Below are 56,957 nucleotides of genomic sequence, written 5' to 3'. Positions count from 1 at the left end.
ACCGCGCGCCGTGGGTCAATCAGGAGGTTGGAAAGATGAATGTGTCGATGCCCGGGCGCCTGCCTGCGTCCGGCGAGATCGCCGGGGGTCCCATCCCGCAGCGCGGCAAGGAAATGAGCCGGCGGATGCCCGGGGCCGAGGGCCTGCGCATACTGTTCTTCGGGTCGGACGTGGATCCGAAGGACGCCGCATTGTTCAGAGCGCTCCTGGCGGATGCCGGCGAACGCCCGCGCACGATGGCCTTCGATGGGGCCGAAGCGCGCGTGGCCGCCGAGCTCGCCGGGGGCCACCTGGACCGACAGGATGAAGTCGCCCGTATCGTTGCCAGGCACGGGAGCATCGACGAGCGGCAAACCGACGTTCAGGAGACGGCACCGGCAGCTTCCGTGGATCTGGTTGCGTTGGGGGGCATCGTGGCCAAGGTCTATCTGGAGACCCTGCACGACGGCGGACGCGCGATCAGCATGGCGCTGGAGAACGACCTGTTGCCGGCTACACGGCTTTCCGTCCTCGAACAGGAGGGGCGGCTTGCGGTCGACTTCGTCAGCGTGCATCCGCTATCCCGGGAACGGTTGCGCCGGGGCGCGCCGGCGTTGGCCGAGCGGATATCCAGGGAGTTGTCGCGCGACGTCTCGGTCAAAGTGGCGGCGCATGACGACGATCGTCTTGCATTGGAAGTCCGTGCCGACGCCTTTCCCGCAACGCCGCCCTCGGAGCCCGTATGACGATGCCGCAGCCGCTAAGGCTGGCCCGGTGGAAGCAGGTCCAGGCACGGGCATTGACGACGATCGCCCGGCATGGCAGCGATCGCACGTTGATTCCGATCCCGGGTGTCGGGGCAGACGAACATGCGCGGCCGTGGAATATCCGTATGCATGCGCGATATTCGAATGGCCGTTCATCAGACCATTCCTGCCCCGATCAAGGCGAAAATGCGGATGCCGACGCATGTCGCAGCATTGATCTCGCGTGGCATGACGCGCGGTTGCGGGTTCGCCTGCCTTCGAGCATCTGCGAGGACTGGCTGGCCGTCCGCATGCCCGACTTGCAGATCGACGCATTGCCTCCGCGATTCGTGGATGCGGCATGGGACGCCATGGTCCAGGATGCGATGGCGGGCCTGGCCGTCACGGCCATGTGTCCGGGGATACGTGTGCTCGCCGACGGCTTCTCCCGCAGCCCGGCGGTGTACCCCTATGCCTGGACAGTGTCGATACGGTCACCCGATGCGGCGCGCACCGTCGAAGCGGAACTCGCGGTGGATGACGCCGGCTTGCGCCGCCTGGGCGATGCCCTCGCCCGCAATCCGGCGCCGGATTGCGGGAGCGTTCCTGGATTTCTGGACGCGCTGTCTGTCCCCCTGCTGGCGCTGGTGGGCGAAACCCTGCTCGATGCGGCGAGTGTCGGCGCGTTGGAGGTGGGCGACGTTGTGCTGTTCGATCGGTGCCTGGCAGACCCGGACGGCGAGGTATGGCTGGCCACCGCGGACGGCCAGGGCGTGCGCGTGCGCGCAAGCGAGCGGGGCGCGCCGCGATATGTCGTCACTCAGGAATGGAGCTCCTTACTCATGAACGATTTTCACCCGACGGCAAGCGGCTACGCGCCGGAGGACGACCCCCTGCCCAGGGAAAGCGCATATCCGACAGACCAGGATGCGACGCCGGCGGCAGAGGGCTATCGCCCGCCGGGGCAGCCCGATGTGCCTGCAGGGGATGACTACCCGTCCCTGGCCCAGGATGGCGCGGCCGCGCCTGCCTGCGCCGTGGAGCCCGCAAGCCCAGGCGCGGGACCGGATGTGGACCGCATCCCGGTGCGCCTGGTTTTCGACCTGGGCGAACACAGCATGACGCTGGGCGAGCTGCGCCGCCTGAGGGCAGGGGAGTTCTTTGATCTTCAGCGACCGATCGATGCCGGGCCCGTGCATATCCGTGCGAACGGTACCTTTATCGGGACGGCGGAACTGGTGGATATCGATGGCAGGATAGGCGCGCGGGTGCTGACCTTGATCCCGGGCCGCGATACATGGGCCTGAGCAATATCGATCCGGTCGCGCTGATCGTCGTTATTTCGTGCGTGGCGGTATTGCCGCTGGCCATCATGCTGACGACGTCTTTCCTGAAGATTTCCGTCGTGCTGGCACTATTGCGCAACGCGATCGGCGTCCAGCAGATTCCGCCCAACATGGCGCTGAACGGACTCGCCTTGATCCTGTCGGTCTATGTCATGGCGCCGTTCCTGGGCAAGGTCGTCGAGGAGGCCAGGAATACCTATCAGGCCGCGACGGTGCAGAGCGCGCCCACGCAGAGCTTCGACACCCTGATGGCGGCGGTCCGGAACGGGGCCGCGCCGCTGCGCGCCTTCATGATGAAGCACAGCAGTCCGGCTCAACGGCGCTTCTTCATGGATACCGCGGCGTCATTGTGGGGGCAGGAGCAGGCCAGCGGCCTGCAGGAGGACAATCTGCTCGTGCTGGTACCCGCCTTCGTGATTTCGCAGCTGAACGCGGCGTTCCAGATCGGCTTCCTGCTTTACCTGCCGTTCATCATCATCGATCTGATCGTCTCCAACATCCTGTTGGCGATGGGGATGATGATGGTGTCTCCCGTCACGATTGCCATCCCCTTGAAGCTCTTCCTGTTCGTGATGCTGGATGGCTGGACCAAGCTGATCCAGGGCCTGGTGCTTTCGTATACCTAGAAAGGCCAGCATGAACGTCGCCGAACTTATCTTTTACCTGAAGGAAGCGCTGTATCTGATCTTCTGGTTATCGCTGCCGCCTTTGGTCGTCGCATCCGTGGTGGGGACGCTGTTTTCCTTGTTCCAGGCACTGACGCAGATCCAGGAGCAGACGCTTTCCTTCGCGATCAAGCTGCTGGCGGTCTTCGTGACGCTGTTGCTGACCGCCGGGTGGATGGGCACGGAGATTTTCAACTATTCGCTGTCGATCTTCGAATCGTTCCGTGCCATCCGATGACGAGAGGGTAACCGCATGAAGGACGTCGGCACCTACACGGCGGTATATGACCTGCTGTTGTCCATCACGCTGACGCAGCCCCGGATTCTGCTTCTCTGCATGATGCTCCCCGTCTTCAGCAAGCAAATACTGCCGGGCCGGCTGCGGGGGGCGATCGCCATTGCGCTCGCGCTGGTGGTGATGCCGCAGGTCTCGGCCGGCGCGGCATCGGCAGACCTTACGCTATTCGAGGTGCTGCTGCTGGTGGTCAAGGAAGCATTCATCGGGATGGTGCTGGGATTCTTCCTGGCTATGCCTTTCTGGGTCATCGAATCCGTGGGTACCGTCATCGACTACCAGCGCGGTGCCAGCATGGGCGCCTTGCTCAATCCCACCATGGGCGGTGAAACCACGCCGACCGCCATCCTGTTGCAACTGGCGTATGGGGTCTTTTTTTTCGTGGGCGGCGGGTGTTCGTTGCTGTTGTCCATCCTGTACGACAGCTACCGTCTCTGGCATCCCTGGCAGTGGTTCCCCACGCTGCGGCACGAAGCCATTTCCCTGCTGCTCGCGCAGATGGACCGCCTGATGCACCTGGTGGTCCTGCTGGCGGCACCGGTCGTCATCATCATGCTGCTTGCCGAGCTGGGCCTGGGGCTGGCCAGCCGCTTCACTCCGCAGCTGCAGGTGTTCTTCCTGGCCATGCCCATCAAGACCGGCCTGGCGCTGTTCGTGCTCGTTTTGTACATCGGCATCCTTTTCGGGCATGTCGACCAGGAGGCCAGGCGCTCGATCGACCTGATTCCTTTCCTGGCAAACCTCTGGCGGGCTTCGTGAGCGGCGAAAAAACAGAAAAGCCGACGCCGAAGAAGCTGCAGGATGCGCGCAAGAAAGGGGATGTCCCTTATAGCCGCGACTTCAGCCAGACCCTGTTGACGCTCGCCTTGCTGTCATATGTGGTGCTGAATGGCCAGAATATTCTTGCGTCCCTGCTGCGACTGCTCGCGGCACCCGGCACCCTGGTCACCATGGAATTCGGCGATGCGCTGAAGGCTGCGGGCAGCATCTGCCTGCGCGAAGGCATCGGGCTGATATGGCCCTTTCTGCTTATCGTGCTGGGGTTCGGGCTGTTCGTGGAGTTCGGCCAGATCGGTGTGCTGTTCGCACCCGAAAAGGCCAAGCCGTCGGGCAGCAAGCTGAATGTCGTCTCCAACGTCAAGAACATCTTCTCCATGAAGAATCTTGTCGAGGTGCTGAAGTCGACTGTCAAGATTGTCTGTTTCTCCCTGCTGACCTGGTTGCTGCTGCGCTCCGGCCTGGGCCCGTTGGTATACGCGGTGCATGGCGGCCTCGAGGGTGTCCTGGCCGTCAATGGCGGCCTGTTCCGGATGCTGCTGCTTTATACGGCGGTGTTCTGCCTGCTGATCGCCGGTCTCGATATGGGCTGGCAGCGGCGGCAACGCAACAAGCGCCTGATGATGACCAAGGACGAGGTAAAGCGGGAACAGAAGGATATGGAGGGGCAGCCCGAGATCAAGCAGCAGCGCAAGCGGCTGCATCAGGAAATGGGCAATAGCGCCCCGGCAGAGGCCGTGCGCAAGGCCTCGGCGCTGGTGGTCAACCCGACCCATGTCGCGGTGGCCCTGCGCTATGTGCCCGACCAGACTCCGCTGCCTATCGTCGTGGCGAAAGGACGCGATGGCGTGGCGCTGCAGATGATAGACATGGCGCGCCGTTGCGGCATCCCCGTGATGCGCGATGTGCCGCTGGCGCGAGCGCTGCTGGCCGACGCCCGCGAAAACGAATACATCCCGAGCGAACTCGTCGTCCCGGTCGCGCACGTATTGCGTGCCGTACGTGATCTGGCGATGGAAGACAAGGCAGGTCCGTCGGGATTCCTGTAGAAGGCGCGTATTTTGGTTGATCAATGACTTGGACAACGATGTTTCAGCGGTGGTATTCCTTCGGTCGGAAGACGATGCCCAGACTCGGCCTGGCCTTCGCCACGTGCGCTTGCGCGGCCAATGTCGAGGCCGCGCCTTCATGGCCCACGGTGCCCTATACCTATTTCGCATCCGACGAGTCGCTGGAGAATGTCCTGCGGCGCTTCGCCAGCGGCTTCAGCCTGACGCTGCAATCGGCGCCGGGTATCGGCGGCCTGGTCAATGGCAAGTTCACGGCCGGCAATCCGACCGAGTTCCTGGACAAGCTCGCTGGCGTTTATGGCTTCAACTGGTTCGTGTATGCGGGCACGCTTTTCGTCAGCCCGGCCAGCGCCATGGTCACCAAGACGATCAGCGTGGGCAACGGCGCCATTGCCGGTCTGCGCGATGCGCTGGACCGGCTTGGCGTGATCGACGACCGCTTCGGTTGGGGAGAATTGCCGGACCAGGGGCTGGCCCTGGTGTCGGGTCCGCCCGCCTACGTCGCGCTGATCGAGCGCACCATCAATGCGCTACCGCCGACCGCGGGCAGGCAGGAGGTGGCGGTGTTCCGGTTGAAGTACGCATCGGTCAATGACCGTGTCGTGCGGTATCGGGACCAGTCCATTACCACGCCGGGCCTGGCGACGATCCTGCGCGAGCTCCTCGACGGCAGCGGCCCAGGGGCGGGAAATTCCGTTCTGTCGGCGATGGCTGCGCCCTTGCGGGAACAGCCGCCCCTGTACGAACCCCGGCCGGTGACCACCAGCCCGTCATCGCCGGCGGGCAGGCCCCCGGCGGCGGGCCGCGGTACGGCATTCGAGGGAGGCCGGCGCACCCGGGCAGCAACGATACAGGCGGACCCGCGCTTGAACGCCATCATCGTGCAGGACATTCCGGAACGCATGGCTGTGTACCGCTCCCTGATCTCGCAGCTGGACGTACCCACCACGCTGATCGAGATCGAGGCGATGATCGTGGACGTGCGCGCCGAAGTGACCAACGAGCTGGGCGTGCGCTGGGGCAGCCGCGTGGGCAAGACCCAGTTCGGCTACGGTTATAGCGACCCGTCGCCCGCCAAGCCCGACGGCAAATTGTCGCCGGGCAACCTGCCCATGGGGACAGTCGGCCTGAGCGTGGCCGATTCGCTGCTGGCCCGCTTGAATGCCCTGCAGAACAACAATGACGCGAACGTCCTGTCCAAGCCATCCATCCTGACGGCGGATAACATGGGTGCCCTGATCGATCTGTCCAAGACCTTCTATATCAGGTTGACGGGCGAGCGTATCGCGGATGTCCGCGAGGTCACCGTCGGCACTTCATTGCGGGTGACGCCTCGCTTCATCGATGGCAGCGAAGGCCGCGCGATCGAGCTGTCGGTCGATATCGAGGATGGCAAGATCTCGCAGGAGGATTTCAAGGACGGGCTGCCCCTGGTGGGCAGGACGAGCATCAGCACGCTGGCGGTGGTGGGGGATGGCCAGGCACTGCTGATCGGCGGCTACAACAGCAGCGGGAACGAAGACGAGATCAATAAGGTCCCCTTGCTGGGCGATATCCCGGGCCTGGGGGCGTTGTTCTCGCACAAGAGAAAGACCAACAAGCGTTGGGAGCGCATGTTCGTCATACGGCCCCGCCTGGTACAGATCAACGGCGCGCCGTTGATCCCGGAGTCCTTGCTCAAGTGGGGGGATGCCGTGGGGTGGTCCTGGGATGGCGGATCGCGTTCCACCGTGTATGCCGATGGGGCGGACCGGACGCTGAGACTGCTGCAGTCGGGTCCGACGCGCGTGCTGCAGAAAGGGTCGGCTGCGGATTGAAAGCCCCAGGTATCGCGTCCTGGGCGTTCCCGGCAGCCGGTCGGGAACGTCGCCGGTTTCAGGCGTCCAGCCGGATGCCCTTGGTTTCCAGCTTGGAGCGCAGGGCCGCCCGTGCACGCGACAGCCGGCTGCGTATGGTGCCTACGGGGACGGTCAAACGGGCGGCCGCTTCCTCGTAGGTGAGGTCGTTCAGTCCCATCATCAACAGGATGCTGCGCATGTTCTCCGGTAGTTCGGCGATGGACTCTTCCAGCAGGCGCAGGGTCTGGTTCTGTTCAGCGGCGTCGTCCGGCGTCAGGTCCTGCGACGCATGGTCGCTGAGCGCGTCCTCGCCAACGAAGAAGTATCGGCATTCGGGCGCGCGCGACAGGTAGTTGCGAACCAGGTTCAGGGCGATGCCGTACAGCCAGGTGGAGAGCTGCGATTCGCCGCGAAAGCTGTGATAGGACTTGGCCGCCTCCAGGAAGGCCTGCTGGGTAATGTCTTCCGCATCCGGGCAATTGCCGATGTGCTTGATGATGAAGCGATGCAGGCGCGTGGCGTGGTTCTGGACCAGTTCGCGAAAGACAGCCTCGTAGGCGCTGTGAGACGAGGCGATGGCTATATTGGCGTTCGTTGTAGTGGTCGACACGTCGTAAGAGATGGGCGGTGCCGCCTGGATGCCATGGTGATTGTCGTGGAGATATCGCATGGGGTAGCCAAAAGGTCACGGCGGGCCAGTATGGCGCAATACCTTTCGCGCCCGGCCGAAGTGTGCAAGCAAAAATTCAGGTGTGTTCAACGGTCTTGCAGGGGTTCCTTTCGTCCGTGGAAAATAGGACGAAACCCCCTCTGAATAGCGTGTCGGAATCCGCGTTCGGATTCGTCCGATAGTGCGCATGCGCGCTATGGAGCGCGGTGAGACGCGTCGGAAATTCCCGCGTGATCGGCCTGCGGACGCAATGCGCCGGACTCAGATTTTTCGGATACCCTTCGCCAGCCTCGCTTCCTAGAATGGCCTCCGGCCTCGCAGGCGTGGCGATATTGCGGGATTGGTGTCCTCCCTCCGCCTTTCTCGTTTTCCACCCTCGCGAGTGCCCTCAAGCGAGGAGTCCGGACATGAGTATGGAGACGATGTATTGGGTTTCGCAGATCTACTCCTGGAACTACATCGACATCGCGGGCAAGACGCATGGACGTATCGACTGGTTCGAGGACATGTGCGATGTCGGATACTGGTGGCAAACCTCTTACGAGACCGGCAGCGCCCGCACCGTGGAACGGGCCAAGCGCGGCGTGGAAGAGGCGGTGATGCGGCGGCGGATGGCGCTGGAAGCGCGCTATTTGGGAGGGGTGGCCGATGACAGCTCTGTCGCGCCGGACGGCCAGCCGGCATCTGCCATCCAAACCGAACCGGCGCCCGGTGCCGTCGCCTGGACTACCTGATCAACGACGCATCATGCGTAGAATTCGGCGGGCATGGGCTTGCCGAGGTAATAACCCTGACCGTAGCGGCAACCGCGCCGCAAAAGGGTTTCCTGATGCTCCGAGGCTTCTACGCCTTCGGCGACGATCTGTATGTTCAGGCTCGTTCCGAGCGCGATGATGGCGTCGACGATGGAACCCGCATCGGGGTTCTGGACGAAGGATTTGTCGATCTTCAGCGAATCCACGGGGAAGCGCTGCAATTGCGTGAGCGACGCATAGCCGGTGCCGAAGTCGTCCAGGGCGATGCCCACACCGGACTGGTGCAGGATGCGCAGCGCGTCCTCCACGGCGTCGGCGCCCGGCCCCAGATAAACGCTTTCCGTGATCTCGAGGGTAAGCTGATCCGGCCGCAGTCCGTACCGCGCGAGCATGTCCAGGATATGGCCGGCCAGGTCCTGCCGATAGAATTGCGCGGCAGCGACATTCACCGAAACCCGTTTGAAGTCGAAACCCTTGTTTATCCAGCGGCGCATCTGCTCGAAGGCATTGCGCAAGGCTTCGTCGCCCAATTGCGGCGCCAGCGCCTGGTCATCGAAGGCCGCGGAGAAATAACTCGGCGGCAGGATGCCTTTTTCTGGCAACGACCAGCGCATCAGCGCCTCGAATCCCGATAGCGTGTGGGTGCGCATATCGTAGATGGGCTGGTAATACAGCATGAACTCTTTGCGTTCGATGCCGCGCCGCACGTTGCGCAATAGCCGGACACGCTCTTCCAGCCGGTCGCGCATCTCCGGCTCGAACATCACGGTGCGATCGCCGCCGCCTTTTTTCGCCTGGTAGAGGGCGATATCCGTATTGCGTACGATCTGGTCGGCGTCGCTTGCCTGGGCAGGCGACGCGCACAGGCCGATACTGACCGAGGCCGACAGGATCTGGTCGGCGTAATGGACGGGCGCCCTCAGTTGTAGGCGCAAGTGATTCATCAAGTCCACCGGATCTTCCACCGTCGCAGTGCCTGTCGCGATGACGGTGAATTCATTGCTGCCCACGCGGGCGACGAACGTCCCTACCGGGAAATGCGCCGTGATGCGCCGGCCCACTTCGATCAGCAGATGGTCACCGGCGTGGTGGCCTATGGTGTCGTTGATGTCCTTGAATCCGTCGATATCGATGGAGATCAGAACGACGGGCTCGGCCTGGGAAAACAGGCGGGCAAGCTCCAGCAGGAAGGCACCGCGGTTGGGCAGGCCGGTCAGCTTGTCGGTGTAGGCCAATTCGTGCAGGCGACGCTGGGATTCGACCTCGTCGGTGATGTCCTCGACCAGACCGTGGACGCGGACGACCTGTCCTTCCTGGGATTCCGGCTCGGCCAGGACATGAATCCAGCGCGAGGACCCGTCCAGGCGCTGGATGCGGCGCCGCGAATCGTAGCCGCGGCCTTCGCGTAGCAGGCGGGCGAAGTCTTCACGCGTGTCGATCAGCGCATCGCCGGGATAGAAACGCCGCATCAGGGTTTCGATCGTCGGCTGGATGCTGGTATCCATGCCGTAGATTTCCAGTGCCTGTTCGCTGAGCGTCAGGTTGCCCGTGATGACGTTGTATTCCCAGCCGCCGACCTTGGCCAGGCGGAACGCCCGGGACAGCAGTTGTTCCCGGCGCCGGGTGTCGGCCAGCGCCTTTTGCGCGCGCAGGGCCTCGCTGGTCATGGCGGCGAAGTCGCGCAGGCGCTGGATATCGTCGGCCGAAAACGCCCGGCTATCGGTATCGGCGATGCAGAGCGCGCCAACGCGCGTGCCGTCGGCCAGCGTCAGCGGCGCCGCGGCGAAGAATCCGACCGGCCGCTGCGCGGCCGATACGCCGGGTTCGGGGGTGACACAGTCTTGCCAGGCAAGCTCGGTGGGCGTGGCGATGACGACGTCCGGCGAGTCCAGCGCCGGATAGCTCCACCGGGCGAGCAGCTGCGACGTGCGCCGGCAGGCGCCGCTGGACCACAGGCTTACCGGACTGGCGTCGCGCAGCCAAGTTACCGCAAACATCGAAACGCCAAAAAAAATCCCGGTCAGCCGACAGAGCTCCTGCACGCCTGGAAAATCTTCTCCATCGCGCAGGCCTAGTACGCTCACCGGGATGAGCGACAGCTCCTGATCGGCATTGACGGAAGGCGAGGCGCTCATCGCGGTCTCTCAACTGCTTTCAGGTGGTGGCAGGTTCAAGAACCAGCCGTCGTCCTGCTTTTCGACTCGCCAGCCGTAAAAGGCCGCGATGGAATGCACTTCCTCCAGTGAGAGGGGAGGTGGGCTTTCGGGCTGCAGGGTACGCGTGGTCGCGTCCGCCGGCGCGGGCAACGCTCGCGCCGCCAACGTAGTGGGCCCATCCTGCTTGATATGCAGGACACCGCGCTCGGGCAAGCCGTAGATGGCCAGGATCATCCACGCCATCAGCACGTAGCGGCTGGTGCGATGCATGACCGGGGCTGCCTGGGCGAAGTCGTCGATCTGCACTTTTTTGCCGGAAAGCAGCAACTGCGAAAACGCCAGGCGACGGCATTCCTGGACGATGGCGCTAACGTCCATCGCCGGGCCGTCATCCTGGAACCAGTTGTTCAACAGCCGGATCGCGGCCACGCTGTCATCCAGCATGGTATCCAGGTCGGTGATGAAGGGCGGCGGATCGGCGGAGGCCAGCGTGCCCTTGGCGATGGCCTTTTCCAGCAGCACGATCGTGAGCTTGGCGTTGGACAGCGGCTTCAATGCATCATGGCGCAGTACGGGGAAGACGTGCGCCAGGATTCTTTGCTGGATGCCTTCTACCAGACGGAGGTCATGATTGGCGGCTGGCATTATGTCGACGTTTCTCCAGGGTTGCCCAGCAGACGTTCCAGGACGGACAAGTCCAGCGGCTTTTCCAGCCAGGCATCGAAATTCGAGGCTTCCGCGCGGTCGTTGTTTCGCGGCAGGCCGCTGAGCGCGATGATGCGGATTTCCTGGCCGAACCGGGCGCGCAGGCGCGCGGCCAGTTCATAGCCATCCAGGTCGGGCAGCACGATGTCGGTCACGACGACGTCGGGCCGGGCCGCGTCGCAGGCCTCGATGGCCGCGCGTCCGGTTGCCGCCGCCCGGCACTTGTGGCCCAGCAGGTCGACGAATTCCGACAGCAGTTCCGACGCCATCTCGTTGTCGTCCACGATCAGGATCTGGAGGGGAGTGTCGGTCATTCTGGCAGGTTCTCTAATAGCACAGGCGATGAGCTTCTGTTCGGTAGTGTGACACGTTTAACAAAAACGCCCGCATCACGGGTGAGGTAATGATACAAAACGACCCTGACGTTTCGATTTGTTTCTAACGGGCCAGCGATAGACCTGGTCAGGCGCGTTCCAGCCCTGGACGTAGCGATGGCACGCCGCGGCTGGCCGCGCCGTGTAGCGGCGGCAGGGCGTAGCGTCCTTCGCGGTACGCCCAGCTGGGCCATAGCGCGTGGGCCAGTGCTTCCCGTGCCAATGTTTCGTCGACCGGCACGGCCTCGTAGGTTTCGGGCGCTGCATACCGGTATTGCACCGGCGCTTTTTGCGGACCGAGCACGAGCAGCCGGTCCCCCTTCAGGTAGCCGTAGTTGTCGCCGTATTGCATGATGGCCCGCCCGGGGTCGCCGTCCGGCAAGGGGCGGGTCAGATCCCGGCCCAGCATGGGATGCCGGCTCTCCAATCCCATCAGGGACAGCAGCGTGGGCCCGAGGTCGATCTGGCTGATGATGCGATCGTCGCGGCGCGCCGCCACGCTGCCTCCCAGGATGACGGAGGGAATGTGGAAGTGGCGCACAGGCACCAGGCTGGCGCCCGAGACGCGCGAGTCGTGATCCGCCGCAATCAGGAATACCGTGTTTTCCCAATAGGGTGAATTCTTTGCCTGCTCGAAGAAGCGTCCCAGTGCCCAGTCGGCGTAGCGCACCGTGTTTTCCACCGTGGCGGGATTGCCGTCGGGCTGGATCCGCCCGCTGGGGTATTCCCACGGCGTATGGTTGGACACGGTAAAAGCCAGGGTGAAAGTCGGCTGGTCCTGGTCGCCGCTTAACAGGCGGTGCAACTGGTTGAACATGTCTTCGTCGGAAGCGCCCCAGGTGCCGACGAATTGCGGGTCGACGAATTCGCCGCGATCCACGATATGGTCGAACCCGTTGCCCAGGAAGAAGCCCTTCATATTGTCGAAGTGGGCCTCGCCGCCATAGATGAAGCGCGAGTGGTAACCCTGTCGGCCCAGCAGGTCTGCCAGGGTGAAAAAGCCCCGCTGGGCATCGGGCAGCTTTACCACCGCCTGGGCCGGTGTCGGCGGAAAGCCGGTGACGACGGCCTCCAGGCCACGCACCGACCGCGTGCCGGTCGCATAGGCGCGGGTGAAATTCCAGCCATCCGCCGCCAGGGCGTCCAGGCATGGCGTCAGGGGCTGCCCGCCCAGGTTGGCGACGTACTGCGCCCCCAGGCTTTCTTCCAGAATAATGACGAGATTCAGGGGGCGCGCGCGCGGATGCGACGGCGTCTGCGTATGCATGCTGGGGTAGGCGGGATCGGCCGGCGGCAGCGGCAAGCCCGCGGCTTCCAGGACCTTGGCATGCATTTCGTCATCTGGCATGTTGCCGTAGACGGCGGAGGCGGACTTCTCGTTCTTCATGCTGTAGACGGCGTACAGCACGCTGTAAAGCGAGTTCAAGGGCAGCATGTTCAACATGCCGTCGCTGCAATAGGCCACCGTCGACGGATTGATGGGGCGGTGCTGCAGCGTGCCCCGGATGGCAAGTATGCCCACGGCCAGCGCGGCCACGCTAAGCAGCGGTATCTGCCACCATGCCAGCGGCGCGTCGGGGCGCGGCGCGCCAAATAGGATATGGCCTATCCATGCGGCCAGGACCACCACCACCAGGCCGCCCACCAGCGGCCCCTTGAATCCGCGCCACAGCATGCCGGAGACTTCGCGTGGGTGCTTGAGGTATTCGACGAACAGCCGGTTGGGCCGCGCATCGTATTCCAGGATGAAGGGCGGCGTCGCGACTTCCATGAAGACCAGCAATAGCCACGCCGCCTGGAACCACACCGACGTGATCGCCGCGGCGGTGGGGAAATGCCCCAGCCAGGGAGAGAACACCGCGGGCGCGACCGCCAGGATCGCGACTTCGTGGGCGTCGATGCGCCAGCCGCCCCGCAGGATCGGCCACAGCCCGCCGGCATTGCGTACCCGGGTGCGCTGCCAGGTCGCCAGGGCAAGACGGCTTATGGTTAACATAAGCATCGCCGCGACGATGAAAATCAAACACAGTTGCCGCATGGGCTCTCCCGGCATTGCGGCGCCTGGCCGTGATGCCTTTGTCTATCGTGGATGGCCCCTACGCATGGGGCACGGGTTGCAAGGGGACTGGCCCCGGGCCGCAATGTTAATGCGGATTCGCCGCGGGAGGACCGTGGCACGAAATATGCGCCCCGCCGCCTGCTGACGGGCACGCCGACTGGCGGCAATTGGAAGAAGGCGACGCAATGGCGCGTAAATATAAGGTTCTCGCCGGTATCGGCGCAGCGGTCATTTTAGTCCTCGTGGCCGCGATCGTGTTTCTTGCCACCCTGGACTTGAATCGATTCAAGCCCTTTGTGGAAGAGAAGGCCAGCGCGGCGCTGGGGCGGCCGGTGGCGATCCATGGCGACCTGGCGCTCGCGTGGCGGCGCTCCCAGGAGGACCATGGCTGGCGCGCCTGGATTCCGTGGGCCCAGATAACCGCCGCCGATATCTCGGTGGCCAATACGGACTGGGGCCGCGCGCCCCAATTCGCCACCTTGAAACACTTGGGCTTCAGGGTCGGCCTGCTGCCGTTGCTGACGCACACCGTCGCCTTGCGGCAGGTCGAACTGGGAGAACCGTCGGTCAGCCTGGAGCGGCGGTCCGACGGAAGCGCGAACTGGGCCTTCACGCCGCAGGATGAAAAGGACGCGGACAAGGAAAAGGACAAGGGCTCGGCCTGGCGGCTGGATGTGCGCGAAATCGCCTTCGACAAGGGCACCATCGGGTACCTGGACGAAACGCGCCAGGCCGATGTGCAAGTCGTCGTGGACCCTCTGGGCAAGCCGGTGTCCATCGCCAATCTTGCGGGAGCGGCGGTGGCCGGCGATCTGGCCGGCCGGAAGGCGCCGCCCCAGGGCGCCGGTTCCGCGGCGGGGGCGCAGCCGCCCCAGGGCGGCGACGACGCCTACGTGTTCGGCTGGCGCGCAAAGGGCAAGTACAAGGGCCTGGAGGTCGATGGCCAGGGACGCATCGGCGGGGTGCTGGCCATGCAGGACACGGCCAAACCCTTCCCGGTGGAAGTGAAGGCGGCCGTTGGCCAGACCAAGGCCTCGGCGACGGGGACGCTGACGGATCCCATGCATCTGGGCGCGCTGGACCTGCGCCTGACCCTGTCGGGCGCCAGCATGGCGGATCTCTATCCGCTGATCGGCGTCGCGCTGCCCGATACCCCGCCCTACAGTACGGATGGGCACCTGGTCGGGCGCCTGAACGAGCCGCAAGGCGCTGTGTATGAATACCGGGATTTCAACGGCAAGGTCGGAGATAGCGATATCCACGGCGACCTTACCTTCACCAACGGCAAGCCGCGGCCCCGCCTTCAGGGGCAATTCACCTCCAACCTGCTGCGCTTCGCGGACCTGGGGCCTCTGGTCGGGGCGGACACCGGCAAGGGAAGCGGACGCAAGGCCGCTTCGGACAGCGCCAAGGTGGCGCGCGCCGAGCGGGCATCCGGACAGGCATCCACGTCGGACGGCGGCAGCCCATCGGAGCAGCCGCCGGACAAGGCCTTGCCGGTACAGGAGTTCCGCACGGATCGCTGGGCCGCGATGGACGCCGACGTCAGTCTGAAGGCCAAGAAAATCATCCAGTCCGCCCAGCTTCCGATCAGCGACCTGCAGGTGCGCGCGGTGATGAACGATGGCGCGCTGGCCCTGACGCCGCTGCGCTTCGGCATGGCCGGCGGTACCCTGGATGCGGATATCCACCTCGACGGGTCCAAGAAACCGATGCCTGGGCGCGCCAAGGTCTCCGCGCGCCGCCTTCAATTGCAGCAGCTCTTTCCCAAAGTGCAGAGCATGCGGCGCAGCCTTGGCGAACTGAATGGCGACGCCGCGCTGAGCGCCAACGGCAATTCGGTCGCGGCGCTGCTGGGCTCCGCCAATGGCGAAACCAAGATCCTGATCAACGACGGACTTATCAGCAGCAGCCTGATGGAACTGGCCGGCCTGAATGTGGGCAACTACGTCGTAGCCAAGCTGTTCGGCGATGAAGAAGTGCCGATCAACTGCGCGGCCGCGGATATCGCCCTGAAGGACGGCCTGGCCAAGCCTGACCTCTTCGTCTTCGATACCGAGAATGCGGTTATCGATATCGATGGCACCGTCAACTTCAAATCGGAAGCCATCGACCTGGATATCACGCCGCATAGCAAGGGGCTGCGCATCATATCGCTGCGCTCGCCCCTGTACGTGAACGGGACATTGAAGAATCCCAAGGCGGGGGTGAAGGTCGGACCGCTGGTCGCGCGGGGGGCGGGGATGGTGGCGCTGGGCGCCGCGTTGACGCCCGCGGCGGGCTTGCTGGCCTTGATCGTCCCCAGCAACCAGGGCGCTGAGAACCAGTGCTCGACGATGTTGCACGAGATGCAGCAGGCACCCAAGGCCCCGCCGCCGCGCCCCGCGACGAAGGCGCGCCAGACGCGTTAGCGCGCCGCCTGGGCGGAGGCCGCGCCGGGCCGCGCGACCGCCAGGAAACCCTCCGGACTGTCCGGGGCGGCGACGCAGGTCTGGTTGCGGCCGTGGTTCTTGGCGAAATACAGCGCCTTGTCCGCCTCTTTCATCACGGCATAGACGTCCTTGCCGTGGTCGGGATAGCGGGAAACGCCGATCGATATCGTCACCGTGCCGCCCGTGGGATTCACCGCTTCCTCCATCGACACACGCAAGCGTTCCGCGGCGCGTACCGCGTCGTCCAGCGAGGTGGCGGGCAACAGCATGGTGAATTCCTCGCCCCCAGCGCGCGCCAGCACGTCGTTGCTGCGCGAGCCGTGGCGCATCAGCGAAGCCAGCACGCGGATGACGTCATCGCCGGTGTCGTGCCCATGGCGATCGTTGATGGCTTTGAAGTTATCGATGTCGATCACCGCCACCGCGAACGGCACGCCGGTAGTGGCGAACTCGTCGAGCGCCCGCATCAGGCCGCGGCGATTGAGCAGCGACGTAAGCGCGTCCGTCGTCGACTCGCGCCGCAGGCTGCGCATCTTGTGATTGATGCTGCCCAGCCCGGTCAGCAGCGCGCGCTTCAATTGCGCGGCCTCGAAGTACCACGACCGCACGCCGCGGATGCGTTCGGAAGCGTCCAGTTCGTCCATCTGCTTGGCCGCGCTGGCCAACTGCCATAGGGGCTGGGCGATCAGCTTGGAGAGCCAGCCGATGCAAAGCAGCAGCACGATCATCAAGGGCAGGGAATTGCGCACGGTAAGCCAGAGAAGATCGTCCATGCGCTGCAGTGTGCCCAGCACGGGCCGCTGGGCTACCAGGCCCCATCCCGTGGTCGGGACGACGGCATAGCCCGCGAGCATCTCCACGCCCTTGGTATTGCGCACGCGCCGTTCGCCGGATACGCCCCGCATGAGGTCGCCAACGATGGGATTGGTACTCGCCGATTCGCCGATGCGCCCGACGTCGGGGTGATAGATCAGTTTGCCGGTGCGATCCACGACATACAGGTAGGAACCGTCGCGGTAATAGTGTTCGCCCAGCAGCAGGTGCAGCGCGTTCGGCTCATGCAGGTACAGGGTACCGGCGATAAAGCCGATGTAGCGGCCCTGGCGGTCGAAGATGGGGTGGGAATTCAGGATGACCCAGCGTCCCGTGATGCCCATATACGGTTCGCTGATCTCGGGTTGCTTGGACTGCAGCGCGCGCTGCACGGCCTCGCTGTCCGGGCGCGCGCCCACCAGGCCCGTGAGGGGCGGATCCACGGCTTGTATCAGGCCCGTGGCGTCCACCACCAGCACTGAATTGAAATGATCGTTCTGTCGCATCAGGCGACGCGTCTCATCGGCGGCACGGTCCGGACCGGTCTCCATATCCGACAGCATGCTGGCGCTGTACGCCAATTCCTGCCGGATGGTCTTGATGAAGTTGTCCGTGGTCCTTGCCAGCTTGGCCGCGTATGCGCGATTGCCTTCCAGGGTGTTGTTCAGGAGGATTTCGCGCTGTACCCGATAGCTGGCGTAAAAGCTGTTCCCCAGCGCCACCAGTACCGAACATAAACACAGCCACAGGATGAGACGCCGCAGGTCGATTCTGAACATAGAAGTGGGCTGCCGGCGCTACTCAAGCTTGGAATCCAAGGATGATACGCCCTGTACCTCCGAAAGTAGGAGGGCGGGCCGGGCTTGTGGGCGCCCACGGGGGGATGCCGGAGGCGGTTTGTCGCGCTGGGGCGACAGGCTGCCGGGGGTGTCGCGATGGCGGGGCGGCCGGCTTGGCCGAGGCGGAGAAAACATGTATACTTTTGCCTCTTGATTCGGGCGACGTCGCTTTGGGGGAAACCCCGGGGCATCTTGAATAGACCTCCGCCCCGGGTCGAGCGGCCGTATCGAGGTTCGCGCGGGATATCCCGCAAGCCTCGGATCGCGCAAATCGGGCTGTTAGCTCAGTTGGTAGAGCAGCGGACTCTTAATCCGTAGGTCGAGTGTTCGAGCCACTCACAGCCCACCAGAATTCCTTTCTGGGTCCCCCAGAGAAAATCAAGCACTTGCGAGCGATCGCGGTGCTTTTTTTTCGTCCCTTCCGGGCGTTGGCCTGGATTTCCGATGGCAAGCAGCTAGCCCAGCACCCGACAAAGGGTTCGTCGGGGCGCCATCCATGATGGACGCAAACGTTTACCCCGGTTATCCCGAGGGAGAGCGGGTTGCATGGGCGTAGCCGACTGGCGCCTGCGAAAAACCGATCACTTCATCTGCCGGTAGCCGGCTGTCCATCGGGGCATTTGGCATCCTGATCCAAGTGCCACAGTCGGGCGCGATCGAGCGCGGTATCGGTGTGCGCGAGGCCTTCATGCATGCTGCGACAACGGACATGAAGCATGCATGCATATCCGTTTCCCGCGCGGCGAACACCAGTTGCCACAAAACTGAAATATAAGGCATGATGTCGACTTTGGCATATACGTCTAGATGTCTATATATGATAGACCGCATCTCCCCGACTGACGCGCATTCGCGGAACGCCGCCGCCACGCTGGCGTTGACGCTGCCTGGCGATACGGTGCTGTACCTGATATTGCCGATATACGCCGCGCAGTTCGGCGTGTCGCTCGCCGAAGCCGGCGTTCTGCTGGCGGCAAACCGTCTCGTGCGCATCGCCGGCTACGGGTGGGTGGCGCGTTTCTATGCACGGCATGGCGATCGGCCGACCTGCATGCTGGCGGCAGCCGCCGCCACGCTAAGCGCGCTGGGCTATGCGACGCTCACGGGCTTCTGGGCCCTGGTGCCGCTGCGTCTTCTGTGGGGCTTGTCGTTCGCTGCCCTGAACCTGTCCACCCAGGCCATGGCGACCGCGGACCCGGTCGGCGTGGCGCGGCGCAACGGCCGTTCGCGCGCGGTCATCGCGATGGGGCCAGTGGTGGCGCTGCCGCTGGGTGCATGGATGGCGGAACTCTGGGGGCCGCGCGCGATTTTCTTCGTTCTGGCACTGGTGGCCTTTCTGGGCGTGGTTGTGGCGCATCGGTTGCCCAGCCACCCGCATTCCATGCCGCAGCAGAGTCGCCGGCTGCGCCTGCCCGGCAGCCTGGATACCTGGTCGTTTCTGGAAGGCTTCACGCTCGATGGCCTCTTCATCATCGGCCTGTCCTACCTGGGTAAGGACCTTATGCCCGCCGGTTCGGTGATCGTGGCCGGGGTGGTATTGGCGTTGCGCTATCTCGGCGAGATCGTGTTAAGCCCCGTGGGCGGACGTCTGGCGGAACGGTTCGGCCCGGTGCGGTTGCTGGTCTGGCTGTCGGTGCTGACCGCCATCGTTCTCGTGGGTTTCGGCGTGGGGTGGATCTGGAGCTGCGCGGCCGCCATCGTGGTGCTGCGGGCGCTGCAACTGCCGCTTTTGCCGCCTATCGTGGCCATGCGGACGCCTGGGCCGGGGCGAGTACAGGCGCTGGCATCGCGCGCGGTGTGGCGCGACATCGGCGCGGGTACGGGGCCGCTGCTGGCTGGCGTTATGCTGCCATTGGTTTCGCCCGTCTGGATCTACAGCGTGCCGGCAGTCCTGCTCGCGCTGTCGGCCTTGGCGTGCGCGCAGCCCGGGTCTTCCGGGCAGGACGCCGGTTGACAGTCCGGTGGTCGCGTCGCTGGGCGGCGCGGCGCCTTTCCGGTGCGCACGAGTGTGAGAGCGTGGACGTCAAAGGCCAGTGTGGCGAAGCTCAGGCTTCGTCTTCGATACGGTTAGACAGAATGCCTATTCCTTCGATTTCGACCTCGATGGTGTCGCTGGCTTTCATCCATACCGGTGGCCTGCGCGCGTAGCCGACCCCGGCCGGTGTCCCCATGATGATCACATCGCCGGGGTCCAGGGTGATGGCCTCGGTGATAAGACATAGCGTTTCCTCCACGGGGAAAAGCATGTGGGCCGTGTTGCTGCTTTGCATGACCGTCCCGTTCAGGCGGGATTCGATCTTCAGGCCGGCGGCACCCGCCGGCAGTGTCGAGGCGGGCACCAGCCAGGGACCGAAGGAACCTGTCTCGTCGAAGTTCTTGCCGATCGTCCATTGCGCGGTCTTGCGTTGATAGTCCCGCAGCGTGCCGTCATTGAAGCAGGAATAGCCTGCCACGGCTTGCAGGGCGTTGGCGGGGGTCAAATGGCGGCAGGTCGTGCCGATGACCACGGCCAGCTCGGCCTCGAAGTCGAGCTGGGTCGAAGCGCGCGGACGCCTGAGAGGGGCGCCGTGGGCTGTGAGGGACGATGGGCCTCGCATGAAAAGGCTCGGGTATTCCGGCTTGCTGTTGCCACCCTCGGCTGCGTGGTCGGCATAGTTGAGCCCCAGGCAAATGATCTTGCCCGGGCGCGGCACCACGGGAAGCAGTTCGACGGCCGTCAGGGGGTGGCGATCCTCGGCGGGTGCCGCGGCGGCCATCTCCGCTGCGGCGGCGAAGCCGGCGGCGCCCTTGGCGCAGAGGCTGATCATGTCGCTCGGCAGGGTAACGACGGATTCGTTGACGACGGCGCCCAGGCGGGGCGTGAGATCGGAAGCGGTACGGAAAGTGACGAAGTTCATGTGCATGTCTCGAAGGTACTGGGAGAATCGGGAGGCGCGGCACGGTCCGGGCACGGATGGGAAGGCGGGGACGACGGGCCGTCAGTCCGCGCCGACCGTGCGCATCAAGGTGTACAAGGCACTGTGGCCCTCGAAGCCGATGCCGGGCAACTGCGGTGGCTGTACATAGCCGCCTTCCACCACGGTGCTGTCCGCGAAGCCGCCGAAGGAGCCGAACACACCGGGATAGGCCTCGCAGCCACCCAGGCCTAGGCCGGCTGCCAGCGCCAGCGACATTTGGTTCCCGCCGTGCGGGAAATGGCTGGACGGCTCCCAGCCCCGCGCTTCCAGATCGAGCACCATGGCGGCGTAGGCGTCCATGCCGTAGGACTGCGGAGGATCGACCTGGATCAGGTCCCGCCCGCGTCGCCAGCCGCCCAGGCGGATAAGGTTCACCACGTCCTGCATGCCGTAAAGGTTCTCGCCGGCCGATAGCGGCGGTGCGTAGACGGAGGCGAGTTCCGCCATCAACGAGAAGTCGTTGGGATCGCACGGCTCCTCGAACCAGCGCAGCTGGTACGGGGCCAGCGCGGCGGCATAGGCCAATGCCGCGTCACGCTCGAACTTGCAGTTGGCATCGACCGCCAGATGCCCGCTGTCGGGTAGCACGCCGAGGGCGCATTCGATGCGCCGCAAGTCTTCGTCCAGCGATGCGCCGCCTACCTTGATCTTGACGTGCGTGTAGCCGCTCTCCTGGTGTGAGCGGATCTCGTCGGCGACGTCCCGCGGCACGCCGCCCGGACGGTACCACCCACCGCCTACGTATACCGAGACCTTTCGGTGCATCGAGCCGCCGCGGTAGCGGCGGGCCAGAACTTCCGCGGTAGGCAGATCCTGCGCTTTGCCGACGGCGTCCCACAGTGCTGTCTCGATGGTCCCGATGGCGATGGATCGTTCGGCGTGGCCGCCCGGTTTCTCGCCGACCAGCATGGCTGCCACGGCTTTTGCCGGGTCCAGCACGCCGGCAGCGTCAAGCAGCGACTCGGGCTTGGCGCGCAGCAGGCGCGGGAAAAAGCGGTCCCGCATGGGTTGTCCGCAGGCATAGCGGCCGGTGGAGTTGAAAGCGTAACCCGTCACCGGGGTCTTGCCGGCACCGGGGTCCAGCCTGGCGGCGACGATGGAGGTAGTCATCTCCGCGAAGGAGAATACCGCATTGCGCATGGTGCTTTGCACCGGAAATGCGGCTTCGTGAAGGGCGATGATGCGCATGGTTGGGTTCGGATCCCTGTGGGGTTGCCTTAGCGTGATTGTTCGATGCCGGCGCTTTGGATCAGCTTGCCGTAGCGCACCGTCTCGTCTGCGATGTGCTTGCGAAAAGCCTCCGGCGCGGCCGGCCTGGCGGGCAGGAAGCCCAGTGCGATGAGTCGTTCGCGTGCCGCTGGCTGACGCAGTACGCTGTCGATGTCGGCGTTGATCTTGTCGACGATGGCCGCGGGCGTGCCGGCGGGCGCCACAAAGCCCAGCCATGCCCCATAACGAAAGTCGGGGAAGCCCGATTCGGCGATCGTGGGCACTTGAGGCAGTACGGCGAGCCGCTCGGCCGAGCCGACTGCCAGAGCGACCAGCCTGCCGGATTGCAGGAACGGCAGCACCGCCGAAACTCCGGCGAACATCACTTGTACCTGGTCGCTCACGACGCCTACCGCCGCATCCGACGCGCTCTTGTACGGAACGTGCGTCAACTTGATATTCGCGCTGTGCATCAGCATCTCCATCGGCAGATGCTGTGCGCTGGCGACGCCGCTGGACCCGAAGTTGATCGCACCGGGATTGGCGCGGGCCATATCGACCAGTTCCTTGACGGAGTGCGCCGGAAACCGCGGCGAAGCCACCAGCACGAAAGGCGTCTCCCCGATCAGCGCGATGGGTGCAAAGTCCTTCAGGGGGGAATAAGGAAGCTTGGCATAGAGCCACGGGTTCGCCGCCAAGGTCGTGTCGTTGGGGACGAGCAGCGTGTAGCCGTCGGCGGGCGCGCGCGCGACCTGCTGCGCGCCGATGATGCTGTTGGCGCCGACCTGGTTTTCTACTACCACGCCTTTGCCCCACATCGCGCTGAGCTTCTCGGCCATGAAGCGGGAGGCGATGTCGGCACCCGCGCCCGCCGCGAAGGGAACGACGACGCGCACGGGCTTCTCCGGGTAACCGGCAAGCGAAGCGGTGCACGGCAGCAACGCAGCGAATGTTATGGCACCGATGCCATGAACCGCCTTCGGAAACCGTGCCTTCAGGCGCGTCCAGTGGAAGTGAATGGCGCGCAGCGCCGCATGGTTGGTGGCCATGATTGTCTCCCTCTTTTTAGTTTGGCTGGATAAATTCTGAGCCGTGCGAAGCCAACTAAAAATAATAGTTTTCAGATATTATCCATCCATAATTTAGATGGTCAGGACCGAGGAGGGGCGGATGGATCTGCGGCCGGTGCGGTATTTCCTCGCGGTGGCGGAGAAGGGCAGCATCAGCGCGGCCGCTGCGGTGCTGCACGTGGCCCAGTCGGCCGTCAGCCGGCAGATACGCTTGCTGGAGGAGGGCATGGGCGGTCCGCTGTTCGACCGCAGCGTCGCCGGCGTGGAGCTGACCGACAGCGGCCTCATGTTTCTGGAGCGGGCCAGATTCATCATGCGTGAATTGCAGAGCGCTACCCAGGACGTCTCGGACTTCAACCGCGGGATGCGCGGATCCAATCGCGATGTGCGCGGCACGGTGCGCATGTCGGCGGCTCCGACGGTCGGCCAGGCCCTATACGGGCGGACCGCGCTGGATTTCCGCAAGCGGTTTCCCCAGGTCCGGCTCGAGCTGACTGAGAGCCCCACCGAGGATGCGTTGCACCGTCTTTCCGCAGGCACGATAGACATGGCCATCGTCTCGGACCCGGGCAACCAGGAACACATCCGTTTCACGCCACTGATGAAGCAGGAAATCGCCGTGTTCTGTCAGCCAGGCAGCAAACTGGCCGCTCGTTCCAGCGTGCACGCGAGAGATCTCGGAAAGTTGCCGATCATCATTTCGCTGGGTTTGCGCAACAGCCTGGAGGCACTTCACGGCGCGGTGCAGCCCGTTATCCAGATGGATGGTGGAGAGGGCGCAGCGCAGCTGGCCCGCGCGGGGGTCGGGGTGGTGGTGATGCCGAGTTCCGTCTCGCGGACATCGGCGATTTGGCAGGGCCTGGTCGCGGTGCCCATCCGAAGCTTCTCCGTTACGCGCATGCTCGCCGTCTCCAGGGGGCGGCCCGTCAGCCTGGCCGCGAAAGCGTTCCGTGGCGCGATTGAGGAGCAAATGGCACTGTGCATAGAAGAAGGCCTTTTTCTCCCCGCATGAACGATCGCTGACCGGTCGCCGCGGGCATGGTTTTGCGAAGAATCAAGGCGTATGCAGGTGTCCGCGTGCGGACTGATCTCCGTGCTTTCTGCCTTGATATCAGGCTCTATCTGATTAATAACGGTGCTTTCAATCCGCCCTGGCGCCCGACGCCTTGACGATATCGCGCCATTGTTCCAGTTCCGATGCCTGGCGGCGGGCGAGTTCGTCGGGGCCGTCGTGCAGCTCGGTGACGCCCAGTTGTTGGAATCGCTGCTGTACCGCGGGCGATGCCAGCGCAGTCTTGATGCCCTGGTACAGCTTCGCGACCACATCCTTGGGCGTGCCGGCCGGCGCATAGAAGGCTACCCAGAGGTCGCCACTGAAGCCTGGCACGGCTTCAGCGATGGCCGGCACGTCGGGCAGCAGGGGGACGCGGCTGGCACTGCTGACGCCGATGGCACGCAGTTGGCCTGCCTTGACGGCTTCCAGCGCCGACGGCAGGCTGGCAAAGAGCATGGGCACCTGGTTGCCCAGTACGTCGGTCATCGCGGGGGCGACACCGCGATACGGGACGTGCTCCAGTTCGAGGCCGCCTTTCTCGTTCAGCATCGCGCCCAAAAGGTGATTGAGGGTGCCGGTGCCGGCCGAGGCGTACCGGTATTGGCCCGGGTGCGCCTTGACCTCGGCGATGAACTCTTGAAGGTTGCGCGCCGGAAATGTGGGATTGACGAGCAGCACATTGGGCACCACGCCCACGGCCGCGATCGGGACGAAGTCGCGTAGCGGATCGAAACCCGGCTTGGCGTAGATCCAGGGAACAATGAGTTGATTGCTGTTGGCGGTGAACAGAAGGTTATAGCCGTCGGGACGTTCGCGTTTGGCGGCCTGGGTGCCGACGACGCCGCCGGCGCCGGCCTTATTGCTGACGATGATCGATTGCTTGAGCTCATCGCCGAGTTGGGCGGCCAGGATGCGCGCGACGATGTCCACGGTGCCCCCCGGCGCGGTGGGCACGGTAATGGTGATGGGGCGGTCGGGATAGTCCGCTTGGGCGGTGGGCAATATGGCCAGCAGGCCGCAAAGCAGGGCGGCCGGTTTAAGCGCGCGAAACAGTCGGGTCATGAATGGCTCCGTTGGAAGGTGAACGGGACGGCAAGGCGGCGCGCCGGTCGACAAGGCGATGGATGTCGCGAGCCCAGCGCAACAGCGCGTGGTCGGCTCCTCGACGCGCTACCAGCATGACGCCCAGGGGCATGCCGCGATCGTCATGGGTGGTCGGTAGATGCAGGCAGGGCCAGCCCAGCACGGACCACGCTTTGTTGAAGCCCGATTCGCCGGTGTGCGATAAGCCTTCGGGGGCGGGGCCAAGGGCGCCCGTCGTAAGGATCAGATCGGCGTCGCCGAAGTCGAGCTCCCAGGCACGCTGGCGTGCTGCGTGCAGGCGAGCCAATGTGGCTTCGTAGTCTTCGCGCCCGATGGCGAGGCCTTGTCGAGCGGCCTCGCGCAGGCGTGGGCTGAGGCGTCCATCCTGAACGGCATCGGCATCCGGCACCAGGACGGTTAATGCATGTGCCAGTTCGTAGTGCACGACGGTGCGGTGGATATCCAAGAGATCCAGCGCATGCGGCATGGCCTGGATCCCGGCTACGGCATAGCCGGCAGCGGCTAGGGCGTTGCCGGCGGACGCAAGCGCGTCGATGCTGGACCGATCGAGCTGGTATCCAGGTTGCATGGGCAGAAGGCACAGGCGCGGCTGGCCGATCGCATCGCATGCATGACGCGGCAGCATGACGTCGGCCACGCGCGCCGCCACATCCAGGTCGTATGCGTGCCAGCCTATGGTGTCCAGGCTGGGGCACATGACGCGCATGCCGCCGCGGGACACGGCGCCGTAGCTGGGCTTGACCCCCACCACGCCGCAGAAGGCGGCGGGCCGGATGATCGAGCCTCCCGTTTGTGTACTTAGCGCGAAGTCGACCATGCCGGCGGCCACGGCCGCGGCCGATCCACTGGACGATCCGCCCGGCGTGTGCGAGGGATGGTGGGGGTTGCGGGTGGGGCCGGGGGCGACGTGGGCGAATTCGGCGGTCACGGTCTTGCCCAAAGGCAGTGCCCCAGCCGCGCGCAGGATGGCGACGCAGTCGGCATCGGCCGTGGCAGGGCGGTCGTCGGTTGCCGGAGAACCGCAACGTGTCGGGAGTCCGGCCACATCGAGTACATCCTTTACGCCGAAAACCAGTCCAGCCAGCGGTCCGTGCCGCGCGGCAGCGGCAGTGGGGTCCAGGCAGGCCCAGGCATGCAGGTCCTGGTCGGCCAGGGCGGCGTCCGCGACCAGGCGGGGAGCATCGGGGTGGGGAATGCTAAGCGACATGACGACTCGTGAAGGGGGCCGGGGACGACGTCCTACCTAGGAAGCGTGCTGCATGTTAAACAGGCGATTGCTTATGGTCTAATTCATAATCGAACATAATTCACAATGAAAAACGACATAAAGTTTCTCGACGCGCGCATGCTGGCATGCTTCTCGGCGGCCGCGGAGGAATTGCATTTTGGGCGGGCGGCGGCGCGCGTGTTCATGAGCCAGCCACCTTTCAGCCAGCAGATAAAGCGACTAGAGAACATCGTCGGCGCTCCCTTGTTCGAGCGGACGACGCGTACGGTAAGGCTGACTCCCGCCGGCGTGGTGATGGCGCGCCATGCGGACGATCTGGCTGTACGCACGGCATCGATGCTGCGCGCCGCGCGGCGGGCCGCGCTGGGCGAGGGCGGCCCGCTAAGAGTGGGGCTCGCGCCCACGGTGGCCTATTCGCCGCTGGCCGAGACGCTTTATCGCTATCGCAGCGCGCATCCCGATGTGGAGCTGGATTTGTTCGAGGGAAACTCCAACCAGATGGAGGCCATGCTGCGAGGTCGCCAGATCGATCTGGCCCTTATGCGCCCCATGCCTCTGGGTGAAGGCATCGAAACCGTCGAAATCCTGAGCGAGCCGATGATGCTGGTGTTGCGGCAGGATCATCCCTGGGCGGCACGCCGGCGCATCAGCCTGGCGCAGGCATGTACCTTGCCATTGATCGGCTACTCACCGCTTGCTTCGCCTTATTTCCGGCAACTGCTGGACCGGATGTTCAGCCGCGTCGGTGCGCACCCGATTATCGTCCGCGAAAGCGTGATTCCGACTTTACTGACGCTGGTGGAGGTGGGCATGGGGGCTGCCATCGTGCCCAAGTCCCTGTCGCGCATGCGCGGCGAACCTTTGGTCTTTCTGCCGCTGCGCGACGCGGAGCCGGCATGCATTCTGGCGGCTCAGTTAAGCGGGGAAGGGCCGGCAGCCGCGCGCTCGCTTATCGCGCAGTTGCGTGGAGCCGCGCGATAGCGGGTCGCGCGTCGCCGATGCAGGGCCGAGGCTCCCGGCGGGTTCCCTGTTCGCACATAGGCGTCCCGCGCGGCGGATCCGACATGCGGCTTCCCACGCCAGGGAGATACAATTCGTCGTAAATGGAGGACGCAAAGGTGGGAAAGAGTCTGATCGATGCGGATGGCGCGGCGCAGGCGCTAAGGCAGTTTGCCAAGGATCGGGATTGGCAGCAGTTCCACTCGCCCAAGAACCTGGTCATGGCGCTCTCGGGCGAGGTCGGCGAGCTGACGGAAATCTTCCAATGGATGACCGAGGCCGATTCGTACAACGCGGCGTCGGCCCCGCGCACCGCCGACGCGGTGCGTGACGAAATCGCCGACGTGGCCCTGTACCTGATACGGCTCGCCGATGTGCTGGGCGTGGACCTGAACGCCGCGATCACCAGCAAGCTTGCCGCCAACGCCGCCAAGTACCCGGTCGAGGCATCGCGCGGGGTCAGCACCAAATACGATCAATTGCCGAAGTCATGATCGTCTACCAGGCCGACAAGACCATGAAAGGCTTCGTGAAAATGTCCAGGGAAAATCCGGTGGAAGCCGCGCGGCTGGCCGACAGGATCATCAAGAACACGTATCGCACACTGATGACGCGCGGCATGAAGGGGTGCTACGTCCATGCTACCGATCCGGGGCTGAACGCCTATCTCAGAATGAGGGCGGGGGGCGCCGATGCGTATTTCCAGGCCTGATTTTCTCGGCTGACTCCGGTCGGGCCGATTTTCCGGCATTGCCTGGTCCGCGATCGTCCCGGTTGGTTTCGAGGTTGGCGCGGCTTTTTGTTCTTGTATATGCCGCAGTTCCGCCTATCAAAATGAAAAAAATGATGGAATCCCGCGTCCGTTTTCGTTTGCCTCGCTGGCCGGTCGCCGATCTCGTTTGAATGCGGGCGTGCCGGTTCAGGGTTTATTCCCCCGCTCGCGGCCGGTGCCTGTATGCGCGCGACTATAGGCGTTTCCCGCGATGCACGCCGCTGTGGCGGGGCAGGGTTGCGCGGCATCGCAAGCAGACGATTCGAGGTGCCCGCTTATTTCTTTACGTTCGAGTTAAATAACTCGAAACGACACCCTTTAAAACAATTAAAAATATCTTCCGCAGTAGTTTTGTTGCGTCCCGTGTATCGAATGTAATTTATTGACGGGTTATGGCGCCTTGCCGCGCCGAAGCTGACGTACTTCAACAGCAATACAAATATTTAGAAAGAAAGATTGCTGTTCCTTGCGTCAGGATTCGCCAGCCAAAGTCTTCGAGGCCGAAATCGTTCAATTGGGCTCTCGTGACCTGCCCCCTTTTGCCGTGCCATTCATAACGAGGAAGTCCGGGGTTGCAAGATTAGTTGATCTCGATGGTGGTTGAGCTGGTTTGAGCTGCATCGCCAGCGCGCTGGCGATGCAGCTCGGCGAACTTGGCCGGTGGCATTCGCCCGCAGCTGCTATGCGGGCGGACCTCGTTGTAGTCCTGGCGCCAGAGCGTGATGGCCGACCGGGCCTGCTGCAGCGTCTCGAACCACTGCTCGTTCAGGCACTCGTCCCTGAACTTGCCGTTGAAGCTCTCGATGTAGCCGTTCTGCATGGGGCGTCCCGGCTCGATCAGGATGTGACGGATGCCGTGGGCCTGCGCCCAGCCCATGAAGGCCCGGCTGGTGAACTCCGGACCGTTGTCGGTGCGCACGGCCTGCGGGTAGCCCCTGAACACGGCCGCTTGATCCAGCAGTCGCGTAACGTATTGCCCCGAGATTCCCCAGTCCACCGAGATGCTCACGCACTCGTGGCTGAAGTCATCGGCCACGGTCAAGCACTTGATGCGCCGTCCCGTGCTCAGGCTGTCGCTGACGAAGTCCATGCTCCACACCTCATTGACCGTCGTGGCCAGTTGCAGCGGCACGCGTTCGTTGGCGGGGCGTTTGACCTTCTTGCGCTTGCGCACCGCCAAGTTGGCGGCGCTGTACAGGCGGTAGACGCGCTTGTGGTTCACAGCCGGGAAGTGCGGGCGCAGCATGTCGTGGATGCGCCGATAGCCGAAGCGCCGGCGTGCATGCGCGATCTCGACGATCTTGCTGCTGAGCTCTTGGGTCATGGCATCGGTCTCGGGTGGGTGGCGGTAGCTGTCGCGGGAGAGCCCCACAAGCCTGCAGGCGCGCCGCTCGCTCAGATCGCATTGCTCGATCATGGTGGCGATGGCCGCGCGCTTGGCCTGTGGGGCTAGCGCTTTACCCCGAAGGCCGTATTCAGCGCGTGGATGTCCAGATGGGCCTCTGCCAACAGCTTCTTGAGCTTGTTGTTCTCGGCCTCGAGTTCACGCAGCCGCCGGGCGTCGGGCACGTCCATCCCACCGTACTTGGCACGCCATTTGTAGAAGGTCGCGTCGCTGAAGCCGCCTTTGCGGCACAGATCCTTGATCGGCAAACCGGCCTCGGCCTGCTTGATGAAACCGATGATCTGCTCCTCGGTAAATCTGCTCTTTCTCATGTCCGTCATTCTCCAAGTTGACGGACTTCGCTGCCATTACGCTGGTACGGCTGGGAGGGGGCAGGTCACTCGGGGATTTGTAAATCTTTTTTAGCGACGCGCCCGCGCCAGGAAGCCGTTCCGGCCTCGTTCCGGGCCATGGGTGGCGACTTCGAGTGTCCGCGACACGACGACAAAGAGTGAGGTAGCAGTGGTAAAGAAAATCGCAGTGTGTGGCCTTGGGTACGTGGGCCTGCCGGTTGCCGTGGCGCTTGCCAGGCGCTTCGATGTCATCGGCTTTGACGTGGATAAACGGCGGATCGCGCGGCTGAAGGACGCCGACGACTGGACGGGCGAGGTCGAGCGCCACGTGCTGCTGGACTCGTCTTTGAAACTGACGGACGACGTGCAGGATCTGGCGGGCTGCGACTTCTTTGTCGTGGCCGTCCCGACCCCGGTCGACGAGAAGTGCAACCCGGATTTTTCGCTGCTCGTCCGCGCTTGCCAGTTGATAGGACCGGTGCTGCGCCAGGGCAGCATTGTCGTCTTCGAATCCACGGTGCACCCGGGGGCGACCGAGGATATTTGCGGACCGGAGCTGGAGAAAGCATCCGGCCTGCGCTGCGGCATCGATTTCAAGCTGGGCTACAGCCCTGAACGGATCAATCCGGGCGATCGCGACCATCCGCTGGAGAAGATCGTCAAGATCGTCTCGGGCCAGGACGCGGAATCGTTGGAAATCATCGCGGGCGTCTACGAAAAGATCATCGAAGCAGGGGTTCATCGCGCGTCGTCCATCAAGGTGGCGGAGGCCGCCAAGGTCCTGGAGAACACGCAGCGCGACATCAACATCGCCCTGATGAACGAAATGTCGAAGATCTGCGATCTGGTCGGCATCCGTACATCCGAAGTCCTGGCCGCGGCTGGAACCAAATGGAATTTCCTGCGGTTCACGCCGGGCCTGGTGGGCGGCCATTGCATCGGGGTCGATCCGTACTACCTGACCTCCAAGGCACAGGAGCTGGGCTATCACCCCGAGGTGATCCTGTCCGGCCGCCGGATCAACGACGGCATGGCCAATCACGTTGCCTCGCGCGTCGTGCAGGTGCTGGCCCGCAACGGCCGTCTTAATGCATCGACGCGCGTCGGCATCCTGGGGATGACGTTCAAGGAGAACGTTCCCGACATCCGCAATTCCAAAGTGGTCGATCTCTATAACGCGCTCGGGGACTATGGCATTACCCCGGTCGCCTGCGATCCCATGGTCGATGCGGCCCAGATGGAACACGAGTACGGCATCAAGCTTGTGAACCGGAAGGACTTTCGCGGCATGGACGTGCTGATCCTGGCCGTTCCGCATCGCCAGACCATGGAGTCCATCTGGGACGACCTGCCCGAACTGGTCAAGAGCGGCGGCATGGTGTGCGACCTGAAGTCGGTGCTCGATAGCAGCCGGCTTCAGTCGGACCTCTTGTACTGGACTCTTTAAGTTCGGGTCGTCAATCCGCCACTATAGGTGAACCTGAATGGCTACTTTTACGATCGCTCCGATTGGAACCTGCCGTATTCATACGCCCCTGCGCGACGCCGTGGGGCGCTTTCCGCTCAAGCTGCAGCTTGGCCGCAACTACGGTTTCGTGCACACCAGCGCGGAGGCGCTTCAGCAGGCGCGCTTCATGTACGGCCAGGCCGAGATTCCCGCCGACGTCCAGCGGTTGATTTTCCGGCCATCGAACGGCGGCCAGGCCCACCGCGCAACGCATAAGCCGGCCGATCTTTACATGATCGAGTTGTCGTCGCGCAAGCTGTTGACCATCGACGGCTCCCCCATCCAGTCCAACTACCTGGGACGCTATTTCAGCGAGTTCTTCGCCGACCGCACGCGTGCGCGCATGTTCTGGTCGCTGGCGACCCCCGACAAGCTGGCGGAAAGGAAGGCCCAGCTGCAGCAGGACGCGGTATTCAAGAGCCTGCCGGCGGACGATCGGGAGTTGCTGGTCCGCATCCTGAAGCGCGATATGGCGGACGACGAGATAGAAGGCGAAATGGGCCAGCTCGTGGAGCTGCTGGGCAAGGACAAGGTCGTGTTCGTCACGCACGTCAATGCCCTGACCCCGGACAACGTCCCGATCGAGCAGCGACAGCAGCTGATCTCGGCCGTGGAGGCGGGGGCGCAACGCATCGGGGTGCCGTGCTACGACCCGACGCCGCTGATGAACAAGATAGGACAGGCCGATGCGCTGGAGAACGGCGGCCTGGACCTGACGCATTACACGGAAGCCTTCGCCGAGCGCCTGTGCGCGGATTGGTACAAGAGCTACATCCGCCCGCGGATAAGCACCCCCGCCCCCGCGCCCGCCGCGACAAGGCTGGCTGCCGACGAGGCCGCCGAACGCATCGAAAAGATATGGGACGCGGGCGATCTGCGCGAGGCATCGCGGCGCGTGCGCGACGTGCTGCGCCGGCATCCCGGGCTGCCCGATCATGTGACGCTGATGGCCCGCATGCAGGGCGAGCTGGGCGACTACGAGGGCGCGATCGCCCTGCTGGAAACCGCCGATGGGGCGGTGGCCTCCGGCAGCAAGGCCGAGCAGATATTGATGCGCAATCATTTCAATCTGGGGCACTACGATGTGGCCTATTCGCTGGCGGCCGGTCTGCTTGGCGACGAGATAGAGACCCCCGAAATCGTGCGGATCGTGGCGGCATCCTCGGCGCAGCTTGGCAATGTGGACGAGTCGCTGGGCAAGTGGAAGCAGTTGTTCCGGATTGCCTCTCCGGGCGACGCATACGCGCTGGAGGCGGCCGATACGGTGCTTTCCATGCTGCAGGCTGGCGGCGACATGGACGCCGTCATCCGCTGGGTCAACGAGGTTCGCGCCGCCATGCCCTCGTATGGCCGGGGCTTCGCCGTACTGTGGCGCGATCGGCTGATGGCCGGCGACCGCACGGGATTGCGTTCCCTGGCGGCGGAGTCGCCGGAACTCTCCGAGCTGGAAGCGCTGGAGCTCGTGAAGGAAGCGACGTGGCGGGGCTGCCTGGTGGCCGCGGCGGCACTGGCGGTTTCGTGCGGTCTGCTGAAGACCGATCAAGAGGATATCCGCGCCTGGCTCGATGCGCAGTCGTCGGCATGGGCCGAAGAGGGGGGCCGGGCGCTGGAGGAAGGACGCCTGCGCGACGCGGCCGAAAGGACTTGCGCGCACCGTCTGCTGGCTCCGGATGCCTTGGCCGGTGTGCGGGCGCAGCGGGCCTTCGAGCGCGCGATGCGCCTGGCGGTGCGGGGTGCGCTCGTGGCGGGCAACCATAAAGAGGTCATCGAGCTTACGGATATCGCGCTCGACGCCCACATCGATTTCCCCGAGCTGGACGCCATGCGCGGACGGGCGGCGGACGCGCTTGGGGACAAGAAGACCGCGATGCGGCATCTCGAGCTGGCGGCTTCCGGCGACTCCGCCCAATTCAGCACGCAGCTGTATTTCGCCAGGGTGGCGTTCAACGGCGGCTGGTTTGGCGAGGCCATCGACGCCTACACCGCCATCCAGGCCAACGCGTCGGCCGACCAGAGCGCGAAAGAAGAGGCCGAGCGGCAGTTGCGCCGGCTCGGACCGCGTTCGATACGCGCCGCGCGGCTGGCGCTGTCCCGTGGCGAACACCTGGAGGCCTGGAAACTGCTGGACCGTGTTGCCCAGTCCTGGCCGGAGATGCCGGAAGTCGCCCACGAAAAGCGGCGCGTCCTGGCTGTCCTGTATGCGGAGGCGCGAGCGCTGGATCCGTCGAGCACGGGCGAGCGGCTGGCCCTGGGCGAGAAGATCCTGCGGCTGGTTCCGGACGATGCCATCGGCCTGCGGCTGGCGGCGGTCGGCGCGATGCGCCTGCACCGGTTCGAGCAGGCCTTGCCCTATTGGGAAGCGCTGAAGAAGCTTTCGGACAAGCCGGAGCAGTTCGACCACTATATCGAACGGTGCCAGGTCTGGATCGAGAAACTCAACCGCAGGAAGGCAGCATGAGCGCGCGCGCACGGCCGTCCAGGCGGCGTGCCGCCCGTCCCGCGGAAGAGGCCGCGCAGCGGCAGGAAGTCACGCCGGCCAGTCCTCAGCCGGATAGCGGTCCGCCGGACGATACGCCGCCTCTCCAGTCGGTTCAGGCCCAGCTGGAACAAATCGTCGCAGCGTCGGCCAGGGTCCAGATTGCGCAAGGCAACCTGGCCCGCGCCGAAGCGTTAGCGCGCGATCACCTGACGGACCCGAAAGTCCGCTTCCTGCTGCTGCGCTTGAAGGAAGCGGCTGGCCTTAACGAGGGCATGTTCGAGCAGTGGTCCGCGCTCTTGAACGAATGTCCGGACGATTTGCAGATCGTCCGTTATAGCGCGACCCGGCTGGTCAGGGACAGGCATGTCGACGAGGCCCTGGCCCTGGTGGACCGCCATATTCCGGAGTCGGACGATAATCCGGACTTGATGCTCGCGCGGGCAAAACTGCTGGGCGATATCCGCGCGCATGAACAGTCCGATGCGTTGTTCAGTCGCCTGATCGCGCGCCACGGCGACCGCAATGTACGGGTCGAGTTCGCCAAGCGGCTGCGCAAACGCGGGTTGCTGGCGGACGCCTACGAAACGATAAAGCCCGTGCTGCATCTGCTTGCTCCCGGTAGCAAGGCGGCGGAGCTGGCAAGCACGTTGACGAGCGATTACGAGTTCTACCGCGAGTTCGAAGAGGCGGAGGAACTGGCCGGAAAGGACATCAGGATCGTCTCGATGAAGCATGCGATCCTGCATTTCAAGAACCGCCAGGTCGAAGATACCGAGCCGGAGAACACGGTGTCCATCGCGCTTGTCACCGGCAGCCTGGGCCCCGGCGGCGCCGAGCGTCAGCTGACGCGGCTCGCCGGAGAGCTGCATCGCATGGCGAAGTCGGCCGACCGCCTGCCGGCCTTCATGCGCGTGAAGCCCGAGAAGGTCGAAGTGCTGGTGAAGCAGCACACCGAGCCCTCTGGGTCCGCGAAGAAGCAGGGGCTGGATTTCTTCCTGCCGGTGCTGGCCGATGCGCAGATCCCGGTGACCGAGATCAACGGCCTGCCCGCGATTTCGACGTCGCATCAGCCGGTCGAGGATCCGCGCCTGACTCGCCTGCTGGAGCAATTGCCGCCGCCCGTTCACTACGGGGTCACGCGACTTGCCCCCCTGCTGCGCGCCAATCGGTTCGATGTCGTGAGCTTGTGGCAGGACGGTACGTGCCTGTTCGGCGCGCTGGCGGCGCTGCTGGCGGGCGTCCCGACCATACATCTGGTGTTTCGGGGGTTGCCGCCGAATATCCGCAAGGATCGCTTCCGGGAAGAGTATCCGGTGCTCTATCAGGCACTGGCGCAAATCCCGGGCGTGCACTTCGTCAGCAATAGCCGCACAGCGGCGCAGGAGTACGCGAAGTGGCTGGGTATTCCGATCGTGCGTTTTCATATCCTTTACAACGGCGTGCCGGAGCTGGCGACCGGTGCTTCGCCCAAGGACGAAGAGAAGTGGAAAGCCTTCGAGGCGTGCACGGCCGATGCCACGGAGACGATCGGCGGGGTGTTCCGCCTGGAGCCGGACAAACGACCGCAACTCTGGCTCAAGCTTGCCGCGCAGTACCTTAAACGGCGACCGCAAGCGCGCTTCTTCATCGTGGGAGACGGGCGCCTGCAGGACAACATGGCGGCATTGGCCCAGGAGCTGCAGGTAACGGACCGGCTGCTTTTCGTCGGGTTGTCGAACCACGTCGGCTATTGGTATTCGCGGATGGACGCCAAGGTACTGCTTTCGCGGTACGAAGGGCTGCCCAACGTCCTGATCGAAGCCCAGCTGCAGGGCGTGCCGGTTGTTTCCACCCCGGCCGGCGGCGCGGGCGAATGCTTCGTCGAGAACGTGACCGGCCATTTGCTAAGCGATCTCGAGCATCCGGACCTGAACGAGGCGTGCGAAAAAATCGAGTCGCTGGTGGACCTGACCCGCGGCAACGAGGTGTTGAAACAGCATAGCCGCCAGCGGGCGCGGGAGCTGTTCTCGCTGAACGCGATGCTGGACAAGTTCCTGAGCCTGTGCGTGTCGGTCCTGGGCGCGTCGAGGAGCGACGAGCGTGTCGGTATCGGGGCGATGCGCTTGAGGGAGGCGTGATTGCCTGGCTTTATTCCCGCGATTTCGGAAATCATGGTTTCGATGCAAAAAAAAATCCCGGCTTCCGGGCTGCGGGGCAAGGCGGCGCTGGGCATGGCGCTGCTTGCCGCTGTTTTACTTTCAGGATGCCAATTGCCGCGTTCCGGTCCCATGCTGAGCGAGATGACTTCGGCGAACGACGACAAGGATGTGGTGGTCATGCCGGTGTCGCCCGAGCTCGCGCTCGCGAGCAATGTGCCCGACGTCATGGATTTTCCGGCGCGTTATCGTGACGCGCGCGACGCGGGCTTCGACGTGCTCGTGCCGGGGGACGGCATCAACGTCACTGTCTGGGAACGGGATGGCCTGGGTGTGTTCGCGGCCAACGCCGCCGGTATCAGCGACCTGGGCAACCAGGAAATCGACCGGGGCGGGAATCTCTACTTGCCGATGCTCGGCAAGTTCCGGGCAGCCGGCTTGACGCTGGCGCAGCTGCATGACGCCGTCGTCGCCCGCCTGAGCAAGCTTATCGTGGGCTCGGACGTGACGGTCACCCGGGTCGCCGATGCGCGCGGGCAGATGGTTACCGTGCAGGGCAACCTGACCAAACCGGGCATGTATCCCATTACCCAGACCACCCAGCGGCTGAGCAGCGCGCTGGCGCTTGCCGCGCCGGTGCAGACGAATCCCGAACAGCTCATCATTACTTTGCGGCGCGGCACGGAAATTTCTTCGGTGCGGCTGTCGGATATCTACCGCAACCAGGATAACGACATCCTGCTGCGCGCGGGCGATGTCATTACCGCGCATGACGCCCGGGAGTACCTGACGGTGCTGGGCGCGGCCGGCACGCAGGGGCGCGTGGCCATCAGCAAGCGCAACTACAGTGTGCTGGATGCCCTGGGCGATGCCAAGGGCCTGGACGACGATACGGCGGACCCGCGTTCCGTGTTCCTGTTCACGCCGGCGAAGCCGGGCAGCAAGGGAGCGCCCGATACCTTGCCGGTTGTCTATCAGTTCGACCTGACGCGGCCGGAACAGGTGGCGTTGGCCGGCCAGTTCACGGTGCGCGAGGGGCAGGCCATTTATATCTCGGATGCGCCGTTTACCCAGGTACAGAAGGTATTGTCGGCATTCCGGGTGACGATGAGCGCCGGCTTCAGCGCCACGCGGGCGATCGATAGCAATTCGGGCGGGTCCAGTAGCAACTCCAACGTGACTCAATAAGCCAGTCGATGAGCAACGAGGAGCGCATTAAAGGCTGGCGCGCGCGTCGGCAGGACCGGAATTACGCGGTAGGTTCCGGTGTTGCCGCCTGGCGCCTGGATGTGTCGGCGCTATTCGATCCCAGGACCTCGCCAGCCGCCGTGTTCAGGCGGCTGGTCGCGAGGCTGCAGGGCGAGAAGCACGACACCGTGGCGGCCCGGCGGGCGGTCTACGAGGCTGTCCAGTCCGAACTGGAAAAGGAGATCGAGCGTAGCGGCGCGGCCGAAGCCGATGCCGATTTTCCGCGCCGGCGCCTGCGCATTATGGTGCGCTTGCTGGAGCTGGATATCCGCGCCGGCGCCGATGTGTTCGAGCCCGGATACATGCCGGCCAGGCTGGTGGCGGAAGACGAGCGCCTGGGGGCGGCGCACGGGCGGCGGGTGCGGCGGCGCAAGCAGGAAGAGGCGCAGCAGGCGCGTCGCCATGCGTCGCGCAACGACGTCGCGCTGCAGATCGAGCTTTCCCCGGACGAGGCCGGGGATCTGGCGATCCTGCGCGAACGCCTGCGTGTGTTGCATCAAGGGTATCGTCCGCGCGACGTCGACGAAGGCCGGCCCCGCTTGCGTACCCTGTTGCCGATGTTCGTCTATCAGCTGCACGTCATGCACGGCGAAAGCCGGATTGCCTTGCTGTGGGCCCTGGTCGGGCCCGTCGTATTGCTCACGCTGATCTCGTCGCTGTATTTCCTGATGGGAACGCATTACATCCTGGGTATGGATGTGCCGACGTTTTCGCTGCTGGGCGCGACCACGTGGATCATGTTCCGGCAGATCATCTTCAGGAGCAGCACGAGCTACGTGTCGGCGCGCGGATTACTGAACTTCCAGGGAGTGACGCCGCTAATGGGTGCATTGGTGCAGGCGCTGATCTATGTCTCGGTATACCTGGTGGTATTCGGCATTTTGATCGGCGCGGGCAGCGCTTTCGGTTTCATCACGCTGCCCGAGAGCTGGTCCGGGTTCGTGCTTTTCGTGGTGCTGATGGGGGTGGGCGGAACCGCCATGGGCGTGCTGTTCGGCGCGATCGCGACGGCGTGGCATTTTTTTCTTCGGCTGGCGCCCGTGATCGAGCGATTCCTGCAGATATTTTCGGGGGTGTTCTTCGTGTCGGAGCAATTGCCGGAACAGATGCAGTCCTTGGTTCTCTGGTCGCCGTTCGCGCATGGCATGCAACTGCTGCGTTCGGCGTACTTCACCAGCTACAAGTCGCAGGATGCGAGCCTGACCTATTTCCTGACCTCGCTGGTTTTCCTGGCCGTGATTGCCCTGGCTGCCGAACGCCTGGCCCGCAGCAATATCCAGCCGATGTGAGGGGCCGTAATGATCCATCTTAATGGCGTGACTGATGAACCCTATGCATTCGGAACCCGCCAATCGCTGCTTTCCAATGTCGATCTCGACATTCCCGTGGGGCGCTATGCGCTGCTTTCGCCCGCGCCGGAACTGCACCGCCAGATTATCGATGTGCTGTGCCGGCTGAGGCCGCCGCGCCAGGGGTTCGTCAAGCACGATGGCAGCGTTTCCTGGGCCATAGGCCGGCAGGGCTTCATTCGCGGCAAGGCGAACGGGCTGCGCATGATCGAGTTCGTCAGCGAAATGTACGAGCTGGACGCGGACACCACCGTCGACTTCGTCGCGGACCTGATCAGCGATCCCAAGTGCCTGGCCAGGCCCATGGAACATTGGCCGCTCTACGTCCGGCAGGAGTTCTCGTTCGCGCTGGCGCTGGCGCCCGCGTTCGATGTCTATGTGATCGAGGGCGCCATGCCCTTCGAGCCCTGCCGTTTCACCCGTCTCTGGCTGGCGCTTTTCGAAGAGCGCCTGGTCGGACGGACGCTCGTATTTTCCAGTTATCGCCAGAATCAATTGGCGGACTATTGCTTCAAAGGCTTAGTTTATGAAGGAAGCACGCTCAGAATCGACGACGACCTCGACCGGTGCATCCGCAAGTTCCCGCCCAGACGATCCCGCAGCGACTCCGCAAGCGCAGGCGACGACGCCTTCAGCGGGGACTTCGGGGACGGCCAGTTCGGCATCTGAGGGCGGGTCCGAGATCGAACGCCGGCATCGTGAACGGCAGGCGGCACTACGCGAGCGGCGGCGTCATCGTTGGGTCAATGCGCTCATCGTCATCGCGCCGGTCGTGCTTGCCCTGGTCTATGTGTTGTGCATCGCGACGCCTCGCTATGAGGCGGAGTCGCGCTTCTTCGTGCAATCCGGCTCGGGCCAGGATTCCGGCGGCGGCGGGGCCGCGAGCCTGCTTACCACGGGGAATATGGGCGGCATGCTGGGAGGTTTCGTGGACGGTTGGGCCGTCAGCGATTTTCTCAAGTCGCGCGATGCCATGCGCCAGCTGGATCAGGCCGTCGGCCTGCGCCGCTACCTGGCCCATGACGGCATGGACCTGTTCAATCGCCTCGCGCCCGACGCCAGCGAGGACGATCTGTACCGCGCATACCAGTCGTCCGTAAAAGTGTCCTTTAACGTGCTGGAGCAAATCGACGTGCTGCGCGTCAGCGCGTTTTCTCCTCAGGACGCGGCCATCCTCTCGCAGGCGCTGATTCGCCTGGCGGAGGATTTCGTCAGCCGCCTGAACGAGAAAGGCGTCGCCGACAAGTTGAAGGTCAGCGAGGAGTCCGTCAAACGTGCGGAGCGCAAGGCGCTTCACGCCCGCGACGCCCTGACGGCGTGGCGAACGGCGCATGGCAATATCGACCCGACGGCGACCGTGGCGATGCTGCTGAATCTGTCCGGCCAGCTCGAAGGCGAGCTCAGCAACGCGCAGATCAACCTGGACAAGATCCGTGCCCTGGGCAATCCGAATCATCCCATGCTCAGGCCCGCCGAGATGCAGGTCTCGGCGTTGCAGAAGCGGATCGTGGCGGTGCGCCGCCGCCTGAGCGGCGAGGGGAATACAGAGGCGAAGCAGCTGAAGTCGTACGAGGCGCTGCGCAATGCCCAGGCCTTCGCGGATTCCAACCTGACGCTGGCTCAGCAGTCGTATCAGCAGGCCATGGTGGATGCACTGCGATTGCAGCGGTATCTATCGATCATCGCGCAGCCGGTTCCGACGGACCGCCCCAGCAGCCCCAAGCTGCGGATACTTTTGCTGGAAGCGCTGGCCCTGGGCTTCGTGCTGATGCTGGTGTTGCGCCTCGCCATGGCTTTGCTCAAGGGGATGCGTCATGGGTGATACGACGATTGCACGTCGCGAGGCGTCGGCCGACGCCGCTGCGCGGCTGGCCGAAGCCATCGGCAGGATCCGGGCCGCGGCGGATCCCGCGGCCGAACTGTCCGGGCTCGACCCGGCCCTGGTGCGCGCGGCCAATGGCAGGCGCGATGTCAGGCGCTTGCTGGTCTCGCCGTTCGTGCGAGAGAGTGCTTTCAAGCCGGCGATCGCGGCGCTCGAACTTCTTGTGGCCGCCGATCCCTCCCAGGTCGAGGATCGCCGCCTGCTCGCCAGCCTGCTGGGACGGACGGAGCAGTGGGACAGCGCGATCGCGCAGGCGGACGCCGCCGCCGATCTCGAACCGGATACCGCCGCGCTGCACGCCGCGCGCATACAGCTGCGCCTGCAGGCGGGGCGGGTGGCCGATGCCGCGACGGTCGCGCGGGCGACCAGCGATCGGGCGGCGGAGTCTCCGGATGACGCCCACTTCTGGATGCTGGCGTTCATCCGCGACGGCGATACGGCCGAGGCGGCGCGCATGGCAGCGGTACTGAACGCGGACAATCTACCGAACGCGCGCGTGGCCGCGATGGCCGTGCGTGCCTTGTTCGAGGATGGCAGGGCGGAGGCGGCGATCCGGTTTGGCGACGCGGCGCTGGCCGCGGGGCACGATAGCCCGGGCTTGCGGACCTATCTTGGACTGGCGCACCTGCGGCGCGGCACGGAAGAAGACCGGAAGGTCCATGCGGTGGACCATTTCCAGGCTGGGGTGACGGTGTCGCCCTCGGATGTGAGGCTGCTGTCCTTGTACGGCGAAACACTGCTGCGGTCCGGCCGCTACCAGGACGCGGTGGGCCCGCTCAAGCAGGCCATCGACCTGGCGCCGGAACTGGAGCAGACGCGGGTGCTCTACGCGCGCGCGCTGCGCTATTCGCTGCAGTACGACGAGGCTGCCGACCAGCTGATGTACGTGCTCGAACGAAACCCCGATAAGCCGCTGTGGCAGCGTTCCGCCATCGCGGCATTATCCCAGGCTGGCCGCAAGCAGGAGGCCGAGGCATTGTTCCAGCGCTATGTTTCGCAGCGCGACATGCGGCTGCCCGACACCTTCGACGAAGCCATGGCGCAACTGGAAGACCGGCTCGATACCGCCCCCATCCCCCAGGCGCGGCTGGACTGGGCGTGGTCGCTGCGCCGCGACTCGGGAATCGACCGCGCGCAATGGGAGCGCGCCGCGCGCTGGGGCCATATGGTGGACCATCTGTTGTTCGACTGGATCGAATGCCGCGAGGATCGTGCCGAAGAGGCCATGCAGGTGCTGGGGGAGCTGGACAGCGGCGAGCGGTTTTTCGAGCCCTTGCTCGCCGCGGGCAGGGGTGTCGTCGTAGCCACCGCGCACGTCGGTCCCATGTATGCCGGCCTGATGGCCCTGGAGCTGGCGGGCATCCCGTCGCGCTGGCTGGCCACCGCGCCACGCATTGCCCAGACAAGCTATGCCGAGGCCCTGATCTCCACCGCCGACCAGACCGAAGCGCAGGTCGCCAAGTCCTGCCTGCGCGCGATCGGGTCGGGCTACGTGTTGTGCCTGGCGGTGGACGGCGCGGCGAACCCGGCCGCGCCGCGAACCACCTTCGAGGGACAGGAAGTGACGTATTCGAGTTTCGCTTCGCATCTGGCGCACCGCCTCAAGGTGCCTTCGGTGTTCTACGCGCCCCGCTGGGAGAACGGCCGTGTTGCCTTCACGCTGGAGATGCTTCCGGCGGCCGAGCCCGGGGAGGATGCCGAGGCGTACGCGCAACGATGGCAGCGGGCCTATTTCGAGCGGCTCAGGGAACATTTGGCCGGTCCACCGGAAAACCTGCGCATGAGCGGCGGGATCTGGCGCCACGTGAAATCCGCGGATCGTTCCGCGCAGCAATAGGGAGTAAGGATTCGATGAACTCAACAGGCTTTGAAAGCGATGCGGCCATCCCCGCGTGGCTGCTCGACGAGACGCAACGCGACCTTCGCGAAGAGATGCTCTCCCGGCGCCGGCGCTGGCTGGTGACCGGGGCCGCGGGCTTTATCGGTTCCAATCTCGTGGAGACCCTGCTTTTGCTGGGACAGGAGGTGCACGGCCTGGATAATTTTTCGACCGGACACCGGCGCAATCTGGACGAGGTCCGCGGGAACGTCGGGGAACGCCTGTGGGCGTCTTTCACCCTGCACGAGGCCGATATCCGCGACATGGCCGCATGCGAGCAGGCCGTCGGCCAGGTCGATTACGTGCTGCATCAGGCCGCGTTAGGCTCGGTACCGCGTTCGGTGAAGGACCCGGTGACTTCGCACGATGTGAATGTCTCGGGCTTCCTGAATATGCTCGATGCCGCGCGCCGTGCCGCCGTCCGGGGCTTCGTCTATGCCGCATCCAGTTCCACCTATGGCGACGAGCCCAATCTGCCCAAGCGGGAAGACCGGATCGGCAAGCCGCTGTCGCCCTATGCGGTCACCAAGCTGGTCGACGAGCTTTATGCGGATGTGTTTTCCCGGACGTATGGCTTCGCGTCCACCGGACTGCGTTACTTCAATGTCTTCGGCCCGCGGCAGGATCCCAATGGCGCCTATGCGGCCGTGATCCCGAAGTGGATTTCGTCGATGATCGAGGCAGAGGCCGTCCAGATCAATGGCGACGGCGAAACCAGCCGGGATTTCTGCTTCGTCGGGAACGTCGTGCAGGCGAACCTGCGCGCCGCGTTGCGCCAGGAGACCCGCGCCAGCGAGGTCTATAACGTCGCGGTGGGTGGCCGCACCACGCTGAACGACCTTTTCGGCATCATCCGGGACGGCCTGGCGGCGCGTGGCTTCGAGTATGCGCGATCGGCGGAATACCGGCCGTTTCGCGAAGGCGATGTGCGGCATTCGCAGGCTGATGTGTCGAAGGCGCAGGCCGGCATCGGCTACGAGCCGCTGGTGGATCTGCGGCGTGGAATGAACGAGGCGCTGCCGTGGTACATCGGCTTTCTGACTTCGCGGGTGGCAGCATGACCAGGACAAAATTGATGCATGGGCTGCTTGCCCTGGCGGCGTTGTGGGGCGGCACGGCCGCCGCCAGCGTATCGTGCAGCGTCCCCGACGAGCATTGCCCGATGGTCGCGTCGCTGCTGCAACAGCGCGAAGGCTACGGGGCGAAGGCCACGGGCGGGTTGGGAGGGCGATTCGTCGAGGTCACGTCCAATATGGACGCCGGGCCGGGAACATTGCGCGCGGCGCTGACGCATGCCAAAGGCCCCACGTGGATCCGTTTCGCCTCGGACATGACGATCGTCCTGGACAAGCAGCTACGCGTTCCGTCGGACGTGACCATCGATGGGCGTGGAAAGCAGGTCACCTTGATCGACGATGGGCTGGGGGTCTACGGCAGCCATAACGTCATCCTTACGCACCTGACCATCGATGGACGCCTGAACCGGCTGACGCAGGCCGTGAACGTGGCCAATGGCAGCCGGGACGTGTGGGTCGATCATCTGGACCTGTCCCGATTCGCGGACCGGCTGCTCAACGTGAAGAATGGCTCGACGGATGTCACGGTTTCGTGGACGAAGTTTCATGACTCCGACAAGGTCATGCTGCTGAACAACATCACCTCGAAGAATCTCTTCCAGAACTACGATCGCGATTCGATCGCGCGGGTGACGCTGCACCACAATTATTTCGTGAATACGGTGCAGCGCAATCCGAGGGCCCAGTTCGGCACATTCCATTTGTTCAACAATCTGCTGGAGAACTGGGATTTCTATGGGATGAGTTTCAGCCTGGCGGCCCGCGCCCTGGTGGAGGGCAATATGTTCAGCAACCTGTCGCAGCGCAAGTGCACGGAGCCACCCTTTTTCCCGACGGTGGAGCGTATCAACGTGAACTACTGCAGCTTTATCAAGGATTCGCCCAAGCGCAGCGCGCTACCCAATGGCGAATCGGATCGCCGCAACTACGAAAAATCGAAGGGCCAGTACGGATACAAGCATGATTTCAAGGCGTCCCTGCGCCTGAAAGACAATCTGTACCTTGGCGATGCGAAACCGGTGCTGGAGGATTACCGTCCGGAATCGGTGCCGACACCGCCGTACTGCTACGGCTACGAACACCCCACGCCGGAGCTGGCCGAGAAGATCCGCCAGATGGCCGGCAATACGCGCGTGGACACGCCGTTGGCAAGCCCGCGCAGCGGGACGGGTTGTCCGTAGTCGCGGTTCAAGAGGCGCTCAGCGACCACGCCGCGCCGGATTCGCGCGTGCGTGTCGCCGCCACCTGCGGATCGTGCAGCAGCACGTCGGCGAACTGGCGCACCAGGCCGTTGGGCGGCGCGTCCTGCCGGGTGACCAGATGCAGGTCGCGCAACACCCAGGCGTCGCTCAGGGCGATGCCGGCCAGGTTGCCCTCGCGCAGCCCGGCTTCGGCCACGCTGACGGGGACCAGGGCCAGGCCGACACCCGCGCGCACGAGGTAAAGCACCGATGCGAAGTCGTGCGCGTGTACGCGCACGTTCAGGACGCGGCCGGCCTGTGTGGCCCGCGCTTGCAGGAAGTGAAAATTGCTGCTGGCCTGGTCCATGCCGACGAAGCCGTAGGCCAGTGCTTCGCCGAAGGGAACACGCGCGCGCGATGCCAGGGGATGGTCCGCGGGCGCGATGCATATGAGGCGGTCCAGGGCATACAGCTCGCAACGCAGGTCGCTGGCGGTGTTGCTTCCGGCGAAGATGCCGATATCGGCATCGCCGCGCCGGATGGCACCGGCGATGGCCTCGCTGTCGGCTTCCCGCAGATCGACGTCGATGTGCGCGTTGGCCGCGAGAAAGCGCGCCAGGCTGGGGATGATGAAACTATTGAGCGAGCTGCTGTTGGCCAATAGCCGGATGCGGCCCTTCAGATTGCGCGCGTAGGCACCGACCTCGTCCTGCAGCGCCTGCAGATCGGCCAGGAGAATGTCGGCGTGGCGCGCGAGCGCTTCGCCGGCCTGGGTCAGCGTCATGCCCTTGGCGGTGCGCAAGAACAGCGGACTGCCGGCGGTGTATTCCAGGTTCTTCAGGCGGTAGCTGGCCGACGGCGCCGTCATGTGCATGGCGGCGGCGCCGGCCGACAGGTTGCCGGCCTGGACGATGGCCTTGAACAGGCGCAGGTCCTTCAGCTCGTAGGACATCGGGTATTCCGTCGTTGAGCAGGCGCCGGACCCGCCGGTCAACCGCCCTTGGCGCGCGCTTTTTCCTGCAGGAAGCCGCGCATGTAGCGGCCTGGCTCGCCGGTGGCGAACGCCGCGCCGAACTCCAGTACGCCGTTGCGGATGGAGGTTTCCAGCGGCTCGTCCTGCCATTCGCGCAACAAGCGCTTCTGCTGGGCCAGCACGCGGGGGCCCAGCCCCGCCAGCATACCCGCAATGCGGGCCACCTCGGCGTCGAGCGCCGAAGGCGGTACCACACGGTCGAGGAGGCCCCAGGACAATGCCTCGGGCGCATCGGCGACTTCGCCGGTCAGCAGCATCCATGTTGCACGGGCCTGGCCGACCAGGCGCGGCAGCAATGCCGCGTGGATGATGGACGGTACGCCCACCTTCACCTCCGGCATGCCCATGTGGGCGGCTTCGGAAGCGATGCGCAGGTCGCAGGCCAGGGCCAGCTCCATGCCGCCGCCCAGGCACCAGCCCGGGATGCGGGCGATCACCGGCATGGGCAAGAGGCGCACGCCGTCGCACAACTGACGCAACCGGTCGATGTATGCGATGGCACCCGCCTGGTCGAACTCGGCCATCTCTTTGATGTCGGAGCCCGCCACGAAGGCCTTGTCCTGTTCGGCACACAGCACCACGACCCTGACATCTTCGCGCGCGGCCAGGTGCTCCAGGGCCAGGATGAGTCCGTCGACCACACGACGGCTCAGGATATTGAGCTTGCCGGCGTCGATGATCCGCAGCGTCGCGATGCCTTGAGCATCGACCGCGACGGCGGCATGGGGATGTTGGAAAGTCGTCATCACATTTTCTCGAAGCCGATCTCGTCCACGACCTTCTGCCACACCTTGTTGGAGCGCTCGATCGTGGCGGCGAACTGTTCGCGAGTTGTGTAGTCGGGCACCGCGCCCTGCTGCTCGATGGCGGCGATGACCGAGGGCTCCGAAAGCACTTTCCTGATGGCGGCGTTCAGCGTGTCGAGTACCGGTTCGGGCGTGCCCTTGGGCGCGGCCAGGCCGAACCAGCTTGGCGTGTTCAGCTGGGGATAGCCCAATTCGGCGTAGGTGGGGACATCGGGCAGGCTTTTCACGCGTTCGGGCGCGGCCACGGCCAGCGCGCGCAGCTTGCCGGAGGCGATGAAGCCGGCCGAGGAAGGCAGGTTGTCGAATACGACCTGTACCTGTCCGGCCATCAGGTCGACCAGCGCGGGGCCCAGGCCCTTGTACGGCACGTGCAGCATCTTCGTCTGCGTGCTGCTCAGGAACAGTTCGCCGAACAGATGGCTGTAGCCGCCGCTGCCGGAAGAACCGAAGGCCAGGCGACCCGGTTTGGCCTTCAGCGTGTCCAGCAGTTGCTGGAATGTCTTGATGTCGGAATTGCCGCTGACGTCCAGCACGCCCAGCACGTTGGCCAGGTTGCTGATGGGCGCGAAGTCCTTGACCGGGTCGTAGCTGGATTTCTTGTGCACGTTGGGATTCACGGCGTGCGAGCTTTCGACCGCCATCACCAGCGTATAGCCGTCCGCCGGCTCGCGCGCGGCGTAGGCGCTGCCCAGGGCCCCGCCGGCGCCGGGTTTGTTCACCACCACCACCGTTTGGCCCAGCACCTCGCCAAGCTTGGGCGCGACGATGCGCGCCATCAGGTCGGTGGTGCCGCCTGGCGCATAAGGCACGATCAATTGCACGGTACGGTCGGGATAGGCGGCCAGGGCCGGCGCGGACGCGCACAGGGTAAGGATCAGCGCGCAGGCGGCGCCGCGCAGGGGGTGGTACATGGTTGTCTCCTTGTTATGGTCGGCGGGAAGGGTGGGAATTCAGGAATCGTCGCGGGCCGCCAGCCGGCTCAGGACTTCGGCGGTGTGCTCGCCCATCAGCGGCGGTGGCCGTAGCGGCGCATCGATCTCGCCGGCCAGCATGGGGTTGCGCACCAGCGGCACCGGACCGAAGCGTGGATGCTGCGCGTGCCGCAGCATGCCCCGATGGCGCACCTGTTCGTCGGCGAAGACCTCTTCCATGCTGTTTACCGGACCCCAGGCGATGCCGGCGGCTTCCAGTCCGTCGGTCCAATGCTTGCGTTCGCGCAGCACCAGGATGTCGGCCAGGATGGCGCGCAACGCCGGCAGGTTCTGCACGCGGTCCGTATTGCGCGCGAAGCGGGGATCCGCGGCCAGTTCCGGTCGTCCGCACAGCTCGCACAGCCGTCCGAACTGCTCGTCGTTGCCGACGGCCAGGATGAAGTGCCCGTCGCTGGCTCGGAAAACCTCATAGGGCGCCAGGTTCGGATGGGCATTGCCGGTGCGTTCCGGATTGCGGCCCGATACCAGGTAGTTGGCGCCTTGGTTGGCATTGATGGCCACCGCCACGTCCAGCAGCGCGATGTCCAGGTGGCCACCCTCGCCGGTGCGACCCCGGCGCAGCAGCGCCGCGAGGACCGCCGAGGTGGCATACATGCCGGTGGCGACATCGACCACGGGCATCCCGGCGCGCAGTGGCCCGGCGCCGGGCTCGCCGTCGGCCCGGCCGGTGTAGCCCATCAGGCCGCCCATGCCCTGGAATATGTAGTCGTAGCCGGGCCGCGCCGACTTCGGGCCATCCTGGCCATAGCCGGTGATGGAGAGATAGATCAGGTCGGGCTTGACCGCCTTCAGGCTGGGGTAGTCCAGGCCGTAGCGGGCCAGCGTGCCGGCCTTGTAGTTTTCCACCAGCACATCGGTGCCGCGCAGCAGGGCCAGCAGCGTGGCGCGGTCCGCGGCGTCGGCGAAATCCAGGCAAATGGACTGCTTGTTGCGGTTGCAGCAGGTGAAGTAGGCGGAGAAGGTATCTGCCCCGTCGGTCGATTCCAGAAAGGGCGGTCCCCATTTGCGGGTATCGTCGCCTTGCCCGGGACGCTCGACCTTGATGACCTCGGCGCCCAGGTCGGCCAGATTCTGGGTGCACCACGGGCCGGCCAGGATCCTCGATAGGTCCAACACGCGGACATTGTCCAGCACCTTGCTCAGCACGTCTCCTCCCAGCCAGCCGTTTTTTATGGTGCGGCAAGTCTAGGAAGGGGCGCCGGCAGCGTCCAGTTCAAATCTTCTAAGGGAATGTTCAAAACTGCCTAAGCGGTCCGCGTGGGGGCACGCGCGCCCGCCGGCCGGGCCGGTTCGCCGGCGCGGCCTGGATCCCATCGACGCTATCTTGCGGGCGACGCGGGCGCCGCCGGGGGCGCGGGTATTTGTATCTTGTCCGCGTATTTCATCAGGATGTCTCCCATCGCCTTCATCATTTCGCCGTGCATTTGCATGGCGATCTTTTCATTGCCCGGCGGCAGCGCGGCCATTCCCATCATGGGTCCCATCATTCCCGGCCCCATCATTCCCGGCCCCATCATTCCCGGCCCCATCATTCCCGCGCCCATGGGGCCCATCGGCCCCCCAGCGCCCAATGGACAGCCCGGCATGCCTGGGCCCGCGAAGGGCCGGCCCATCGGGGGCGCCGCGCCCATCATCGGATGCCGCCAGCCGGCGGCGGGTGGCGTGGGCTCATCCGTATCCGCGGCCACGCTCGAGCCGGCGCTGAAAAGGCTCGCGGTGGCAAGCAAGGACAATACGACTACACGTTTGGTATCCATGATGGGCTCCAGGAGGACGACGCCCCAGTCGATCCGGGGCGTATCATCGTTCGTATCGCGGGTCGCCGATCCCGCCTGCGTGCGGACGGCGCGATCGGATGGTGTCTTGCGGGTCGAGCATATACAGCCCGCGCGCGGGGTCTTTTGATCTCGGTCAAGCCCGACCGGCGGACCCATGCGCAGAATGGACGTGGCGCGTTGCCGGCCGGCATTCCGGCCGAGTACGCACGCTGCGCGTTGGGGCCATGGCCGGGCTGCGGTTGCCCGCATGGATCAAGCGTCGATAGGGCCGGCCACGACGGGCTTGCATCGGCCGGAGGCGATTCCTGGATATCGGGAGAGAACCATGAACGGTGTCATGAGCAAGGCGTGGTGGGTACTCGTCGCAAGAGGCCTGATTGCTATCGTTTTCGGCGTACTGGCGCTGATGTGGCCGACACTGACGCTGCTGGTGCTGGTGGCGATGTTCGCCGCGTATGCGGTGTTGAGCGGTGCGGCCGCCGTGGCGGGCGCGTGGCGTGCCCGGACGGCAGGCAAAGGGCTGGGAGAACTGTGGATGATCGCAATTCTTGGCGTTGTGGCCATTGCCTGCGGCATTATCGCCGTCGTGTGGCCTGCCATTACGGCGCTGGCGTTGGTGCTGATCATGGGCATCAATGCGCTGATCACCGGCATCCTGGATATCGCGGTCGCCATCCGTTATCGCGATACCGTGCGCCATACCTGGCTGATGGTGCTCGCGGGCATCGTGTCGATCATCTTCGGCGCGGGCGTACTGGTGTATCCCGGCGCCGGCGCACTGGCATTGGTATGGATGATCAGTATCTATGCCATCGCCTCGGGCATCCTGTTGCTGGCGATGGGCATACACGCGCGCAGGGGCGGCTCGCCGTACGGCCACGCACCGGCGTGACGCCGCGGGCTATGCCTCGATGAGACTATCCGCGGCCGCGGCACGGGTAGCCGGGGTTTGTGCGTCGACGGCATTGGATCGCACCTTGCCGACCCACCACATGGCGAACACGATGCAGGCGCAGCAGACCCAGCCGTTGATCCCGTAGCCGGAGATGCGGCCGCTGGGCGAGGTCGTCAGCATCAGGCCGCCGATCCATGCGCCGGTGCCGGTCGCGATCTGCTGCACGGCCGAGTTCACGCTCATGAACGCGCCGCGCCGGTGCGGTTCCGGCACGGTGGTCAGCAATGCCTGCACGGGGATCATGCGGGCATTGGCCGTTACCAGGAAGAACGGGAAGAACACGATCAGGGCCCACAGGGGCAGCTGGGGCAGGTGCGTGATGAACAGCGCCGGCAGCAGCGAGGCCACGGCTGCCGCGCGGAAGATCCGGCGGGTGCCGAAGCGATCGGCCAGCCGTCCGACCGTGCGCGAACTGAAGAACGTGGCGAAGCCGCCGGCCATGTAGATCAACGAGATGTCCTCGGGCTGCACGCCGAGGTTGCCGACGAAGGTGGGCGAGATGAAGGGCACGATCAACATGTGCGCGCCCATCACGAGGGCGGTCAATCCATAGCCGCGCAGATGCGCGGGTTCGCGCATCAGGGACCACAATTCCGGAATGGTGCGCGACAGCGGTACCGCGGGCACGCGGATATGCGCGCGCAGCGACGGCACCACCTTCCAGGCGCCCGCCCATATCGCGGCGGACAGCAGGACCAGCTCGAAGAACGGCGAGCTCCAGCCGAAATGCGCGCCCAGCACCACGCCCAGCGGCACGCCGGCCACCGCCGCCAGCGAGAACGATGTCATCACCACGCCCATCGCGGTGCCGCGGCGCTGCGGCGGTATGACGTCGCCGATGATGGCCAGCACCAGGGAGCCCAGCACCCCGCCGGTCAGGCCGGCGAAGGCCCTGGACAGCAGCAGGGCATGGTAGTTCGTGGCCATTGCGCAGACCAGATTCGACAACGCGAACAGGGCATAGACGGCCAGCAGCATCTTGCGGCGATCGAAGCGGTCGATATAGGTCGCGGCCAGCAGGCCGGAGATACCCGCGCACCAGGAATAGGCCGAGACAGCCGCCGCGAAGGCGGCCGGGCCGATCGAGAAGGCCTGCATGATCTGCGGGCCCAGCGGCATCATCACCATGAAGTCCACCACGATGGTGAACTGGGTCAGGGCCAGCAGCCAGAGGAGGGTGCGCTCCCTGCCCGCGGAAAGCGGAGCAGCCGAAGTGACGGGGGTGGGGGACATGGTGGGCGTTGGTCAGCGCGCCGGTTCACCGGCGGAAGGGAGGCCGAGCGCGGGGGCAACTGCGATCGGCCATGGTCGGTAGACGCCCTTGCGAGAAGCGCGCCGTTGCGGATTGTAGCCATAATCGGTAACCATCGAGCGGATCCGCCTTAAGAAGAGGTCCGACCCTGCCGTTCAACTCAAGGTAAAGCCGAGTTGGAGCGTCGCGGAGCATCGTCGTCGCCGATGGCGTCGGTGAATGTGCCGCCCGTGCGTGGCGCGATCCGCTATAACGACAATCCAACGTTTCGTTGTTGAACAGGAGTAGAGGTAGATATGTCGATTCGACGCAATTTCATGAAGGCCGGGCTGGCCTTCTGCGCGGTGTTGGCCGGTGCGCCGGTCTACGCGGCGGGCTATCCCAGCCAGACGATTACCCTGGTCGTGCCTTACGCGGCCGGCGGCGGCGCCGACAATGCGGCCCGCATCCTGGCCAAGGCGCTGGGCGAGCAGTTGGGCCAGAGCATCGTCATCGACAACAAGAGCGGCGCCAGCGGTTCGATCGGCGCGTCATTGGTGGCGCGGTCGGCTCCGGACGGCTATACGGTGCTGTACGACGCCTCGGCCTTCGCGATCAACCCGGCGCTGCGCAAGCTGCCTTATGACTGGAAGAAGGATTTCATCCCCGTTTCGCAGGCCGTGCGCGTGCCCAACGTGATGGTGGTGGCGAAGAACTCGCCCTTCAATTCGCTGGGCGACTTCATCGCCGCCGCCAAGGCGCAGCCCGGCAAATACACGTTCGCCTCCTATGGCCCCGGCAGCCTGGCCCAGATGGCCGGCGAGCTGCTGAAGAAGGATACGGGTATCGACATCGTCCATATTCCCTATAAAGGGGGCGCGCCCGCGCTGGTGGACGTGATCAGCGGCCAGGTGGACACCTACTTCGCCAACGCGGCGTCCAGCCTGGGCTACATCACGGGCGGCCAGTTGAAGGCCCTGGCCGTGACGTCGCCGCAGCGCATGTCCGAGCTGCCCAACGTTCCGACGGTCGCCGAATCGGGCATCAACAACTTCGCCGTGGAAGAGTGGAACGGTTTCCTGGTGCCGGCGCACACCCCGGCCGATGTGGTGGAAAAGCTGCAGGGCGCCGTCAGTGCCGTGCTGGCCCGCGACGATGTGAAGACGCAGCTGGGCAAGCTGGGCCTGGTGCCGGTCGGCAGTTCGCCCAAGCAGTTCGCCGATTTCATCGACGCCGAGGTCCAGCGCTGGACCGAGGTGGTGAAGGCCAACAATATCGTCACGAATTGAGGTGACCCACGCGGCGCCGATGCGGCGCCGAAAAGCAACAAGCCCTCCGGAGAGGGCTTGTTCGCGGGCTTTACGGGCTGTGTCGCCACAGCCTGTCATGCCTGACGCTTACAGCGGCGTGATCTTGGTGGCTTGGGGGCCCTTGGCGCCCTGGCCGGCGATGTAGCTTACGCGCTGGTTTTCCTGCAGGGAGCGGTGGCCGCTGCCCTGGATTTCGGAGAAATGCGCGAAGAGGTCCTTGCCGCCGGAATCGGGCATGATGAAACCGAAGCCTTTTTCCGAGTTGAACCACTTAACAATGCCAGTTTCCATGATGTTCCTTGATGAAATACGGACGCACGTCCGAGAAAGAGATGATCAAGGTAGGACATGGACAATGATGGCGTACTACGTGGAACGCACACCCGAACGGAATCGCAACACTTGAGGATCTGCCGGCACTATGAGGGTTGCCTCATAGGGAAGTCAAGCACTATTTATTGGCGCCAATATCAGGCGGATCATCGAGGCGGCGATTGCCGTGGCTTTCCCACGATCCCATCAAGGGACGGAGCGGTCCTGGACCGCTGCCGTTGCGACGCCTTCGACGATCGCCATGGCCGGCGCCGGGTCGCGAACATCCGGCACCGGTCGCGGCATGATCCGGGCCGGCATGGGAAGCGGCGTCAGTTGGTCTGTACCTCTTTCGCGCCGGCCAGTTGGGCGCCGCGCAGTTGCGTCGGATCCGCTTTCATCACCGCAAGGTTGGCGATGCCGGACAGCGTATTGCGCCAGCGGTCGAGATCCTGCCTGGTGGCGGAGCCGTCGTCCCGGGGCTTGCTGTCCTGGATCAGGCCCAGCAGGTCCCAGGCGCGGGACACCGACGACGGCGTGTTCAGGTCCTCCTGCAGGTCGCCAGCCACGTATTTCCTGATGCGGGTGGACTGGCTGGTCGATTGCTCGAGGGACGCCTTGACGAGCCTGCCGTCCTTGTACGCGATACTGGCCACGCTGCTGGCCGTATCGTCGATCTGGTCGTAGTAGTAGTTCTGCGAGGTCTTGTCGGTCGTCAGGTTCAGCGGGGTGTCGGGGTAGAGCGCCTGGTGATAGCTGGCGCTCAGGTGCGACTGCTGCGTTTGCTCGACCGCCAGATCGCGCGGTCCCGTGCCGCGCACCGTCGTCTGCTGCGAGACCTGGTAGGAGAAGGCGTCGCGTTCCTCAGGGTGCAGCGGATTGGGCGAGGGCTGGTCCGCCGCCTGGACCGATGCGCTGAAATCGGCCAGGCCGGTCAACATGGCGCGGTCCGTGTCGCTCAGGGCGATCGCCGGGCCGGAAGTGGCCGCGGGATGGCTGGGATCCACGCCATAGTGCGTGTTCAATGCACTGAAGGCGTCCTTGAACATCTCCATTAGCCCGGCATCGCCGCGCCCGCGGCTTTGTGCCTGGTCGAATTGCGCCAGGTAGGCTGCCAGCGCGTGCGATTGCTGGTCGGTGCTGCCCAGCAGCGCGGGGTTGGAGAGGTCGACGTCGACGTTCACCGTTCCGGCCATGCCGGTGTAGGCGACGCTGCGGTGCTGGCTGTCGGCCTGGAAGGAAAGGGACTGGACGCTGCCGTTGGCCAGCTTGAAGCTGGCCTGCAGGTCCACGGAAGCGAGCACCTGGGGGTCGAATTGTGTCAGGCCATCCAGGGCGAGCTTGGGCGGAACGGACGTCAGGCCGTCGATGGCGGCCTGGAAGCCGTCCGCCAGCCCGGCCAGCGCCGTGCGCTCCGCGTCCGATAGGGTGCCGCCGGTGACTTCGATTTGCACGCCCAGGCCGCCCGCCTGACTGGTCAGGGACAGATGGACCGTCGCGCCGCCGGCGGTCTTGACGTCCAGGGTGACCTGGTTATCGGCGGCGGTGTGCAACTGCGTCTGGCGGATCCGGTCCAGGTTCGAAACGGCATCGTCCGTGCCGGAGCCGGGCGATCGCAGCATGACGGACTGGGAGTAGTCGCCGCCGTCGAAGCTCAGGCGCTGGAGCGCGGCGGCGCCCAGGCCGTGAAACCGGTCCGAGAGCGCGGTGGCGTCGTAATTGGAGGACATCAGCGAGCTGATGGCGTCGCTGGTGTTCTTCTCCCAGACGGGCACGGACGGCGACAATGCGCCGGCCGGGGTATAGGTCTGGTTGAGCAGGGCCGACCGGGCATCCGTCAGGGTGACGCTGGCCGAGGGCGCCGGGGCGGTCTGGCCGGCGGCGGCCGCGGCGACATCGGTGTCCGCGGTTCCGGTGGCCATGGATGGCTGCAAGGCGGACGCGGTGCTCAGGGGGAGCAAACTCTGCATAGTCTCGGTTTTGCAATAGGAATCGGGCCGGGGGCCCGCGGCGGGCCATCCAGCTCTTCCGTTAACGGCAGCACCGGGCAGAATTTAAGGGTGGGCGGGGAAGCGGTTTTCCCAGTCCTCGACCTCGCTCAAGCCGAGGTATTCGCTGTATTGCGCCGCCGTCAGCATGCGATCGCGCATGGCGATCGTGCAGCCATCCTCGCGCAGGTGGCCGAGCGCCTCGCGCATGGCATAACCCAGCGCATTGCGCAGCAGTCCCGGATAAATGGCCAGGGCGATGCCCAGGCCGGCAAGATCCGGGAAGCGCAGGTCCGCCAGCGGGCCGCCCGAATCCAGGTTGATCATGCAGGGGATGCGGATCCGCTCCGTCACCGTCCGGATGTCGTCCAGCACGCCCGCGTGAGCCTTCAATTCGACGAATACCGCGTCGGCGCCCGCCTGCGCGTAGGCCTCGGCGCGGCGGATGGCCTCGTCCAGGCCCATTGAGGCGGCGCAATCCGTGCGGCCGATCACCAGCAAGCCGGTGCTGTCGCGCGCCGCTACCGCGGCGGCGATGCGCGTTACCGCGTCCTCGAAGGGCAGGACGGTCCGCGCGCCCGGGAACTGGGCGCAGCGTTTGGGCGATTGCTGATCCTCGATGTGGATGGCGGCGACGCCGGCCGCTTCGAATTCCTCCACGGTGCGGCGGATGGCCGCGACCCCGCCATAGCCCGTATCGGCGTCGCAGATCAGCGGCAGGTCGATGCAGGCGGCAACACGGCGGGCGTGGGCGGTGATCATGGTGAGATCGACGAGGCCGACGTCCGGCTTGCCCAGCAGGCTGGCGGAGACGCCATTGCCGGTCATGTACACGGCTTCGAACCCGGCATGCTGCACCATGCGGGCGCCGTAGGCGTCATAGACGCCCGGGGCGATCAGCGTCGGCTGTCCGCGCCCGGCGCTCGCCAGGCGGTCGCGCAAGGCCTGCCGCAGGCGGGCGGGTTTGTTCCAGCCGGCTTGCGCGGGCGACGGCGCGGTGCTTATCGGTGCACTCATTCCGTGATGCTCCAATCGGGATACTTGTGCAGGAAAGGGATCAGGCCTCCTTCGCGAAGGATGGCGCGGATCTGCGGGGGTATGGGGCGAAGCGCCTGCCTCAGGCCGCGGGCGGGCGCCAGCAGTTCGCTGTTGGCCAGGTCGATGGATACATGGTCGCCTTCGGCCAGGCCGGCGGTATCGTATTCGACCAGCAGCAGGCCGTTGTTGATCGCGTTGCGGAAGAACTGGCGGCCGAAGGACGGCGCGATGATCGCCGCCACACCCAGGCGATGCAGAATGTGCACGGCCTGTTCGCGGGACGAATTGATGCCGAAGTGCGTGCCGGCCGCGATGATGCCGCCCGGCTGGAAGCGACCGGCGAAGCCGGGGGATACGCCGTCGAACGCCTGGGCGGCGATGTAGGCTTCGTCCTTGCCCGGCAGGTATTTGCCCGAGCATTGCGTGTCGGTATTGACGTCGTCGCCCAGTTTGTACACCGGGCCGGCGATCACGTCCTGGTTCGTGTCATGCATGGGAAGGTCTCCATTCGCCGCCGTCGACCGTGCGCGGGTCCGTGATGTAGCCGGTCAGCGCCGAAGCCGCCACGGTGGCGGCCGAACCGAGCCAGATCTCCGATTCGTGGTTGCCCAGGCGGCCGCGGAAATTGCGGTTGGCGCTGGAGATCGCCACTTCGTTGTCGCCCGGGATCAGGTGATTGGTGATGCCGACGCAGGTGCCGCAGCCGGCGGCCTCGAAGGACGCGCCGGCCGCGGTCAGGATTTCGATCAGGCCTTCGCGCGCCGCGTCCAGGTAGATTTTGCGCGATGCCGGGGTGACGATCATGCGCACCCCGCGCGCCAGTTTGCGGCCCTTCAGAATGGCGGCGGCCTGGCGGATGTCGTCCAGGCGCCCGTTGGTGCAGGTGCCGATCAGGGCGAAGTTGATCTTCTGCCTGTCGATCTGCGTGATCGGCACGACATCGTCCACTTCATGGCGGCGCGCGACCTGCGGCGCCAGCGCGGATGCGTCGATGGAGACGCGGTGCGCATAGCGCGCATCGGCATCGGCCGACACCGGACGCGGCGCACGCGCGCCGTGCGCGGCGAGCCAGGCCAGGGTCTTGTCGTCGGCTTCCAGCAGCGCCGCCTTGGCGCCCAGTTCGGCGGCG

The 56,957-nt window shown here is 64.9% G+C and carries 49 protein-coding genes and 1 tRNA gene (1 of these 50 running past the window's edge); 27 read left to right on the top strand and 23 right to left on the bottom strand.

Annotated features, from left to right (window positions below; all coding sequences use genetic code 11):
• The first annotated feature begins 35 nt into the window (after nt 1–35).
• The 7 genes from CAL28_RS22765 (at nt 36) to sctC (ending at nt 6,695) form a co-directional block, all read left to right on the top strand.
• Nucleotides 36–725 (top strand): hypothetical protein, encoded by a 690-nt coding sequence (locus tag CAL28_RS22765; RefSeq protein WP_094843449.1) that lies wholly within the window; start codon nt 36–38, stop codon nt 723–725.
• Complete coding sequence (gene sctQ / locus CAL28_RS22760; RefSeq protein WP_094843448.1) at nt 722–2,032, top strand: type III secretion system cytoplasmic ring protein SctQ; 1,311 nt, start codon at nt 722–724, stop codon at nt 2,030–2,032. Before CAL28_RS22765 ends, sctQ begins: the two co-directional genes overlap by 4 nt.
• Nucleotides 2,029–2,697 carry a type III secretion system export apparatus subunit SctR gene (gene sctR, locus CAL28_RS22755; protein ID WP_094844799.1) on the top strand — a complete coding sequence of 223 codons (669 nt, stop codon included), beginning with the start codon at nt 2,029–2,031 and terminating at the stop codon, nt 2,695–2,697. Before sctQ ends, sctR begins: the two co-directional genes overlap by 4 nt.
• 10 nt (nt 2,698–2,707) lie before the next feature.
• Nucleotides 2,708–2,974 (top strand): type III secretion system export apparatus subunit SctS, encoded by a 267-nt coding sequence (sctS, locus tag CAL28_RS22750; RefSeq protein WP_094843447.1) that lies wholly within the window; start codon nt 2,708–2,710, stop codon nt 2,972–2,974.
• Nucleotides 2,975–2,989: 15 nt separating this feature from the next.
• On the top strand, nt 2,990–3,790 hold the full coding sequence (gene sctT / locus CAL28_RS22745; protein WP_094843446.1) for a type III secretion system export apparatus subunit SctT: 801 nt from the start codon (nt 2,990–2,992) through the stop codon (nt 3,788–3,790).
• A complete protein-coding gene (sctU, locus tag CAL28_RS22740; protein WP_254926204.1) occupies nt 3,787–4,857 on the top strand; it encodes a type III secretion system export apparatus subunit SctU in 1,071 nt (356 codons plus the stop codon). The genes sctT and sctU overlap by 4 nt, the downstream gene beginning before the upstream one ends.
• A 74-nt stretch (nt 4,858–4,931) precedes the next feature.
• Nucleotides 4,932–6,695 (top strand): type III secretion system outer membrane ring subunit SctC, encoded by a 1,764-nt coding sequence (gene sctC / locus CAL28_RS22735; protein ID WP_094844797.1) that lies wholly within the window; start codon nt 4,932–4,934, stop codon nt 6,693–6,695.
• 58 nt (nt 6,696–6,753) lie between these two features.
• Here the strand turns inward: sctC and CAL28_RS22730 are convergent, their stop codons facing one another.
• Entirely contained in the window at nt 6,754–7,386 is a 633-nt protein-coding gene (locus CAL28_RS22730) for an RNA polymerase sigma factor (RefSeq protein ID WP_094843445.1), read from the bottom strand.
• 407 nt (nt 7,387–7,793) lie between these two features.
• Here CAL28_RS22730 and CAL28_RS22725 point away from each other — a divergent pair, with 407 nt between their 5' ends.
• Complete coding sequence (locus CAL28_RS22725; protein ID WP_094843444.1) at nt 7,794–8,120, top strand: hypothetical protein; 327 nt, start codon at nt 7,794–7,796, stop codon at nt 8,118–8,120.
• An 11-nt stretch (nt 8,121–8,131) separates the two neighbouring features.
• Here the strand turns inward: CAL28_RS22725 and CAL28_RS22720 are convergent, their stop codons facing one another.
• From CAL28_RS22720 to CAL28_RS22705, 4 genes are all read right to left on the bottom strand, one after another.
• Entirely contained in the window at nt 8,132–10,276 is a 2,145-nt protein-coding gene (locus CAL28_RS22720; protein WP_094843443.1) for a putative bifunctional diguanylate cyclase/phosphodiesterase, read from the bottom strand.
• A 9-nt stretch (nt 10,277–10,285) separates the two neighbouring features.
• On the bottom strand, nt 10,286–10,942 hold the full coding sequence (locus tag CAL28_RS22715; RefSeq protein WP_094843442.1) for a hypothetical protein: 657 nt from the start codon (nt 10,940–10,942) through the stop codon (nt 10,286–10,288).
• Entirely contained in the window at nt 10,942–11,316 is a 375-nt protein-coding gene (locus CAL28_RS22710) for a response regulator (protein WP_094843441.1), read from the bottom strand. Before CAL28_RS22710 ends, CAL28_RS22715 begins: the two co-directional genes overlap by 1 nt.
• Before the next feature lie 148 nt (nt 11,317–11,464).
• A complete protein-coding gene (locus CAL28_RS22705; protein ID WP_094843440.1) occupies nt 11,465–13,414 on the bottom strand; it encodes an LTA synthase family protein in 1,950 nt (649 codons plus the stop codon).
• 206 nt (nt 13,415–13,620) lie between these two features.
• Here CAL28_RS22705 and CAL28_RS22700 point away from each other — a divergent pair, with 206 nt between their 5' ends.
• Nucleotides 13,621–15,846, top strand: a complete 2,226-nt coding sequence (locus CAL28_RS22700; protein WP_094843439.1) for an AsmA family protein — start codon at nt 13,621–13,623, stop codon at nt 15,844–15,846.
• On the opposite strand, the gene CAL28_RS22695 is transcribed toward CAL28_RS22700, so the two are convergent.
• On the bottom strand, nt 15,843–17,459 hold the full coding sequence (locus CAL28_RS22695) for a sensor domain-containing diguanylate cyclase (RefSeq protein ID WP_094843438.1): 1,617 nt from the start codon (nt 17,457–17,459) through the stop codon (nt 15,843–15,845). The genes CAL28_RS22700 and CAL28_RS22695 overlap by 4 nt on opposite strands.
• Before the next feature lie 333 nt (nt 17,460–17,792).
• Here CAL28_RS22695 and CAL28_RS22690 point away from each other — a divergent pair.
• Nucleotides 17,793–17,868, top strand: a tRNA-Lys gene (locus tag CAL28_RS22690).
• 468 nt (nt 17,869–18,336) lie between these two features.
• The gene (locus CAL28_RS22685; protein ID WP_094843437.1) at nt 18,337–19,473 is read left to right on the top strand and encodes an MFS transporter; all 1,137 of its coding nucleotides are present in this window, start codon (nt 18,337–18,339) and stop codon (nt 19,471–19,473) included.
• Nucleotides 19,474–19,564: 91 nt separating this feature from the next.
• On the opposite strand, the gene CAL28_RS22680 is transcribed toward CAL28_RS22685, so the two are convergent.
• The 3 genes from CAL28_RS22680 to CAL28_RS22670 all read right to left on the bottom strand — a co-directional run bounded on the left by CAL28_RS22680 (nt 19,565) and on the right by CAL28_RS22670 (nt 22,734).
• The gene (locus tag CAL28_RS22680; protein WP_094843436.1) at nt 19,565–20,416 is read right to left on the bottom strand and encodes a fumarylacetoacetate hydrolase family protein; all 852 of its coding nucleotides are present in this window, start codon (nt 20,414–20,416) and stop codon (nt 19,565–19,567) included.
• Between the two features lie 81 nt (nt 20,417–20,497).
• On the bottom strand, nt 20,498–21,664 hold the full coding sequence (locus CAL28_RS22675; RefSeq protein WP_094843435.1) for an enolase C-terminal domain-like protein: 1,167 nt from the start codon (nt 21,662–21,664) through the stop codon (nt 20,498–20,500).
• 29 nt (nt 21,665–21,693) lie between these two features.
• Nucleotides 21,694–22,734 carry a Bug family tripartite tricarboxylate transporter substrate binding protein gene (locus CAL28_RS22670; protein ID WP_094843434.1) on the bottom strand — a complete coding sequence of 347 codons (1,041 nt, stop codon included), beginning with the start codon at nt 22,732–22,734 and terminating at the stop codon, nt 21,694–21,696.
• 121 nt (nt 22,735–22,855) lie between these two features.
• Between CAL28_RS22670 and CAL28_RS22665 the strand changes: the two genes are divergently transcribed.
• A complete protein-coding gene (locus tag CAL28_RS22665) occupies nt 22,856–23,767 on the top strand; it encodes a LysR family transcriptional regulator (RefSeq protein WP_176464072.1) in 912 nt (303 codons plus the stop codon).
• Nucleotides 23,768–23,896: 129 nt separating this feature from the next.
• Here CAL28_RS22665 and CAL28_RS22660 read toward each other — a convergent pair whose 3' ends face one another.
• Both CAL28_RS22660 and CAL28_RS22655 read right to left on the bottom strand, forming a co-directional pair.
• Entirely contained in the window at nt 23,897–24,871 is a 975-nt protein-coding gene (locus tag CAL28_RS22660; RefSeq protein ID WP_094843432.1) for a Bug family tripartite tricarboxylate transporter substrate binding protein, read from the bottom strand.
• The gene (locus CAL28_RS22655) at nt 24,846–26,120 is read right to left on the bottom strand and encodes an amidase (RefSeq protein ID WP_094843431.1); all 1,275 of its coding nucleotides are present in this window, start codon (nt 26,118–26,120) and stop codon (nt 24,846–24,848) included. The genes CAL28_RS22660 and CAL28_RS22655 overlap by 26 nt, the downstream gene beginning before the upstream one ends.
• A gap of 105 nt (nt 26,121–26,225) precedes the next feature.
• Between CAL28_RS22655 and CAL28_RS22650 the strand changes: the two genes are divergently transcribed.
• The 3 genes from CAL28_RS22650 to CAL28_RS22640 all read left to right on the top strand — a co-directional run bounded on the left by CAL28_RS22650 (nt 26,226) and on the right by CAL28_RS22640 (nt 27,852).
• Nucleotides 26,226–27,122, top strand: coding sequence for a LysR substrate-binding domain-containing protein (locus CAL28_RS22650; RefSeq protein ID WP_094843430.1), 897 nt, complete (start codon nt 26,226–26,228; stop codon nt 27,120–27,122).
• 137 nt (nt 27,123–27,259) lie between these two features.
• The gene (locus tag CAL28_RS22645) at nt 27,260–27,634 is read left to right on the top strand and encodes a nucleotide pyrophosphohydrolase (protein WP_094844796.1); all 375 of its coding nucleotides are present in this window, start codon (nt 27,260–27,262) and stop codon (nt 27,632–27,634) included.
• Nucleotides 27,631–27,852: a DNA/RNA helicase domain-containing protein gene (locus CAL28_RS22640; RefSeq protein WP_254926203.1), complete on the top strand. Its 222-nt coding sequence runs from the start codon at nt 27,631–27,633 to the stop codon at nt 27,850–27,852. The genes CAL28_RS22645 and CAL28_RS22640 overlap by 4 nt, the downstream gene beginning before the upstream one ends.
• A 640-nt stretch (nt 27,853–28,492) precedes the next feature.
• Here CAL28_RS22640 and CAL28_RS22635 read toward each other — a convergent pair.
• Nucleotides 28,493–29,628, bottom strand: a protein-coding gene (locus CAL28_RS22635) for an IS3 family transposase (RefSeq protein WP_407922726.1) whose coding sequence is annotated in 2 segments (ribosomal slippage) — nt 28,493–29,373 and nt 29,373–29,628 — 1,137 coding nt in all. Because the reading frame shifts where the segments join, the coding sequence is not laid out codon by codon here.
• Between the two features lie 208 nt (nt 29,629–29,836).
• Between CAL28_RS22635 and CAL28_RS22630 the strand changes: the two genes are divergently transcribed.
• From CAL28_RS22630 to CAL28_RS22585, 10 genes are all read left to right on the top strand, one after another.
• A complete protein-coding gene (locus CAL28_RS22630) occupies nt 29,837–31,096 on the top strand; it encodes a nucleotide sugar dehydrogenase (protein WP_094843428.1) in 1,260 nt (419 codons plus the stop codon).
• A 37-nt stretch (nt 31,097–31,133) separates the two neighbouring features.
• On the top strand, nt 31,134–33,614 hold the full coding sequence (locus CAL28_RS22625) for a hypothetical protein (protein ID WP_094843427.1): 2,481 nt from the start codon (nt 31,134–31,136) through the stop codon (nt 33,612–33,614).
• Nucleotides 33,611–35,752 carry a glycosyltransferase gene (locus tag CAL28_RS22620; protein ID WP_094843426.1) on the top strand — a complete coding sequence of 714 codons (2,142 nt, stop codon included), beginning with the start codon at nt 33,611–33,613 and terminating at the stop codon, nt 35,750–35,752. The genes CAL28_RS22625 and CAL28_RS22620 overlap by 4 nt, the downstream gene beginning before the upstream one ends.
• A 42-nt stretch (nt 35,753–35,794) precedes the next feature.
• On the top strand, nt 35,795–36,958 hold the full coding sequence (locus tag CAL28_RS22615; RefSeq protein WP_094844795.1) for a polysaccharide biosynthesis/export family protein: 1,164 nt from the start codon (nt 35,795–35,797) through the stop codon (nt 36,956–36,958).
• Between the two features lie 8 nt (nt 36,959–36,966).
• Complete coding sequence (locus CAL28_RS22610) at nt 36,967–38,307, top strand: ABC transporter permease (RefSeq protein WP_094843425.1); 1,341 nt, start codon at nt 36,967–36,969, stop codon at nt 38,305–38,307.
• A gap of 9 nt (nt 38,308–38,316) precedes the next feature.
• Nucleotides 38,317–39,036 carry an ATPase gene (locus tag CAL28_RS22605; RefSeq protein WP_094843424.1) on the top strand — a complete coding sequence of 240 codons (720 nt, stop codon included), beginning with the start codon at nt 38,317–38,319 and terminating at the stop codon, nt 39,034–39,036.
• A gap of 103 nt (nt 39,037–39,139) precedes the next feature.
• Nucleotides 39,140–40,189 carry a sugar ABC transporter gene (locus CAL28_RS22600; RefSeq protein ID WP_254926202.1) on the top strand — a complete coding sequence of 350 codons (1,050 nt, stop codon included), beginning with the start codon at nt 39,140–39,142 and terminating at the stop codon, nt 40,187–40,189.
• Entirely contained in the window at nt 40,182–42,086 is a 1,905-nt protein-coding gene (locus CAL28_RS22595; RefSeq protein WP_094843423.1) for a tetratricopeptide repeat protein, read from the top strand. Before CAL28_RS22600 ends, CAL28_RS22595 begins: the two co-directional genes overlap by 8 nt.
• A gap of 95 nt (nt 42,087–42,181) precedes the next feature.
• Nucleotides 42,182–43,189, top strand: coding sequence for an SDR family oxidoreductase (locus CAL28_RS22590; protein ID WP_254926319.1), 1,008 nt, complete (start codon nt 42,182–42,184; stop codon nt 43,187–43,189).
• Nucleotides 43,186–44,385 (top strand): pectate lyase family protein, encoded by a 1,200-nt coding sequence (locus CAL28_RS22585; protein WP_094843421.1) that lies wholly within the window; start codon nt 43,186–43,188, stop codon nt 44,383–44,385. The genes CAL28_RS22590 and CAL28_RS22585 overlap by 4 nt, the downstream gene beginning before the upstream one ends.
• Before the next feature lie 7 nt (nt 44,386–44,392).
• On the opposite strand, the gene CAL28_RS22580 is transcribed toward CAL28_RS22585, so the two are convergent.
• From CAL28_RS22580 to CAL28_RS30080, 5 genes are all read right to left on the bottom strand, one after another.
• A complete protein-coding gene (locus tag CAL28_RS22580; protein WP_094843420.1) occupies nt 44,393–45,337 on the bottom strand; it encodes a LysR family transcriptional regulator in 945 nt (314 codons plus the stop codon).
• Between the two features lie 38 nt (nt 45,338–45,375).
• A complete protein-coding gene (locus tag CAL28_RS22575) occupies nt 45,376–46,164 on the bottom strand; it encodes an enoyl-CoA hydratase (protein WP_094843419.1) in 789 nt (262 codons plus the stop codon).
• Complete coding sequence (locus tag CAL28_RS22570; protein ID WP_094843418.1) at nt 46,164–47,135, bottom strand: Bug family tripartite tricarboxylate transporter substrate binding protein; 972 nt, start codon at nt 47,133–47,135, stop codon at nt 46,164–46,166. Before CAL28_RS22570 ends, CAL28_RS22575 begins: the two co-directional genes overlap by 1 nt.
• A gap of 39 nt (nt 47,136–47,174) precedes the next feature.
• Nucleotides 47,175–48,362, bottom strand: coding sequence for a CaiB/BaiF CoA transferase family protein (locus CAL28_RS22565; protein ID WP_094843417.1), 1,188 nt, complete (start codon nt 48,360–48,362; stop codon nt 47,175–47,177).
• 173 nt (nt 48,363–48,535) lie between these two features.
• Nucleotides 48,536–48,973, bottom strand: a complete 438-nt coding sequence (locus tag CAL28_RS30080; RefSeq protein ID WP_254926201.1) for a hypothetical protein — start codon at nt 48,971–48,973, stop codon at nt 48,536–48,538.
• 346 nt (nt 48,974–49,319) lie between these two features.
• On the opposite strand from CAL28_RS30080, the gene CAL28_RS22555 reads away from it, so the two are divergent.
• Nucleotides 49,320–49,886 carry an HdeD family acid-resistance protein gene (locus tag CAL28_RS22555; RefSeq protein WP_094843416.1) on the top strand — a complete coding sequence of 189 codons (567 nt, stop codon included), beginning with the start codon at nt 49,320–49,322 and terminating at the stop codon, nt 49,884–49,886.
• A 9-nt stretch (nt 49,887–49,895) separates the two neighbouring features.
• On the opposite strand, the gene CAL28_RS22550 is transcribed toward CAL28_RS22555, so the two are convergent.
• Complete coding sequence (locus CAL28_RS22550; RefSeq protein ID WP_094843415.1) at nt 49,896–51,182, bottom strand: MFS transporter; 1,287 nt, start codon at nt 51,180–51,182, stop codon at nt 49,896–49,898.
• A gap of 336 nt (nt 51,183–51,518) precedes the next feature.
• On the opposite strand from CAL28_RS22550, the gene CAL28_RS22545 reads away from it, so the two are divergent.
• Nucleotides 51,519–52,469, top strand: coding sequence for a tripartite tricarboxylate transporter substrate binding protein (locus CAL28_RS22545; protein WP_254926318.1), 951 nt, complete (start codon nt 51,519–51,521; stop codon nt 52,467–52,469).
• Nucleotides 52,470–52,577: 108 nt separating this feature from the next.
• Here the strand turns inward: CAL28_RS22545 and CAL28_RS22540 are convergent, their stop codons facing one another.
• The 5 genes from CAL28_RS22540 to CAL28_RS22520 all read right to left on the bottom strand — a co-directional run.
• Nucleotides 52,578–52,781, bottom strand: a complete 204-nt coding sequence (locus tag CAL28_RS22540; RefSeq protein ID WP_066639647.1) for a cold-shock protein — start codon at nt 52,779–52,781, stop codon at nt 52,578–52,580.
• Between the two features lie 353 nt (nt 52,782–53,134).
• The gene (locus tag CAL28_RS22535) at nt 53,135–54,724 is read right to left on the bottom strand and encodes a hypothetical protein (RefSeq protein WP_141218230.1); all 1,590 of its coding nucleotides are present in this window, start codon (nt 54,722–54,724) and stop codon (nt 53,135–53,137) included.
• Nucleotides 54,725–54,856: 132 nt separating this feature from the next.
• Nucleotides 54,857–55,807 (bottom strand): isocitrate lyase/PEP mutase family protein, encoded by a 951-nt coding sequence (locus tag CAL28_RS22530; RefSeq protein ID WP_094843412.1) that lies wholly within the window; start codon nt 55,805–55,807, stop codon nt 54,857–54,859.
• Nucleotides 55,804–56,322, bottom strand: a complete 519-nt coding sequence (locus CAL28_RS22525; protein ID WP_094843411.1) for a LeuD/DmdB family oxidoreductase small subunit — start codon at nt 56,320–56,322, stop codon at nt 55,804–55,806. Before CAL28_RS22525 ends, CAL28_RS22530 begins: the two co-directional genes overlap by 4 nt.
• Nucleotides 56,315–56,957: the final stretch of a 3-isopropylmalate dehydratase large subunit gene (locus CAL28_RS22520; protein WP_094843410.1), read on the bottom strand. Its footprint extends 644 nt past the window's final position; only the last 643 of its 1,287 coding nucleotides appear in the window; its start codon lies beyond the right edge, outside the window — the gene reads right to left on this strand; the stop codon is at nt 56,315–56,317. The genes CAL28_RS22525 and CAL28_RS22520 overlap by 8 nt, the downstream gene beginning before the upstream one ends.

The organism is Bordetella genomosp. 11 (genome assembly GCF_002261215.1).
Classification (GTDB): Bacteria; Pseudomonadota; Gammaproteobacteria; order Burkholderiales; family Burkholderiaceae_B; genus Bordetella_C.
Note: the sequence above shows the minus strand (reverse complement) of the source record. Positions and strands in the feature narration are given on the sequence as shown.

Coding starts and splice junctions, on each gene's coding strand:
- CAL28_RS22725 (WP_094843444.1), top strand. CDS start 7,794: ATGAGTATGGAGACGATGTATTGGGTTTCGCAGATCTACTCCTGGAAC.
- CAL28_RS22710 (WP_094843441.1), bottom strand. CDS start 11,316: ATGACCGACACTCCCCTCCAGATCCTGATCGTGGACGACAACGAGATG.
- CAL28_RS22720 (WP_094843443.1), bottom strand. CDS start 10,276: ATGAGCGCCTCGCCTTCCGTCAATGCCGATCAGGAGCTGTCGCTCATC.
- CAL28_RS22765 (WP_094843449.1), top strand. CDS start 36: ATGAATGTGTCGATGCCCGGGCGCCTGCCTGCGTCCGGCGAGATCGCC.
- sctS (WP_094843447.1), top strand. CDS start 2,708: ATGAACGTCGCCGAACTTATCTTTTACCTGAAGGAAGCGCTGTATCTG.
- CAL28_RS22680 (WP_094843436.1), bottom strand. CDS start 20,416: ATGAACTTCGTCACTTTCCGTACCGCTTCCGATCTCACGCCCCGCCTG.
- CAL28_RS22730 (WP_094843445.1), bottom strand. CDS start 7,386: ATGCGATATCTCCACGACAATCACCATGGCATCCAGGCGGCACCGCCC.
- CAL28_RS22695 (WP_094843438.1), bottom strand. CDS start 17,459: ATGTTCAGAATCGACCTGCGGCGTCTCATCCTGTGGCTGTGTTTATGT.
- CAL28_RS22700 (WP_094843439.1), top strand. CDS start 13,621: ATGGCGCGTAAATATAAGGTTCTCGCCGGTATCGGCGCAGCGGTCATT.
- CAL28_RS22555 (WP_094843416.1), top strand. CDS start 49,320: ATGAACGGTGTCATGAGCAAGGCGTGGTGGGTACTCGTCGCAAGAGGC.
- CAL28_RS22685 (WP_094843437.1), top strand. CDS start 18,337: ATGATAGACCGCATCTCCCCGACTGACGCGCATTCGCGGAACGCCGCC.
- CAL28_RS22580 (WP_094843420.1), bottom strand. CDS start 45,337: ATGTCCTACGAGCTGAAGGACCTGCGCCTGTTCAAGGCCATCGTCCAG.
- sctC (WP_094844797.1), top strand. CDS start 4,932: ATGCCCAGACTCGGCCTGGCCTTCGCCACGTGCGCTTGCGCGGCCAAT.
- CAL28_RS22620 (WP_094843426.1), top strand. CDS start 33,611: ATGAGCGCGCGCGCACGGCCGTCCAGGCGGCGTGCCGCCCGTCCCGCG.
- CAL28_RS22575 (WP_094843419.1), bottom strand. CDS start 46,164: ATGACGACTTTCCAACATCCCCATGCCGCCGTCGCGGTCGATGCTCAA.
- CAL28_RS22605 (WP_094843424.1), top strand. CDS start 38,317: ATGATCCATCTTAATGGCGTGACTGATGAACCCTATGCATTCGGAACC.
- CAL28_RS22610 (WP_094843425.1), top strand. CDS start 36,967: ATGAGCAACGAGGAGCGCATTAAAGGCTGGCGCGCGCGTCGGCAGGAC.
- CAL28_RS22545 (WP_254926318.1), top strand. CDS start 51,519: ATGAAGGCCGGGCTGGCCTTCTGCGCGGTGTTGGCCGGTGCGCCGGTC.
- sctQ (WP_094843448.1), top strand. CDS start 722: ATGACGATGCCGCAGCCGCTAAGGCTGGCCCGGTGGAAGCAGGTCCAG.
- CAL28_RS22540 (WP_066639647.1), bottom strand. CDS start 52,781: ATGGAAACTGGCATTGTTAAGTGGTTCAACTCGGAAAAAGGCTTCGGT.
- CAL28_RS22525 (WP_094843411.1), bottom strand. CDS start 56,322: ATGCATGACACGAACCAGGACGTGATCGCCGGCCCGGTGTACAAACTG.
- CAL28_RS22615 (WP_094844795.1), top strand. CDS start 35,795: ATGCAAAAAAAAATCCCGGCTTCCGGGCTGCGGGGCAAGGCGGCGCTG.
- CAL28_RS22650 (WP_094843430.1), top strand. CDS start 26,226: ATGAAAAACGACATAAAGTTTCTCGACGCGCGCATGCTGGCATGCTTC.
- CAL28_RS22640 (WP_254926203.1), top strand. CDS start 27,631: ATGATCGTCTACCAGGCCGACAAGACCATGAAAGGCTTCGTGAAAATG.
- CAL28_RS22590 (WP_254926319.1), top strand. CDS start 42,182: ATGCTCTCCCGGCGCCGGCGCTGGCTGGTGACCGGGGCCGCGGGCTTT.
- CAL28_RS22655 (WP_094843431.1), bottom strand. CDS start 26,120: ATGTCGCTTAGCATTCCCCACCCCGATGCTCCCCGCCTGGTCGCGGAC.
- CAL28_RS30080 (WP_254926201.1), bottom strand. CDS start 48,973: ATGGATACCAAACGTGTAGTCGTATTGTCCTTGCTTGCCACCGCGAGC.
- CAL28_RS22670 (WP_094843434.1), bottom strand. CDS start 22,734: ATGGCCACCAACCATGCGGCGCTGCGCGCCATTCACTTCCACTGGACG.
- CAL28_RS22715 (WP_094843442.1), bottom strand. CDS start 10,942: ATGCCAGCCGCCAATCATGACCTCCGTCTGGTAGAAGGCATCCAGCAA.
- CAL28_RS22675 (WP_094843435.1), bottom strand. CDS start 21,664: ATGCGCATCATCGCCCTTCACGAAGCCGCATTTCCGGTGCAAAGCACC.
- sctT (WP_094843446.1), top strand. CDS start 2,990: ATGAAGGACGTCGGCACCTACACGGCGGTATATGACCTGCTGTTGTCC.
- CAL28_RS22625 (WP_094843427.1), top strand. CDS start 31,134: ATGGCTACTTTTACGATCGCTCCGATTGGAACCTGCCGTATTCATACG.
- CAL28_RS22705 (WP_094843440.1), bottom strand. CDS start 13,414: ATGCGGCAACTGTGTTTGATTTTCATCGTCGCGGCGATGCTTATGTTA.
- CAL28_RS22665 (WP_176464072.1), top strand. CDS start 22,856: ATGGATCTGCGGCCGGTGCGGTATTTCCTCGCGGTGGCGGAGAAGGGC.
- CAL28_RS22595 (WP_094843423.1), top strand. CDS start 40,182: ATGGGTGATACGACGATTGCACGTCGCGAGGCGTCGGCCGACGCCGCT.
- CAL28_RS22530 (WP_094843412.1), bottom strand. CDS start 55,807: ATGAGTGCACCGATAAGCACCGCGCCGTCGCCCGCGCAAGCCGGCTGG.
- CAL28_RS22585 (WP_094843421.1), top strand. CDS start 43,186: ATGACCAGGACAAAATTGATGCATGGGCTGCTTGCCCTGGCGGCGTTG.
- CAL28_RS22535 (WP_141218230.1), bottom strand. CDS start 54,724: ATGGCCACCGGAACCGCGGACACCGATGTCGCCGCGGCCGCCGCCGGC.
- CAL28_RS22660 (WP_094843432.1), bottom strand. CDS start 24,871: ATGACCCGACTGTTTCGCGCGCTTAAACCGGCCGCCCTGCTTTGCGGC.
- CAL28_RS22570 (WP_094843418.1), bottom strand. CDS start 47,135: ATGTACCACCCCCTGCGCGGCGCCGCCTGCGCGCTGATCCTTACCCTG.
- CAL28_RS22550 (WP_094843415.1), bottom strand. CDS start 51,182: ATGTCCCCCACCCCCGTCACTTCGGCTGCTCCGCTTTCCGCGGGCAGG.